Consider the following 55963-nt stretch of genomic DNA (forward strand, 5'->3'; position numbering starts at 1 on the left):
GTCCGAGCCGTCGTCGGCGGCGTCCTCCGCACCGAGGGCCCCGGAAGGAACCGCGGGCAGGGCGGGCGGCAACGCGTGCTGCTCCCCTCCACCGCGCCGACCCGGAGCGCCGGGCACGCCCTGCGGCGGCACCGTCCCGCCCAGACCGGTCCCTGCGGCAGCCGTGCCCGCGCCGTGCTCGCCCGCCAGGACGACGGCGCCGGTGGAGACACCATCTCCACCGCTCGCATCGCCCACGTCGGCGGGGCTGGGGCGGCCACGCCGACGCCCCGTAGCGCCGTCCCCGTCGGCCGAGGGCTGCGCCGGGGTCTGGGTCTGGGTCTGGGTCTGGGGAGCGGGCGCCGAAGCCACGGCGGCCGCCTCGGCCGCACGCCTCCGGCGCCGCCCGGTGGGCGCGACCGCCTCGTTGCCGGAGTCACCGGACTCGGTATCGGTATCGGTCTCCTCAGGCGCGACTTCCGGAACGTCGGCCTCCAGGAAGGCGTCCACAGACGACCGCCGCGCCCGTCGCCGCCCGCTGACACCACCGTTGCCGTTGGTGTCGCCCGACGCCTGTCCGGGCACGGCCAGCTCGGCGCCGACGCCCGCCTGCGGAGCTTCGGCCACCACCGCGCCCGCCCCGCCCCCGATGGGCACCTCGAGTACGTACGCACTGCCGCTCATGCCCGGCACCTCGTGCGTCTGGAGCACTCCGCCGTGGGCGCGCACGATCCCGCGCACAATCGGCTCGTGGACCGGGTCTCCCCCGGCGTACGGCCCGCGCACCTCGATCCGCACGACCTCACCGCGCTGGGCGGCGGCCACGACGACGGTGTTGTCCATGTATCCGCCGGCGGAGGCGGGTGAGTTGCCGGTCGCGTCGACGCCGGCGACGTCCGCAACGAGGTGCGCGAGGGCGGTGGCGAGGCGCTGCGGGTCGACCTCGGCCTCTATGGGCGGCGCGTGCACGGCGAACTGGACACGCCCGGGCCCGATCAGTTCGACCGCCCCGTCGACCCCGGCGGCGACGACCGCGTCGAGCATCACCTTCGTACGGGTGATGGAGTCGACGCCCGTGTCGAGCCGCTGGTAGGAGAGGACGTTGTCGACCAATGTGGTGATGCGCGAGTAACCGGCCGACAGATGGTGCAGCACCTGGTTGGCCTCGGGCCACAGCTGTCCTGCGTCGTCGGCGGCGAGGGTGGCCAGTTCGCGGCGCAGCTCGTCGAGAGGTCCGCGCAGCGAACGTCCGAGCAGCACGAGCAACTGCTCCTGCCGGCCGGCCAGAGCCTCGTACCGGTCCTTCTCGCGCTCCGCGAGCGCCGCGTACCGGTCGTCACCCGCGGCGAGTTCCTCCTCGTGCTCCTCGCGCAGCTGCTCGATCTCGGCGACGTGCTGCTGGCGCAGGGCGGTGAGCTCGGAGGCGTGCCGCTCGGCGACCCGCTCCAGCTCCTCCTCGTGCAGCTTTTCGGCGGCGTCCTTCTCCTCGGCGAGCGAGTCGTACGGGCGCCGGTCGGTGAAGGTCATCACGGCGCCGACGAGCTGGTCGCCGTCCCGGACGGGCGCGGTCGTCAGGTCGACGGAGACCTTGTCACCGCTCTTGGACCACAGCACCTGCCCGCGCACCCGGTGCTTGCGCCCGGACCGCAGGGTGTCGGCGAGCGGCGACTCGCCGTACGGGAAGGGCTCGCCGTCGGCGCGCGAGTGCAGGACGAGCGTATGCAGCTCCCGCCCGCCGAGATCACTGGCCCGGTAGCCGAGTATCTGGGCGGCGGCGGGATTGACGAGAACAACCCGCCCGTCGGTGTCCGTCCCGACGACCCCTTCGGCGGCGGCACGCAGGATCATCTCGGTCTGACGTTGCGAACGCGCGAGTTCGGCCTCGGTGTCCACGGTGCCCGACAGATCCCGTACGACGAGCATGAGCAGCTCGTCATTGCCGTAGCTGTAGTTGTCGTACGCCTGCTGGCCGTTCTCGAGAGTCGCGCTGGTGACCTCGACGGGGAACTCGGTCCCGTCCGTCCGCCGGGCGATCATCCGGGTCGGCTTGGTCTGCCCGTGCGGGTCCATGGAATCGGGGCGCCGCATGGTGCCGGGGATCAGCCGCGAGTCGAACTCCGGCAGCAGATCGAGGAGCCCGCGCCCGACGAGAGCGGTGCCCGGTGTCTCGAACGCCCCGAGGGCGATCGTATTGGCGTTGACGACGGTCCCATTGGCGTTGACCAGCACCAACGCATCGGGCAGCGCGTCGAGTATGGCTGCGAGGCGAGCAGCGCCTCGGGATGGCCTGCTGCTCACGAGACGCTTCCTCCCTGTTACCGCACCTTGCCTACCGCGGACGCCATCTTGCCTACCGGCCCGCAACGTGTCACGCGAGGGAGTCTAAGGGCAGTGGTTGCGCTCGCGACGCCGGATGAGAGGGAGGTCGCACGACGAAGTGACAGAGAGGCTGTGACGGCACCTTTCACACCACTTATGCGCTACGGGGCTCCTGCGACTGTGTTGTGGGGACCCTTGGACGCCTTACCGCGCCGGTCAGAAGCCTGACCGGGGAGCTGGGCGGGGGCTCACCGAAGATCGGGCAGCAGCGGTACGAGCCGGTTCCAGCGGTCCATCTGGCACCCGTTACTGCGGTCGAACGTGGCATCGACAGGACGCCCGGCCCAGGTTCCGGTCACATGTGCGGTCGCCGGACCCCCGTACATCATCGTGCAGACGCTGTCGGGGGACACGGGGGCGAACGGATCCTTCCCCCACCGAGCCCCCCGGTCGAGCGAACCACAGGCGTCATCGATGTCGGGGTGAGAGCCGCCACCGGGATGGCAGTACAACTCGAACCGTCCGTCCCCACGCCCACCGGTGCCGCGGACAGTGACGGTGAGGTGGTCGGAGGAGCGCCCCATGGGCGCGAGGAGGGGTGCGAAGGGCGCGAAGGGCGTGAGGGGCGTGAGCGGGCGCGTCTGGGGGCCGGCGTCGGCATACGCGACCGAAGGTGAGGCGGAGAGGGAAGCCGCGGCGAGGGAGACGCCGGCGGTGGCGGCGAAGGCGAGGCGGCGGAGGGCGCCGCCGGTCAGGGCGCCGGGAGGAGGAGCGGCGGCCGGAGGAGTGGCGGCGCGCGGGGCGCGAGAGGCATGAGCGGTGACCTTGAACATGACCTGACTAACGCCCGACGCGGGAGGACGTTGCGCGAGCGGGCCCGGCGGTCACTGGACAGCACACCCGAATCACGCGGCACCACCCTCCATCCATCGGCAGGCACAACGCCTTTGCCCTGCGCCCCGCCTGCCTAGTACCGTGGGAGGCGATTGGTGACACCGCGCTCGTCTGTGTCATCATCTGCACGCACCACTCGCGCTCGCGCGGGAGGTTGTGCTGGAGGCGTCGCCTAGTCCGGTCTATGGCGCCGCACTGCTAATGCGGTTTGGGACTTACATCCCATCGAGGGTTCAAATCCCTCCGCCTCCGCACCTCATCCCGAAGCCCCGGTCATGACTGACCGGGGCTTCGGTCGTTCCCGGATGCTCCAGCAGGCCCCGAACGGTCGTTTCCGCAGCTCAGGCAGGGTGCGGCAAACGGATTTCACCTCACGCCGCCAGTCATGTAATGTTGTTCCCGCAACGCCAACCGGGTCGAAAACCCCGGAAGGAAGAGCAAACACAACAGAAGACACAAGCACTCGTAGCTTAACGGATAGAGCATCTGACTACGGATCAGAAGGTTGCAGGTTCGAATCCTGCCGAGTGCACAACAGACCAGAGGCCCCGTGGAGGAATCCACGGGGCCTCTGGCTTTTGCCTTGACGGGAGTGTTTGACGGAAACGACTTCAAGAGCGGATGTGGGGTGTCCAGGGGGCCTGGCGGTCCTGGCAGGGTGGCCCTGATTCGGCGGGACGGCACCTCGCCAGGATCCCCGATCATGGGCATCAGGGGCGGGGAACCCTCACCGTAGGACACAGGGCGCGGTACGGCCGTCGAGTTCGTCTATCAGCCGCCCAGCCGGTGGTCCTGCGCCATTGTCCGGCTTGTCGGCCTACGCCAGGATTCCCGTATGACGATCTTGCCGCCGTCTCTCCTGCGCGCGCTTGAGCGGTTCCATGCCGCTCACCCGTGGGACCACAACGCCCACTACCACCCGTGGATCCTGCGGCAGTTGCCGAAGCGGTACGGCCGTGCGCTGGACGTCGGGTGCGGCAGCGGTGACCTGGTGCGGTTGCTGGCCGGGCGGAGTACGGCGTCGGTGTTCGGTGTCGACTCCGACCCTGCGATCGTCGATCGGGCGCGGGGATCCACCTCCCCCATCGCCCCGGTCACGTTCACCGCCGCGGATGTGATGACCGGCCTTCCCGACGGCCCGGACGGTTCCTACGACGTCATCACCTGTGTCGCCGTCGTGCACCATCTTCCGTACGCCGACGCGCTCGCCCTCTTTCGGCAGCGACTCGCGCCCGGTGGGACGCTTGTCGTGGTGGGGCTGGCCCGGAGGGAGAGTCCTGTTGATCACTTGCTGGGGGGCGTCGCCATTCCCGCGAACGTTGTCATGGCATGGGTGAAGAACCGGGGGCGGCCGGCGGTGCGGCCGGTCGCCATGAGTGCGCGGACGCGAGCGGCGGAGATGGGATTCGGTGAGGTGGTGAGGGAGGCGCGGCGGGTGTTGCCCGGGTGCCGGGTGCGGCGGCGGCTCTTCTGGCGGTACACCCTGGTGTGGCGGCAGCCGGCGCGGAGTTGACCTCTTTCCCGTCCGTTCTCCTCTCTCCTGTCCTCCTCTTCTCTTTCTCGTCCTTCTCCGGGTCCTCTCCCGCTGCCTCCTTCTGTGTCACCGTTGGCCCGTGGCCGATCCGGTGGGGCGCGTGGAACTGGTGGAACGGGTGGACGAGCTGGATCGCGTCGTCGGGGTGGTGGAACGCGGGGAGGCCGTTCGGCGCGGATGGCTGCACCGGGTCGCCACCACTGTGTGCCGGGATGCCGGCGGGCGGCTGCTGGTGCATCGGCGGGCTGATGGGCTCGCGCGGTTTCCGGGGCAGTACAACTGGCTGGTGGGCGGCGCTGTCGACGTCGGGGAGAGCTGGGAGGAGGCCGCCGGCCGTGAACTCACGGAGGAGTTGGGGGTACGGGTGGACGTGCGGTTCGCCTTCAAGTTCCTTTGCCGGGGGGCCATCAGCCCGTACTGGCTCGGCGTCCACGAAGCCGTTGTCGCCGAGGACCTCTCGCCCGACCCGGCGGAGATCGCCTGGCACGGGTGGGTCAGCGACGGCGAGTTGCAGGTAATGGCCCGGCAACTGGCCTTCGTACCTGATGGTGTTGAGGTTCTGCGCCGCTATCAGTCGGGCAGTTAGGGGGCCGGCTTCGATGAACCCGCGTAGTCATCTCCTCCAGCGGCTGTTGCGGCTCGGCCCTCCCCTGCCCCGAGATCCCGTCGTACAGCGTGATCTACGGGTCCCGGTGGTCGACGGCGTGGAGCTGATGGCGGTTCGGTGGGCAGCCCCGGGGCCGTGAAGGGACGGGCTGGCCGTCGCGCAGGTTCGAACGCGTTCGGACGTCGTACGGGCGGCGCGGGGTTAGGGGACGTTTCCGAGGTTCGCGCGCAACACCGGCACCTGTGAGCCGCATGCCACGGCCGCTGTTCTCTTGGTGCCCGGTTACGTGCTCGTCTACGTGTCCGTCTCGCGGATCTCGTCCATGTACTCCCGGGCCAGTTTGCCCTGACGCGTGAACCAGTCGGCCAGTACGGCGACTTCGGCGGGGGAGTAGTCGGCGACGAGGGTGGCCAGGCGGGCGTAGTAGGGCTCGTAGAGGGCGTACGCCTGGGCGACTGCGTCCGGTTGGGCGGCCACGCGGACCCGGCGGCGGTCGTCCGGGTCGGGGCGACGGGTGATGTAGCCCGCGCGTTCGAGGCGGTTGAGGATTCCGGTGACGGCGCCCGTGGTGACGTGTGCGCGCTCGGCCAGGTCGCCGGCGGTGAGCAGGTCCTCGCCGGCCTCCAGGACGTAGCCGAAGCAGGTGATGTCGGTGACGTTCATGTTGAGGCGACGCGCCATTTCCTGCTGGCTGAGCAGGTGCGTCGCGATGGTGTGGTCCATCTCCTTGAGCATCTGGGCGGGGGTCGCGGGCTGGCGGGGCGGGCCGTCCTGCGCGCCGCCGGGGGTGTCGGGCGTGCCTTGCATCGTAAATTGCCTTAGTTCGTGAGAGGTTTTGTGTCTAAACTACTTACGGCGTGAGAGATTCTCGATTCTACTGGGGAGACGCGGACGTGAGCACATACGACGAGGGGCACACCGTCGCCGGCTGGACCGGCACCGCCATCGCGACCCTCGGGTCCTGCGTACTCGGGCTGGGCATTTGTACGACCTCGGCCCTGGTCGTGACCGGCGGGAGCGTGGTGGTGGCGGTATCCGTCCTGGTCACCTGGGTACTGCATCTCACCGGGTGGGGGAAGCCGCCGGGGGTGCGGCCGGTCGGGGAGTGGCCGATGCGGGAGCGGGACCGCTCGGCGCGGGCTGGGCATCCGGAGTGCGTGGGGTGCCGGCTCGCGGGGCGGGGGCGGCGGGTGGCCAGTGTGAGCGGTACGGCCATTGCCGCTGAGGCCGTCGAGGCCGTCCGGGTCGTTCCGGAACGCGTCTGACTCTCCGGCTGCCTGGCCATTGGGCTCTCTGAACTGCGTCTTTGTCGCCGGAGCAGGCGTTGTCAGTGGTACCCCGTAGTCTCGCAAGGGATGGCACAGGCGTGGAAATGCTCGGGGCTGCGGTGGACGGCGGACGGTCCCGTGCTGCGGTGGGACGGTGGGCGCGGTAGTGCGCTGACCTGGGGGAAGAGGGTGGCCTTCGGGGTCACGGAAGGGGGCGTACGTACATGTGTGGGAGCGCGGGGGAACGCCTGTCCGATACGGGCGGGGGTGTCGGGGCGGAGCACGGGGGCGCGGTGCGAGGAGTGCGCGCGGCTGGACCGGGCGCACTCGGTCGCCGCCGACACGATCGCGGACGATCCACGGCCGTACCACGTATATCTGGCGTGGTTCGGGCCCGGGATGACCAAGGTCGGCATCACGGCGCTGGAGCGGGGCTCGGCGCGGCTGCTTGAGCAGGGTGCAGTCGTTTTCAGCTGGCTGGGCGTCGGCCCGCTGATGGCCGCCCGGCGTACGGAGGAGCTACTGCGCGCTGCACTCGGGGTCCCGGACCGGATTCCGTACGCCGACAAGCGGGCGGTGCGGGCCGCGCTGCCGGGGTCGGCGGCGGAGCGGGCCGCCGAGGTCGAGGACCTGCACGCCCGGGCGGTGGCGCTGGGCGGCTGGCCCGATTCTCTGGAGCGGGCGTCCTGCCAAGTCGTCGACCACGTCGGGGCGTTCGGGCTGACCGGGCTGGCGCCGGCCGTGGGTGCGGTGAGTGAGCTGGTCGCGGGGGGTGTCGTCGGGGGCGAGCTGGTGGCGGCAGCCGGGCCCGATCTGCATCTCGCGGTCGAGGACGGGCGGGGCAACGAGCGGGGGGACGGGAAGGGAGTGGTGGTGCTGGACACCAGGCTGATGACCGGGTGGGAGTTGGTACCCGTCGGGAGTGGTGGATTCAGCGTTCCCGTGCGGGAGTTCAAGGCGGCGAAGGAGTCGGCGGGGGTACAGGACGGGTTGTTCTGAGCCCCGACGCCAGACGAGTCCATTCGACGTCGTACGGCCAGTCGGAGTGAAGTGTGACGTGTGAAGAGCGAAGTGAGAGGGGGATGACGGTGGACGGCACGAGTGGAGCCACGGCGGACGGAAACGCCGGTGCTGAAGCCGACGTCGCCGACGTCGCCGACATCGACGTTTCCGTCGAGGGTGAGGTCGCCGAGGTCCGGCGGTTCTGGGCGCGGCTCGGGTTGCCCGGTCTCGTCGACGTGCACACGCACTTCATGCCCGAGCGTGTACTGCGCAAGGTCTGGGCGTACTTCGACGCCGTCGGGTCGGTGAGTGACGGCGTCGAGTGGCCGATCACCTATCGGCTGGAGGAGGACGAACGGCTCGCGCTGATCCGGGAGTTCGGGGTGCGGGCCTTCACCGCCATGCTCTACCCGCACAAGGCGGGCATGGCGCAGTGGCTCAATCACTGGGCCGCCGACTTCGCCGACCGTACCCCCGACTGTCTGCACACCTCGACCCTGTTCCCCGAGCCGGGTGTCGAGGCGTACGTCCGGGAGGCCCTCGAGTCCGGCGCGCGCGTCTTCAAGGCGCATGTGCAGGTGGGGGCGTACGACCCGGCCGACGAGCTTCTCGACCCGGCCTGGGGGCTGCTCGCCGAGGCCGGGAAGCCCGTGGTGATCCACTGCGGCTCCGGTCCGGCGCCCGGCAAGCACACCGGACCCGAGCCGATCGGGCGCGTGCTGGCCCGGCACCCCCGGCTGCGGCTGGTGGTCGCGCACATGGGTCTGCCCGAGTACGAGGACTTCCTCGGCCTGGCCGAGCGGTACGGCGAGGTGCGGCTGGACACGACGATGGCGTTCACCGACTTCGTGGAGCGGACGGCCCCGTTCCCCCGGCCCGAGCTTCCCCGGCTGGCGGACCTCGGCGACCGCGTTCTGCTGGGCTCGGACTTCCCGAACATTCCGTATCCGTACGTCCACCAGTTGCACGCCCTGGAGCGGCTGGGTCTCGGCGACGACTGGCTGCGCGCCGTCTGCCACGACAACGGGGCGCGGCTGTTCGGGCTGGCGGAACCGGATGAGGAGGGCCTGACACCGGCGTGAGTTCGAGGTGAGAAGAGACGGCCGTAAGGGGTAAATCGGGCGTACGGAAGTGGGGTGCGTAACTTTCGATCAGGTTCGCCCAGGAGACACACAGGGTGCCCCAGGGCGGCCTCAGAGGCTCATCCGGGGCGGGTCCGACGGTCTGTGCGGTCGATGAACATGCAGGTCGGAGAGGAATCCGGTGCTTCCCGGTACTTGGTTCCACCCTCACTTCCCAGGCCTCCCCGGGCCGGAATTCCCAGGGGTTCCCTGAGAGGCGCCTGTGAGTTTCTCAGGAAAATCACAGGTTCCAGAAAGCTCGCTCTCAGAGGACACCGACAAGGTTTCCGCTATGACCACGACCTCGCCCCAGGGGCGCACCGAACTGCTGAGGCCGGACGGGAGCCCCGTCCGCGTGCTTGTGGTGGACGACGAGCTGTCGATCACCGAGCTGCTGTCCATGGCCCTTCGCTACGAAGGCTGGCAGATCCGCAGCGCGGGTGACGGAACGGGTGCGGTGCAGACCGCACGCGAGTTCCGGCCCGACGCCGTCGTTCTCGACATGATGCTGCCCGACATGGACGGCCTCACCGTCCTCGGCCGACTGCGGCGCGAGCTGCCCGAGGTCCCCGTCCTGTTCCTGACGGCGAAGGACGCCGTCGAGGACCGGATCGCGGGCCTCACCGCGGGCGGCGACGACTACGTCACCAAGCCCTTCAGCCTCGAAGAGGTGGTGGCGCGGCTGCGCGGCCTGATCCGGCGCTCCGGTGCGGCCGACCGGCGCTCCGACTCCGTGCTGGTCGTCGGTGACCTCACCCTCGACGAGGACAGCCACGAGGTGTCCCGTGCCGGGGACGGCATCCACCTCACCGCGACCGAGTTCGAGCTGCTGCGCTTCCTGATGCGCAACCCGCGGCGCGTGCTCAGCAAGGCCCAGATACTCGACCGCGTGTGGTCGTACGACTTCGGCGGCCAGGCGAACGTAGTCGAGCTGTACATCTCCTACCTGCGGCGAAAGATCGACGCCGGGCGCGAGCCGATGATCCACACCCGGCGCGGCGCCGGATATCTGATCAAGCCCGCCGGCTGACCCCATGTCATTGGTGGTGCCGCTCCGGAAGACGTGGTCGAGCCCGGTAGGAGGGCAGCACTGTGAGCAGTAAGAGGAAAGCGGGCGGGCAGCGGAGGCTGGGCAGGTCCGAGCAGAAGGCGCAACGGCAGAGCAGGCCGAAGACCCTTCGGACGCGGCTCGTCGTCTCGGCGGTCTCGCTGATCGCCGTGGTGTGCGCGGTGATGGGCACGGTGACGACCATCGCGCTCCAGCAGCATCTCTACAAGCAGTTGGACAGCCAGGTCAGCGAGGCCGCCAACCGTGTCGGCGGGCCCCCGCTCGGGCAGGGCCCGCGTGGTGAGAAGGACAACGTCAGACTGCCCAGCGGGGCGCCGGGCAGTAGCGGCTCGTCCACTACAGATTCCTCGTCGACCACGGATCCCTCGTCGACCACGGATCCCTCGTCCACCACGGATCCCTCGTCCACCACGGATCCCTCGGCCGCCACCGCCGACAAAGACCCCTCCGATGCGGGCACCCGTCAGCTGACCGTCCAGGAACGGCTCACGCAGTTCATGCAGAAGGGCGGGACGCAGGAGTACACCGTCGCCGCCGCCGTCGACACGAACGGTGGCGTCACCAAGGCGTACGTCGCCAACATGCAGTCGAACACGAATGTGAACACGAGTGCGAGTGTGACCGGCAGTCCCATCCTCGGCATGGACGCGATCCCGCTGACCAAGGCGCAGATGGCCGAACTGGCCGCCGTCTCCCGCAGCGACGGCCTGCACACCGTCACCCTCACCGGGCTCGGTGAGTACCGGGTCAAGTACGTCACCAGCAACAACGGCAGCGGCAACTACTACGTCGCCCTGCCCACCAAGTCGGTCACCACGACCATCAACACCCTGATCCTCGTGGAGGTCAGTGTCACCGCCGCCGGTCTCGTCGCCGCCGGTATCGCCGGCACGGTCCTCGTCGGAGTGGCGCTCCGCCCCCTCCGCAGGGTCGCCTCGACCGCCACCCGGGTCTCCGAACTCCCGCTGCACACCGGCGAGGTGACCCTCAACGAGCGGGTCGCCGAGTCCGAGACCGACCCGCACACCGAGGTCGGCCAGGTCGGCGCCGCGCTCAACCGGATGCTCGACCATGTGCAGGGCGCCCTCCACTCGCGTCAGCAGAGCGAGATGCGCGTACGCCAGTTCGTCGCGGACGCCAGTCATGAGCTGCGTACGCCGCTGGCGTCGATCCGCGGATACGCCGAGCTGACGAGACGTGGACGCGAGGAGACCGGGCCGGACACCCGGCACGCGCTCGGGCGGATCGAGTCCGAGGCGGGGCGTATGACGCTACTCGTCGAGGATCTCCTGCTGCTCGCCCGCCTCGACGCGGGCCGGCCGCTCCAGTTCGACCAGACCGACCTCGTACCCCTCGTCGTGGACACCGTCAGCGACGCGCGCGCCGCAGGCCGGGAGCACAACTGGCGGCTCGATCTGCCCGACGAGCCCGCGCTGGTGTCGGCGGACGCGGCCCGGTTGCAGCAGGTCCTGGTGAACCTGCTGGCCAACGCCCGTACACACACCCCGCCCGGGACGACCGTCACCGCGCGCGTGCAGCGGCGCGGGCCGTGGCTGTGTGTCGACGTGCAGGACGACGGACAGGGCATCCCGGCCGACCTGTTGCCGCATGTGTTCGAACGGTTCGCGCGCGGCGACACCGCGCGCTCCCGCACCACCGGGTCCACCGGGCTCGGGCTCGCCATCGTGCAGGCCGTCGCGACCGCGCACGGCGGCGCGGTGACCGTCGACAGCGTGCCCGGACAGACCATCTTCACGGTGCATCTGCCGGCCCTCGCCCCTGAAGCGGCACCAGAAACAAACTGGCAATCGGACTCACAGGCACAGCACAGTGCCACCACATGGGTGCAACAGGGGGCCTGACGAAAGTCGGTCCTATGCGAACCGACTCTTCTCCCGGCACCCTGCCGGCGCGGGAGCACCTCCCGGCCGCGGCAGCCGGTACGCCTGTCCTGGACGTAGTGATCCCCGTCTACAACGAGGAGAAGGACCTCCAGCCATGCGTGCTCAGACTCCACGAGCACCTCAAGCGCACGTTCCCGTACGCGTTCCGCATCACGGTTGCGGACAACGCGTCCACGGACACCACTCCCCTGGTGGCGGCGCGGCTGGCGGCGGAGCTGCCGGAGGTCAGGTCCTTCCGGCTGGAGCAGAAGGGGCGCGGCCGAGCACTGCGGACAGTGTGGTCCGCGTCCGACGCGCCGATCCTCGCCTACATGGACGTCGACCTGTCGACGGACCTCAACGCCCTGCTGCCGCTGGTGGCACCGCTGATCTCCGGTCACTCGGACCTCGCGATCGGCTCCCGGCTCGCCCGCTCGTCGCGCGTCGTGCGCGGTGCCAAGCGGGAGTTCATCAGCCGGACGTACAACCTGATCCTGCGTGGCTCGCTCCAGGCCCGCTTCACGGACGCGCAGTGCGGATTCAAGGCCATCCGGCGTGATGTCGCCCAGATCCTGCTGCCGCTCATCGAGGACACCGGCTGGTTCTTCGACACCGAGATGCTGGTGCTCGCCGAGCGCGCGGGCCTGCGTATCCACGAGGTGCCGGTCGACTGGGTCGACGACCCGGAATCGACCGTCCACATCGTCAAGACCGCGACCGACGACCTGAAGGGAGTGTTGCGCGTGGGCAAGGCCCTGGCCACCGGCTCACTGCCGCTGGACCGGCTCACCCGGCCCTTCGGCGACGATCCGCGCGACCGCGACATCAAGGACGTACCGAAGGGGCTGGCCCGCCAGCTCGTCGGATTCTGTGTGGTCGGCGGTATGTCGACCCTCTTCTACCTGGTGCTCTACAGCGCCTTCCGGGGCTTCGCCGGCTCGCAGATCGCCAACGCGCTCGCGCTGCTGGTCTCCGCCGTCGCGAACACCGCGGCCAACCGGCGCCTGACCTTCGGGGTGACCGGCCGGGGCGGGGCGGTACGGCACCAGGCGCAGGGCCTGGTCGTCTTCGGCATCGGACTCGCCCTCACCAGCGGCTCGCTCGCCGCCCTCAACGCGGCGACCAGCGACCCCGGGCACTCCACGGAACTGGCGGTGCTCATCGCCGCCAACCTCGCGGCGACGGTGCTGCGGTTCCTGCTCTTCAGGGCCTGGGTGTTCCCGGACGAGACCGGCGAACCAGCCTCATCGTCGACGGTGGTCGCCTCGCACAAGCCGACCTCGCCCGTCTACCAGGCGTACACCACAGGCCCGTACGCCAACGCCTCGCACAGCAACGTCAGCAGCGCCGGCAACGTCAACAACGCCGGCAACGTCAACGCCTCGTACGGCAACTCCCCTTACCCCACCGACCAGTTCCGCGCCGGTGATGTCGCGGACCGCACCTGGGGGGACCCGACCACGCGGCTCCAGCCGGTGCGCCCGCACGACAGCCAGGATCCGAGGAACCCGCGATGACCACTCACTTCGACCAGACGACCCATACGGGCCCCTCGGGGCCGGGGGGTGTGAGCCCCTCGTATCCGCCGCCGGATTCACCGGATTCAACTGCCGTACAGCAGAGGGCGGTTCCCGGGACGGCAGTGCCGGCGACTTCGTCCGGTGAGCCCAAGCAGCCCTTCGTACACAGACTGTGGCGCGGACGGCCCGAGGACCACCGGTGGGTGCGGCCCGCGTTCCTCGCCACGCTGCTGGTGATCGGCGCGCTCTACACCTGGAACCTGACCGCCTCCGGATACGCCAACTCCTTCTACTCGGCGGCGGTTCAGGCCGGCAGCCAGTCCTGGAAGGCCTTCTTCTTCGGCTCCCTCGACTCGGCCAACGCCATCACCGTCGACAAGCCCCCGGCCTCCCTCTGGCCGATGGCGCTGTCGGTCCGCCTGTTCGGTCTCAACTCCTTCGCGATCCTGTTCCCGCAGGTCCTGATGGCCGTCGCCACGGCGGGTGTGCTGTACGCGTCCGTGCGCCGCCGGTTCAGCGCCACGGCCGGGTTCCTCACGATGGCGGCTTTCGCGGTGACGCCCGTCGCCGTGCTGATGTTCCGCTTCAACAACCCGGACGCGCTCCTCGCGCTCCTGATGGCCGCAGCGGTCTACTGCACCCAGCGCGCCATGGAGAAGGCCGAGACGAAGTGGCTGGTCTGGGCGGGTACGGCGATCGGTTTCGCCTTCCTGGTCAAGACGCTCCAGGCCTTCCTGATCCTGCCGGTGCTGGCACTGGTGTACGTGATCTTCGCGCCGACCAGCGTCCGCAGGCGCATCGGACAGGTACTGGCCGCCGGGCTCGCGATGATCGTCGCGGGCGGCTGGTGGGTCGCGATCGTCGAGCTGTGGCCGGCGTCCTCGCGCCCCTACATCGGCGGCTCGCAGAACAACTCCTTCCTTGAACTGACCTTTGGTTACAACGGACTTGGCCGTATCAACGGCGACGAGACCGGCAGTGTCGGCGGCGGTGGCGGCGGAGGCGGCACCGGAATGTGGGGCACGACCGGCTGGAGCCGGATGTTCAGCTCCGAGAGCGGCGGCCAGATCTCCTGGCTGATCCCGGCCGCGCTGATCCTGCTCGCCGCGGCGATCTGGGCCGGCCGCAAGGCCAGGCGCACGGACACCGCCCGCGCCGGGCTCCTCCTCTGGGGCGGCTCGCTGCTGATCACCATGGTGATCTTCAGCTACATGCAGGGCATCTTCCACGACTACTACACCGTCGCCCTCGCCCCCTACATCGCGCCGCTGGTCGGCATGGGCGCGGCCCAGCTCTGGCAGGAGCGGGGCAAGCTGTGGGCGTCGCTGGCGCTCGCGGGTGCCACGACGGCCACCGCGGTCTGGGGTTACGTCCTCCTCAACCGCTCCTCCGACTACATGCCCTGGCTGAAGTGGCTTGTGCTGGTGGGCGGTCTCACGGCCGCGCTGGGGCTCGTCTTCGTCAACCGGCTCGGGCGTCAACTGGCCCTGGCTGTCGTCGGGTTGAGCTTCGTAACGGCGCTGGCTGGTCCGACCGCGTACTCCCTCACCACCCTCAACGAGGGTCACACCGGCTCGATCGTCACGGCGGGCCCGTCCGTGGCGGGCGGTCGCGGTGGGTTCGGCGGTGGTGGCGGCATGGGCGGCGGCCCTGGTGGCGGCACCACCCAGGGCGGCCGGCAGGGCACCCAGCAGGGTGGCGGCATGGGCCAGCCCCCGACCGGCGGCAACGGCGGTGGCTTCCCGGGCGGCGGCAACAACACCCAGGGCAACCAGCAGCAGGGCAACGGCAACACCCAGCAGGGCGGTCCCGGCGGCCAGACCGGTGACGGCGGCGGCATGGGCGGCGGCGGTGGCGTGGGCGGTCTGCTCAACGGCGCCAGCGTCACCAGCGAGGCCAAGGCCCTGCTGGAGAAGAACGCCGGCGACTACAAGTGGGCCGCGGCGGCCATCGGCGCCCAGAACGCGGCGAGTTACCAGCTCTCCACCGGCGACCCGGTGATGGCGATCGGCGGCTTCAACGGCACCGACCCGTCCCCGACGCTGGCCGAGTTCAAGAAGTACGTGGAGGACGGCAAGATCCACTACTTCATCTCCAGCGGCTCCGGCGGCGGTGGCATGGGCGGCGGCAGCAGCACGACGAGCACGTCGTCCCAGATCAGCTCGTGGGTCGAGAGCAACTTCAAGAAGGTGACCGTGGGTTCGGCCACCTTCTACGACCTGACCCAGCCGACGAGCAGCAGCTGATCGGTAGCGGCTGAGGGTTCTTTCCCCTGGTAGTGGCCCGGAGCGATCTCGCTCCGGGCCACTACCTTCTTATTTGTTGTACGCCGTATAGGAACTGTTCTACGGTGTACAGCATGTCGTCTACGTCCCGCCCAAGCGACCCTCAGGGCCAGGGCCACCCCCAGCGCTGGCTGATCCTCGGTGTCATCTGTCTCGCTCAGCTCACCGTGCTGCTCGACAACACCGTCCTGAACGTCGCGATCCCCTCCCTCACCCGGGAGTTGGGCGCCGGTACCTCCGACATCCAGTGGATGATCAACGCGTACTCGCTGGTCCAGTCGGGCCTGCTGCTCACCGCCGGCAGCGCGGCCGACCGCTACGGCCGCAAGAGGATGCTGATCGCGGGCCTCGTCCTGTTCGGCGTGGGCTCACTGGCCGCCGGACTGGCCGACAGCACCGGCCAGTTGATCGCGGCCCGCGCCGGAATGGGCGTCGGCGGCGCGTTGCTGATGACGACCACTCTCGCCGTGGCGATGCAGATCTTCACGCCCGAGGAGCAGCCGAAGGCCATCGGCATCTGGGCCGCGGTGAACTCGCTGGGCTTCGCGACCGGCCCGCTCCTCGGCGGCTTCATGCTGAACCACTTCTGGTGGGGCGCGATCTTCCTCATCAACATCCCGGTCGCGGCGCTGGGGCTGGTGGCGGTGGTGGCCCTCGTACCCGAGTCGAAGAACCCCAGGGGCGACCGCCCGGACCTGCTGGGCGCCCTGCTCTCCACGATCGGCATGTCCTCGCTCGTGTTCGCGATCATCTCCGGGCCCGAGCACGGCTGGACGTCCGGCCGGGTACTGGTGCCGGCGTCCGTCGCGGTCGTGGTGCTGGGCGCCTTCGCGTACTGGGAGAACCGGATCCCGTACCCCATGCTCGACATGCACTTCTTCAGGAACCGCAGGTTCACGGGGGCGGTCTCGGGTGCGGTGCTGATCACCTTCGGGATGGGCGGGTCGCTCTTCCTGCTCACCCAGCACATGCAGTTCGTGCTCGGATACGGCCCGTTGGAGGCGGGACTGCGTACGGCACCGCTCGCGCTCGCCATCGTGGCGCTCAACTTCACCGGTGTGTCGGCGAGATGGGCGGCCAGGCTCGGGACTCCGCTCGCCATCGGGCTGGGCATGACGCTGATGGCGTGCGGCCTGGTCTCCATCGCGACGGTCGCCTCCGGCGGTTACGCGGGTACGTTGCTGGGCCTGCTGCTCATCGGAACGGGGGCCGCGGTGGCGAGCCCGGCGATGGCACACGCGATCATGAGCTCGATTCCGCCGGAGAAGGCCGGTGTCGGGGCGGGGATCAACGGCACGGTGGCGGAGTTCGGGCAGGGGCTGGGCGTCGCGGTGCTCGGCGCTGTGCTGAACTCGCGGTTCGCGGCGCTGGTTTCGGTGGCGGCGAGTTCCCTGCCGGGGGCGTTGGCGGAGGCGGGATCGGCGTCCGAGAGGGCGCGGATCACTGAGGCGTTCGCCTCCGGCTTGGAGAGCAGTCAGTTGGTGGGGGCGGGGGCGGTGTTGTCGGGCGGGGTGGTCGCGGCGGTGTTGTTGCGGAGGGCTGAGCGGGCAGAGTCCGAGGTGGGTGTGGGCTCGGTCGCCTAAGCGCTCAGGGGGTTCTGTTCGGTTGCGGCTGTGGGTTCGCCGTGGTTGATCGCGCCCACGCGGCGGAGCCGCAAATGTCACAGCCCCGCGCCCCTGAAAGGCGCGCCTAGCATGGCCCGTGTTGGAAAGCTGACGAAAGGTACGGCCATGGTGAGGGCAGCCGAGGGGCCGGCGCGGACCAGCGTGTGGCTGGACGGTAAAGCCGTGCGCCGAGGTGGCGGCGGTCGTGGCGGGCAGCCCTCGGGGCTGGACCGGGACCGGATCACCGAGGTGACCGTCCGGTTGCTGGACGCGGAGGGGCTGGCCAGATTCTCGATGCGGCGGCTGGCCGCCGAGCTGAACGTCACGGCGATGTCCGTGTACTGGTACGTCGACACCAAGGACGACCTGCTCGAACTCGCCCTCGACGCCGCCTCCGCCGAACTGCGCCTGCCCGATCCGCAACGGGGCCCGGACGCCGAAGGCGAGGACTGGCGGGACCAACTGCGCATGCTGGCCGGCGAGTACCGCGCCCTGCTGGTCCGGCACCCCTGGGTGTCGCCGCTCGCCGGGACCTACCTCAACATCGGCCCGCACTCGCAGGCCTTCTCGCGTGCCGTCCAGCGCGTGCTGCGCCGTACCGGCCTGCCCGCACGGGGCCTCACGGGCGCCATCGCCGCCGTCTTCCAGTTCGTGTACGGATTCGGCACGATCGAGGGTCACTTCATCGCCCGCTGCACGGACGCCGGGATGACCCAGGACGCCTACTTCCAGCACGCGATGAGCGCCGTGGGGGCCGCCCCGGTGGCCGCCGAGTTCATCCAGGAGTCGGCGGACATGATGGCGGCGCGGGGCGGCGGCACGGTGGAGGAGATGCGCGAGCGGGACTTCGACTTCGCGCTGGAGCTGCTGGTGGCGGGGATCGAGGCGATGGTGGCGAGGGCCTGACCGGCTCGTGCAGGCCTCCTGCTTCCTACGGCTCCTCGGTCACCAACCGTGCCGGGAACCCGCCCGTAGCCACCGGCCCCCACTTCTCCGGCGTCACCCGGATGATCGACTTGCCCTGCTTGACCATCGCCTCGCGGTACTCGTCCCAGTCCGGGTGCTCACCGGAGATGTTCCGGAAGTACTCCACGAGCGGCTCGACCGAGTCCGGGGAGTCGATGACCTCCGCCGTGCCGTCGATCTGGACCCACGGCCCGTTCCACTCGTCGCTCAGCACGAGCAGGCTGACGCGCTCGTCCCGCTTGGCGTTGCGCGTCTTGGCGCGCTCCGGGTATGTCGACATGACGACCCGCCCCGAGTCGTCGACCCCGCAGGTCAGCGGCGAGGCCTGGGGGGACCCGTCCGCGCGCCGGGTGAGGAGGATCGCCCGGTGGCGGGGCCGTACGAAGTCGAGCAGCTCGGCCAGGGACACAGCGGTGTTCGTAGCGATGTTCGGTGCCATACGGGCAGCCTAGAGGCTCGGACCCTGAACGGCCTGAATGTCCAGCTCCACTTTCAACGTCGTACCGATCGCCGCGATACCCGCCCGCACCACCTGGTTGTAGTTCATGGCGAAGTCCTCGCGCCGCAGCTCCGTCGTCGCCCGGAACGCGGCCCGCGTGCCACCCCAGGGATCGGCGCCGGTGCCGAGGTAGGCGAGGTCGAGGTCGACGGGCCGTACGACACCGCGCATGCTCAGCTCGCCGTGGACGGTCCAGCGGTCGGGACCGGCGGCCGGGGTGAGACCCGTCGAGTGGAACGCGATGTCCGGATGCCGCTCCGCGTCCAGAAAATCGGCGGACCGCAGATGCTCGTCCCGCGTCGCGTTCCCCGTGTCGATCGAGGCGGCCGAAATCACCGCCTCCACCCGGGACTTGGCGACCTCGTCCGGTGCGATCCCGATCGTCGCCGTGAACTCGGTGAACCGACCGTGCACGCTGGAGATGCCCAGGTGCTGGGCGACCGCCCCGACGGACGAGTGGGCCGGGTCGACGGTCCACGGCCCGGGCGGCGGCAGTTCGGCACCGCCGCCCAGCCGGGCGAGGGTGACGGTACCGACCTCGGTACGCCGTCCCCCAGCGGTGACGATGGCGGTGGACGCGGTGGGCGCGTACCCGACGGCCGTCACGATCACGGTGTACGCGCCGGGCGCGAGCGGGGTCGTGTCGCGCACGACCCCGTCCGCGTCGGCCCCCGCCCGCAGCACCTGCTGCCCGGTCGCGTCGGTCACGGTGACGACGGCGTGCGACACGGCCCACCCGTCCCGCGTACGAACCCGCGCGCTCAGCCCTGTGACGCCTGTGATGCCTGTGGCATTCGTGGCACCTGTTACGCCTGCCATGTCCCGCAACTCCCCGTCACTCCCCGCCCGGGTGGGCGAGCTCGATGTCGTGGTCGTCGGCGCCGCGGCCGGTGACGGTCAGGGCGGTGGCCACCGGCGGGTAGCCGGTCGCGATGACCGTGTACTCGCCGCTGTCCAGGTCGGCGAAGGCGTACGCCCCGTCCGCACCGGTCGTCGCCGAGCCGACCACGTTGCCCGCCGCGTCGACGAGCGTGACCCGCGCGTCCCCGAGCGGCCCGTGCGGCGCCCGTACGACACCCTGGATCTGCGCCCCGGACGCCAGTTCCACCTCGACCCGGGTGACCCCGGTGCCGCCGACCTCGACGGGCAGGGCCCGCGGCCGGTACCCGGCGGCGTTCACGGCGACGGTCACGGCACCCGGCACCAGCTCGGCGAACGTGAACTCGCCCTGCTCACCGGTCGTCCCGGTGGCCAGCACATCCCCGCGCACATCGGTGACGATGACCATCGCGTCCTTGACGGGCACCCCGGTCTCACTGCCGCGCACCAGCCCGCCGAGCCCGCTGGTGCCGCTGAGCAGGATGTCGTACGCGACCGGCTCGCCGCCCACGACGACGGTCGAGGCCTGCGGCTGGAACCCGTCCGCCGAGGCGATCAGGACGTACGAACCCGTACCCGGCGCGTCCAGCGCGTAGGCGCCGTCCCCCTGTGTGACCGCGAGGCCCAGCTGACGTCCGGTGAGGGAGATCAGCGTGACGGCGGCCTGCGGAACGGGCGCGCTCTCGGCACCGCGCACGTGACCGCGTACCGGAATCCCGCCACCGGCAGGCGTGTTGACGGGCTCGGCGGCCTCGACAGCCACCGTGGCGACGGCGGCGACGGCGGGCGCTGCCTCCAGCTCCGTGACCGGGACGGAGGAAACACCGTTCCTGTCCTCCGCGGCCTGCGCCAGCGCGCCCTTGGTCCGCAACGGGACCTCCTTGATGAAGAGCGAGAAAACGAGCGCGAGCAGGGCGACCGGGGCGGCGTAGAGGAAGACGTCGCCGATGCCGTGGCCGTACGCGCCCTCGATGACCGTGCGCAGCGGCGCGGGCAGCGCGTCGAGGTCGGGGATGGTGTTGGAGGTCGAACCGCTCAGCGCCGAGGCGTACTTCGGGTCGATGGTGGCCAGGCCGTCCTTGAGGTGGTCGGTGATCCGGTGACTGAGGACCGCGCCCAGCGCGGAGACGCCGATCGCGCCGCCGAGGGACCGGAAGAAGGTGACCACCGAGCTGGCGACCCCCAGGTCGGAGGGGGAGACCTGGTTCTGGGTGCAGAGCACGAGGTTCTGCATCATCATGCCGACACCGAGGCCGAGCAGCGCCATGTAGATGGCGACGTGCCAGTACGCGGTGTCGTAGCGCAGGGTGCCCAGCAGACCGAGACCGGCCGTCACCAGCACACCGCCGGCCAGCAGCCACGCCTTCCAGCGTCCCGTACGGGTGATGACCTGGCCGGAGACGGTGGAGGCGACGAACAGGCCGCCGATCATCGGGATCGTCATGACGCCGGACATGGTCGGCGACTTGTCCCGGGCCAGCTGGAAGTACTGGCTGAAGAAGATGGTGCCCGCGAACATCGCGACGCCGACGAAGAGTGACGCGAGCGAGGCGAGGGTGATCGTGCGGTTGCGGAAGAGCCGCAGCGGGATGATCGGCTCGCTGGCCTTCGACTCGACGAGGACGAAGATCCCGAGCAGCGCGACCGTGCCGCCGATCATCGCGTACGTCTGCCACGACACCCAGTCGTACTTGTCGCCGGCGAAGGTCACCCAGACCAGCAGCAGGCAGACGGCCGCGGTGATGAAGAAGGCGCCGGTCCAGTCGACCTTGGCCTTGCGCTTCACGACGGGCAGGTGCAGGGTCCGCTGCAGCACGACGAGGGCGACGACGGCGAAGGGCACGCCGACGTAGAAGCACCAGCGCCAGCCCAGCCAGCTGGTGTCGGTGATGACACCGCCGATCAGCGGGCCGCCGACCATCGCGGTCGCGAAGGTGGCGCCGAGGTAGCCGTTGTAGCGTCCGCGCTCACGCGGGGAGATCATCGCCGCGAGGATGATCTGGGCGAGAGCCGAGAGCCCGCCCATGCCGACGCCCTGCACGGCACGGAAGGTGATCAGCATGCCCGCGTTCTGCGAGAGCCCGGCGGCGGCCGACCCCAGCACGAAGATGACGAGCGCGAACTGGATCAGCAGCTTCTTGGAGAAGAGGTCGGCGAGCTTCCCCCACAGCGGGGTCGACGCGGTCATCGCGAGCAGCGACGCGGTCACGACCCAGGTGTAGGCGCTCTGGCCGCCGCCGAGGTCCTTGATGATGTCGGGCAGGGCGTTGGAGACGATCGTCGACGACAGGATCGCGACGAACATGCCGAGCAGCAGCCCGGTGAGCGCTTCCAGGATCTGCCGGTGCGACATCGGCGTGCCGTCGGGGACTGAGCCGTGGGAGCCTCCCCCGTGCTTGGCGTGTGCCGCCCGCACACCGGCCGGTGTGGTCGTTGCCATTGAGCTTCCTTGTCTGTGCTGCGTCTTGTGCGTCTTTTACGTCGTTTGCCACGTCGTTTGCCACATGGCTTGTTGCGCCATCGGCTACGTCGTTTGTCGAGTCGCTTGTTGCGCGCCGAAGCTTTCCCGGAGCCGCCCCATGAGCCGGGCGAGCTGCCCGACCTCGTCGTCGCTCCAGTCGGCGAGCCGGTGGGCGAGCAGTTCGGTGGACCGCCGCGACAGCTCGCCGATCTGCGTGTGCCCGGAGGGCGTCAGCCGCAGAATGCGGGAGCGTTTGTCGGCCGGGTCGGGGAGCCGTTCGATCCAGCCGCGCACGGCGACGTGCGCGACATGGCGGCTGGTCACGGACATGTCGACGGCGAGCAGCTCGGCGAGCCGGCTCATCCGCATGTCCCCGTACCGGTCGAGCAGCATCAGCACGACGGCGGATCCGCTGGGGCACTCGGGCGGCATGACCCGCCCCATCTCCCGTCTCACGGCACCGAAGGCACTGAACTGACGCGCCAACTCCTCGTACTGCGTCTGCTCGGCCATCCCACCCCCTGAGTCAGTCCCCTGGGTCCTGCCCGACCCGGTATTCGTTGCTTGGGGCAACCATAGAAAAGATTGGTTGCTACAGGCAAATTAAACGGGGAGGGGGTGGACTAAAAACTTGGCAAAGGCAAGTATTGGCGAACGTAAACGTGCAGGTGGGAGGGGCGGGAGAGGGGGCCCACTTGGGCGGGCGGCGTCGGGTTCGCTAGGGTCTCGCACCATGGCCAACACCCAGGGCCCCGAGGGTAACTACGACCCCGCGGGCAGCACCCAGATGTTCCGAGCGTTCGTCGACGAGACCCCCCAGGGCGGCAGCCGCCAGGCACCCGCCCCGGCGGGCCCCCGCATCGGCCTGATCGTCGGCGTTGTCGTCGCCGTACTGGTGGTCGCGGCGGTGGCCTGGCTGGCGCTGAAGTAGAACCGGACGTAGAACCGGGAGCCGGAAGCAGAACCGACGGAAACCGCGCCGGCGACACGGCCGGCGTGTTCCGGACTCCCACCGAGAACCCACGAGCGATCCATGGGCGCGGCTTCTGCCGCCTCCGACCGGAGGACGTACCGCCATGGACCGCGGAGGCGACTGGGTCAGCACCTCCATGCCCTATCTGGCGCCGCGGGCGAGCGGGCAGGGCGACGCCTGGAGCGAGGAAGCCGCCGCGAAGGGGCGCCGGGGCACACAGCGCATCGTCCACGCCGGGGAGGTGCCGGCGTCCGAGGAGGTCTCCGGGCTGCTCGGCGTCGCCGAGGGCGAGGCCGTGGTCGTACGGCGCCGGGTGATCGAACTCGACGATGAGCCCTGCGAGTTGACGGACAGCTACTACCCCGTCCACATCGCCGGAGGCACCGGGCTCGCCCGCGTCGCCAAGATCCCCGGCGGAGCCGTCACCCTGCTCGCACGTCTCGGCCACGTGGGCGTACGGGTACGCGAGGACGTGACGGCCGGGCTGCCCAGTGAGGCGGAGCAACAGGCGCTGCGCGTCGCCCCGGACACCCCCGTCCTAAGGCTGACCCGGCTCACCCTGGACGCCGAGGACCGCCCCCTCCAGGCCGACCTGATGACCATGCCCGCCCATCGCCAACGCCTGCGCTACGAACTGCGGATCGGATAGCGGGCGGGGATCGGCACCCTCAGGCCCACTCCACCTCGACCACCCGCGTCTCCACCCGCATCCCCCACGGCACGCGCCACTCCTCTACGCACACCGTCCAGTTCTCCTCCCGCCGCGCTCCCGGCCCGATCGGCGCCGGGAGCGGCACGGTCGACTCGATCGTCGCCCAGTCGATGCCGAGCAGGTCGATGATGTGCGTGCCGAAGGTGACCGTGCCCGAACGCACCGGTGAGCCACCGGTGTTGTGGAAGGCGAGCGTCACCTTCTCGCACCAGCGCTTGTCCGTGGCCTCGTGTACCGGCGCACCCGTGATCAGGTGAGCGGGACCGACGGGTGGCGACGGCGACGATGCCGTCGGCGTCGGTACCGGTGCCGCTGTTGGAATGGAGGTCGAGGTCGAGGTCGACGCCGAGGTAGGAGTCCGCGTGTGAGACGCCGAATTCGTGCTCGTACGAGCCGAGTTGGAGTTCTCCACCGGAACGGTCGGCGATCCGGGCACCGTTGCGGAGGTGCGCGGCCGACTCTCCTGCCCAGGGGGCGAGTTGGGCACCGCCGTCTCCGACTCGGGTCCCTCCAGCGGTACGAACGTCACCTCCCCGGTGGGAGCAACCGCCGTACCGCCGATCGCCGGTCGCTCGACCGGGACGTACGCCTCGTCGCGTCCGCCGCTGACCCCGCACGCCGCCAACAGCCCTGTGAGGGCGCAGATCACGACGGCCGCCGAGGTGGTCAGGGCGATGGCGCCCCGGCGGTCGTGCGTCGTATGCGTCGCGCGGGTCTGTCGAAGCATCGCGTCATCGTCGCTGATGCTCCGTCAGAAGTGAACCCTCAGGAGCCTCCAGCGACCCCACAACGAGCCCGCAGTGACCCCACACCGACCCCTCAGTCGGAGATCAGGCCCTCGCGGAGCTGGGACAGGGTTCGGGTCAGGAGGCGTGACACGTGCATCTGGGAGATGCCGACCTCCTCGCCGATCTGCGACTGGGTCATGTTGGCGAAGAAGCGCAGCATGATGATCCGGCGCTCACGGGGCGGGAGTTTGGCCAGCAGCGGCTTCAGGGACTCGCGGTACTCCACGCCCTCCAGCGCCGTGTCCTCGTAGCCGAGGCGGTCGGCCAGGGAACCCTCGCCGCCGTCGTCCTCCAGGGCCGGGGAGTCCAGGGACGAGGCCGTGTACGCGTTGCCGACCGCGAGGCCGTCGACCACGTCCTCCTCGGACACGCCCAGGACCACGGCGAGTTCGGGCACCGTGGGGGAGCGGTCCAGCTTCTGGGCGAGTTCGTCGCTGGCCTTGGTGAGGGCCAGGCGCAGTTCCTGCAGGCGGCGCGGCACACGCACCGACCACGACGTGTCGCGGAAGAAGCGCTTGATCTCGCCCACGACCGTCGGCATCGCGAACGTCGGGAACTCGACGCCGCGTTCGCAGTCGAAGCGGTCGATCGCCTTGATCAGGCCGATGGTGCCGACCTGGACGATGTCCTCCATCGGCTCGTTCCGGGAGCGGAAGCGGGCCGCCGCGTACCGGACGAGGGGGAGGTTCAGCTCGATGAGGGTGTCCCGGACGTACGCACGCTCGGGGCTGTTCTCGTCGAGGGCGGCGAGCCGCAGGAACAGGGAACGGGACAGCGTGCGGGTGTCGATGGCACCCGTGGCCGGTGGAGCGGGCGGGAGGGCCTGGGTGGCCGGGGCTGCCTCTGCCTCGACCTCCACTACGAGGGCCGGGACGTCGTGAAGCTCGGCGGGCGCCGACTCGCTCTTTGTGAGCGTGAGCACCTTGGAGCTGCCCTGGTCTGCGGACATGCCACCCCCTTTGGGTCGCGGACGGTCGCGGCGGACGTTCCGATCTGAGGAACGCAGCCTTCACCTGAATACCGGAGCCGGAGCCACGGCAAACGCTCTTCACGGAGAATGTCACATGTCGGCAACACGCTGTAGTTACATGTCGACATGTGGGACGCGAATCCGCCCTGGAAAAAGGGGGTCTGGCAGTTTTTAACCCTAGAAATGTCGGGAAGTACGTCACTGAGTGATTCGCTCTCCCAGGTGACGACTCGCTCCTGTATCCGGTTACGTCCCCGGCGACGCAACCGACCGCGCCCCGACCGCGCCCTCGGCTACGCCTCGACGCGGTTCGCGGAGCGCAGTCGCGCGAAGCTACGGGCCAGTAGCCGGGACACGTGCATCTGGGAGACGCCCAGTTCCGCGCTGATCTGCGACTGGGTGAGGTTGCTGTAGTAACGCAGCAGCAGGATGCGCTGTTCGCGTTCCGGGAGCTGGACCAGGAGATGGCGGACCAGGTCGCGGTGTTCCACGCCGTCCAGCGCGGGATCCTCGAAGCCGAGGCGGTCGACCAGACCCGGAAGTCCGTCGCCCTCCTGGGCGGCCTCCAGCGAGGTCGCGTGGTACGAGCGGCCGGCCTCGATGCAGGACAGCACGTCCTCCTCGCTGATCCGCAGATGCTCGGCGATCTCGCCGGTCGTCGGAATGCGCCCGAACGCCGTCGTCAGGTCCTCCGTCGCCCCGGTGACCTGCACCCACAGCTCGTGCAGTCGGCGCGGTACGTGGACGGTGCGGACGTTGTCCCTGAAGTACCGCTTGATCTCGCCGATGACGGTCGGCATCGCGAACGTCGGGAACTGCACACCCCGGTCCGGGTCGAACCGGTCGATGGCGTTGATCAGCCCGATGGTGCCGACCTGGACGACGTCCTCCATCGGCTCGTTGCGGGAGCGGAAGCGGGCGGCTGCGTAGCGCACGAGCGGGATGTTCGCCTCGATGAGCGCCCCCCGCACGCGGTTGTGCTCCGGCGTACCCGGCTCCATCATCTTGAGCTGGCCGAAGAGCACCTGGGTGAGGGCCCGGGTGTCAGCGCCTCGGCTCCGTTGGGGGGCGGGCTCCTGAGGTGCGGCTTCCTGGGCAGCGGCTTCTCGGGCAGTGGCTTCCTGGGGTGGCGCAGTACTGGCCGACACGGTCAAGGCCACCTCTTCATCGGTCAACTCATCGGTCAACTCATCCGTCAAAAGCGGTCATAGCATCACAAGACATGTGCACTGTGTGCAAGCACCCCATAACACCGTGTTGAGGGAGAGTTGGCCCATAAGACGTAAAAAACCCCACACCGTTCCGGTGCGGGGTCGTCGCCTGTGCGGCCGTACGGCTCAGAACTCGTAGTCGGCGATCACCCAGGTGGCGAACTCGCGCCACGGTCCGGCAGCCGCCTGATGGGCCGGGTGTTCCAGGTACCTGACCAGCGCGTCCTTGTCCTCGACCGCCGAGTTGATCGCGAAGTCGTAGGCGATGGGGCGGTCGGTGATGTTCCAGGCGCACTCCCAGAAGCGGAGTTCACCGATCTGGCCGGGCAGGGCACGGAAGGCCTCGACACCCGCCATGACCCGCGGTTCGTCGCGCTGGACGCCCTCGTTGAGCTTGAAGAGGACCAGATGGCGGATCACATGTACTCCCCGGCTGCTGCTTGGGCTGGCTGCTACTGGGCGCCGTCGGCGACCCAGGTCATGAAGTCGCCTATGGCGCTGGCCGCGTTCGAGATGCCTTCGAAGGCTATCTCGACGTACTCGGCCGCCCCTTTGGGGTCCGTGATGATCACGTACGCCACGAAGACCACGACCGCGTAGACGGCGATCTTCTTCGCATTCACCGCCACGGCGGCCTCCCCCTCGGACCCGACCAGACCGGACCGCACGACACCCGACAGATGTCGCACGAAGGGCCCCGCCGTCCGGCGAGGCCCTTCTACAGCGGTAGCGGAGGGATTTGAACCCTCGGTGACTTGCGCCACACTCGCTTTCGAGGCGAGCTCCTTCGGCCGCTCGGACACGCTACCGAGGGGAACCTTACAGCAAGCTGCGGCATGGTCCGAAATCCGTTTATCGGCGGCCCCCGCCGGTGAATCAGCGGTCGGTCGGCGGTCGGCGGTCGTGGCGGAAGAAGGTGGTGAGGAGGCCGGCACAGTCGTCCGCGAGGACGCCGCCGATCACCTCGGGGCGGTGGTTGAGCCGGCGGTCGCGTACGACGTCCCAGAGGGAGCCGGCCGCGCCCGCCTTCTCGTCGCGGGCGCCGTAGACGACCCGGTCGATCCGCGACTGCACGAGGGCGCCCGCGCACATCGTGCAGGGCTCCAGCGTCACGACGAGCGTGCAGCCGGACAGCCGCCACTCGCCGACCTCCGCCGCGGCCCGCCGGAGCGCGAGGACCTCCGCGTGCGCGGTCGGATCGCCCGTCGCCTCACGCTCGTTGTGGCCGGTCGCGAGCACCGTCGTACCGTCGGCGGCCAGCACGACGGCGCCGACGGGGACGTCACCGCCCAGGGCGGCCCGCCCGGCCTCGGCCAGGGCGAGCCGCATCGCGGCCCGCCACGGCTCACGTACGGGGTCGGGCGCCCCCTCGTCGATCAGGCCCTCTCGGCTCAGCGCACCGTCTCCAGGACCTCCGACGCCCCCAGGGCCTCGGCGATCGCGCTCAGCGCGTCGTCGGCGTCCAGGGCGCGCAGTTCCTTCTCGCCGACGCCGAGGTCGACGAGGATCACGGGGTCCCCCACGGGGCCGTGCGGCACCGCGTCGGCGGGGGCGATGGTCTCGTCGTCGTCGGCGGAGTCGGCGTCGGTGTCCGGATCGGCGTCCGACTCACCGTCCTCGGTGCCGTCGAGGTCGAGGACGAGGGCGTCGAGATCCGGTTCGTCGGCGTCCGGATCACGGCCGAGCAGCTCGGCCGTGAGCAGGATCTCACCGTACGAACTACGGGAAGCGGCGGCGGCGTCCGAGACGTAGATCCGGGGGTCGTCCTCGCCGTCGATGCGGACGACGCCGAACCAGGCGTCCTCCTGCTCGATGAGCACCAGCACCGTGTCGTCCTCGGGGGAGGCTTCACGGGCCAGTTCGGCCAGGTCCGACAGGGTTTCCACATCGTCGAGCTCTGTGTCGCTCGCTTCCCACCCGTCTTCGGTGCGCGCGAGCACTGCGGCGAAGTACACCGTGACTCTCCCACTGTTCCTAGGCGTGCCCGTTGGGGGTCCCCCCGGCGGAGGTTACGGGCGGGGAAGGCTGTTCGCCGAGCCCCACCACTCGGCATCGTGGCAGAAACGGAGCGTTCAGGGGACGTCTTCTGCACCCTGTGTCCGGCTCTTTTGATCGGTTGTCAGCTGAGCCCTTCAGCAGCGCTCGTGTTGCCGCCACCAGCGGATCGTAACCGGCTTCCGTCACCGCCCCGCACGGCTACCCCCTCAACGCGCGTACTACCAGCGGAACGTACGCATACGCATGGCGTGGCGAAGGCGCGCGACCTTGGCGCGGCGGGGCTGGACACGGTCGCGCAACTCGCGGGCCTCGGTCAGCTCGCGCAGGAAGACGGCCCGGCGCCGACGCCTCTCGGCCTCGGTCTCCGACGCCTTCCGGTCCCGGTCGGGTTCATGGTCAGGCATGGGCAGACACCCCCAATCCGTCCCTCCACCTTCCCTCCGTCGGGCGGTTTGATGCCAGCGGAAGGGTGAGGGGGAGTGAAGGTGCTGTACGGGGAAGCGGAACCGCTGTAAGGGGGCGGGGCCGCTCCGCGGGACCCCGGCTACTGTCCCGGCTACTGTTAGGGACATGCGTCTCCACGTCGTCGACCACCCTCTGGTCGCCCACAAGCTCACCACGCTGCGCGACCAGCGCACCGACTCCGCGACCTTCCGCCGTCTCGCCGACGAGCTGGTCACCCTGCTCGCCTACGAGGCCACGCGCGACGTGCGTACCGAACAGGTCGACATCACGACGCCGGTCGCCCCGACCACAGGCGTCAAGCTGTCCTACCCGCGCCCGCTGGTGGTGCCGATCCTGCGGGCCGGTCTCGGCATGCTGGACGGCATGGTCCGGCTGCTGCCGACCGCCGAGGTGGGCTTCATGGGCATGGTGCGCGACGAGGAGACGCTCCAGGCGTCCACGTACGCCACCCGCATGCCGGAGGACCTCTCCGGGCGCCAGGTGTACGTCCTCGACCCGATGCTCGCCACCGGCGGCACCCTGGTCGCCGCGATCCAGGAGCTGATCAAGCGCGGCGCCGACGATGTGACGGCCGTGGTCCTCCTCGCGGCCCCGGAGGGCGTCGAGGTGATGGAACGCGAGCTGGCGGGCGCCCCGGTCACCGTCGTGACGGCCTCGATCGACGAGCGCCTGAACGAGCACGGCTACATCGTCCCGGGCCTCGGGGACGCGGGCGACCGGCTGTACGGCGCGGCCGAGTAGCACCGGTACCAATACCAACAGGCAGTACGGAGTACGAGGCTCAGCAGCCCTTCTGGGTGCTGGAGGGCGTCGGCGCGGGACGGGCCAGTGCGGCCAGGGCCTGGTCGGCGTCCTTCTTGCTGGTCAGGGCCGTGAACTTGGTGCCGATGAGCAGGTCGACCTCGGTGGCCGAGGTGCGCGCGTCGGTCTGCACCTGGGCGCCCGCGAGCTGGGTGCCGAGCACGGGCAGGGCGGCCTGGACGGCCGACTTCGCGCCGAGCACCATCCCGGCTCCGGCGATCTTCTTGTCGTAGGCCTTGGGCGCGTTGCCGACGTCGCCGATGCGGAAGCCGCGCTTCTTCAGCTCGTCCGCCGCCTGCTTGGCCAGCCCGCTGCGGGGCGTGGCGTTCAGAACGTTGACGGTGATCCTGCCGGGCTTGGGCAGCGCTCTGGGCGCCGTCGGAGCGGTCGCCGTCGGGGTTGCCCTGGTGGCGCAGTCCGACTTCGGTCCTGCGGCCGTGGCCTTGCTGCCGCCGCCGGTGAAGACGTCGATGAGCTGCAAGGTACCCCAGCCGATCAGGCCGAGGGCGGCGACGGAGGCCACGAGTCCGAGTACGAACCTGCGGCGCCCCCGGGGTCGGCGCATCCGCGGGTACTTGTCCCCCGTGATGCGGTACTGGCCGCCCATTCCGGGGGGAGTCAGCATGCTCATGGGCGCAGCGTAGTGCGCCTGGGCACCGATGCCTACTAAATGATCATTGACCCGGCCGCAGTACTACCCGAAAGGGCCAATAAGCGTCGCGAGGACGGCCGTCAGGCCATCCATCGGTCCGCCTCGGTCTATCCGTCAGTCCATTTCGAGGACGCGGGCGTGCAGTACCTGGCGTTGCTGGAGGGCCGCCCGGACAGCGCGGTGCAGACCGTCCTCCAGATACAGGTCGCCCTGCCACTTCACGACATGCGCGAAGAGGTCGCCGTAGAACGTCGAGTCCTCGGCGAGCAGGGTTTCCAGGTCGAGCTGGCCCTTGGTCGTCACGAGCTGATCGAGGCGGACCGGGCGCGGCGCGACGTCCGCCCACTGCCGGGTGCTTTCCCGGCCGTGGTCGGGGTACGGCCGGCCGTTTCCGATGCGCTTGAAGATCACACGGAAAGCCTACCGGTCCAGACGTTCCGGGCGCAGCCATGGAGACGGAGTGCGACGCTGGAAAAGCTGTAGTAAAGCGGGTCAAACCGGAAGAGGGGTCCGACATGAGCGACAGCGAGACCGTGCCATCGGCCACCACGGCGGTCACCGCGAGGGCCATCACGGAGTCCTTGCCACCGGCAAACGCGCCCGCCTCACCACCCCCTGCGCCTGGGAGCGCTCCCGCGCTTCCCCGGCCCGCCCTGGAGATCGCCGCCGGATACGCCTTCACCGGCCCGGCGCTCGATCTGGGCGCCCTGCTGTGGGACGGGACGTGCCTCCCGGACGCCCAGATCCGCATCCCGCTCCCCATGCTCAACCGGCACGGTCTGGTCGCGGGGGCCACCGGCACCGGCAAGACCAAGACGCTCCAGCTGATCGCCGAACAGCTCAGCGCCCAAGGTGTGCCCGTTTTCCTGGCCGATGTGAAGGGTGACGTCTCCGGGATCTCCGCGCCGGGGACGATGAACGACAGGGTCGGGTCCCGTGCGGCCGAGGTGCACCAGAGGTGGGCGGCGACCGGCTTCCCCGCCGAGTTCTACGCCCTCGGGGGCCTCGGACACGGCATCCCGGTGCGGGCCACGATCACCAGTTTCGGCCCGGTGCTGCTGTCCAAGGTGCTCCAGCTCAATCAGACCCAGGAGCAGTCGCTCGGCCTGGTCTTCCACTACGCCGACCAGAAGGGGCTGGAGCTGCTCGACCTGAAGGACCTGCGGGCCGTCGTCGCCTTCCTCACCTCCGACGAGGGCAAGGAGGAACTGAAGGGCATCGGCGGACTCTCCACGGCCACGGCCGGGGTGATCCTGCGTTCCCTCACCGCCTTCGAGGCGCAGGGCATGGCGGACTTCTTCGGCGAACCGGAGTTCGACACGGCCGAGCTGCTGTGTACGGCGTCGGACGGCCGGGGCATGGTCTCGGTCCTCGAACTGCCCGCCGTACAGGACCGGCCGCAGCTGTTCTCCACCTTCCTGATGTGGCTGCTGGCCGACCTCTTCCACGACCTCCCGGAGGTCGGCGACTCCGACAAACCCAAGCTCGTCTTCTTCTTCGACGAGGCGCATCTGCTCTTCAACGACGCGTCGAAGGCCTTCCTCGACGCGATCACCCAGACCGTGCGCCTCATCCGCTCGAAGGGCGTGGGAATCTTCTTCGTGACGCAGACGCCGAAGGACGTCCCCGCCGATGTCCTCGCCCAGCTCGGCAACCGGGTCCAGCACGCGCTGCGCGCCTTCACCCCGGACGACCAGAAGGCCCTCAGGGCCACGGTGAAGACCTTCCCGAACTCGGCGTACGACCTGGAGGAACTGCTCACCGGCCTCGGAACGGGCGAGGCGGTGGTCACCGTCCTGAGCGAGAAGGGCGCCCCGACCCCGGTCGCCGCGACCCGTCTGCGCGCCCCCGAGTCCCTGATGGGCCCGGTCGACGCGGCGGTTCTCGACCAGGCGGTCAGGGACTCGCAGCTCTACGACCGTTACGCACAGGCTGTGGACAGGGAGTCGGCGTACGAGAAGCTGACGGCGGCGAAGCCGTCCGATGGAGCGGGTGGAGCGGGTGGAGCAAAGGGCCCGGACGAGATGAGGCCCGCGGGGCCAAAGGCGTCCGAGGAGCGAGGGGAGTCCAAGCCCAGGGAGGACCCTTCCATGGTGGAACAGGTGGTGGGCAGCGGGGTGTTCAAGTCCCTGGCCCGGTCCCTCGGCACCCAGATCGGCCGGGAGATCACCCGTTCCCTCTTCGGCACGGCCCGGCGGAGGCGGTAGCCACCGGGCACCGGGCCCCGTCGCCCGCTCGGCGCCTACTTGCCGGCGGCCTTCGCGGCCTTCGCCGCCGCCTTCATCTCCTGCTTGTGGGCCCGGACCTTCGTCAGGGACTCCGGGCCGGTGATGTCGGCGACGGAGCGGAAGGACTTCGCCTCGCCGTACGCGCCGGCCGCCTCGCGCCAGCCCTTGGGCCGGACACCGAGCTGTTTGCCGAGGAGGGCCAGGAAGATCTGGGCCTTCTGCTTGCCGAAGCCCGGCAGGTCGCTGAGGCGCTTCAGCAGCTCCTCGCCGGTCGCCGCGTCCCGCCAGACTCCCTCGGCGTCACCGTCGTAGTGCTCGACGAGGTACTGGCAGAGCTGCTGAACGCGCTTGGCCATCGAGCCCGGGTACCGGTGCACGGCAGGCTTGTCGGAGAGGAGCGCGGCGAAGGCCTCGGGGTCGTACGCCGCGATCTCGTGCGCGTCGAGATCGTCGGCGCCGAGGCGCTGGACGATGGTCGCCGGCCCCTTGAACGCCCACTCCATCGGAACCTGCTGGTCCAGCAGCATTCCGGTCAGCGCGGCGAGCGGACTGCGGCCGAGGAGCGCGTCGGCCTCGGGGTCCTGGGCGAGGTGGAGAGTGACGTCCATGGTTCGATCATGCCCCGATCGGGGCAGGGGTGCGCGGTTGTGCGCGGTCGTCGGCTACGGCTGCCAGTACCCGAGCCCGTGCACCCGCTGCTTCGGCAGCCCGGCCTCCTTGCGGAAGTAGCTGGTCAGGGAACGGGTCGTGACCGTGTCGCAGGCTGTCCAGACGTACGGGTCGGCGGTGTGCCGCAGGAGGTCCGGGAAGGCGGAGCGGACCTCGGAGACCAGGTGGGCGCCCGCGTCCCGGCGGGGCACCGGGCGGAGGTCGTGGCGGTCGGGGGTGATGCGGAAGGGGTAGCCGTCGATGCCGTGGTCCGACTCGAACCAGATCGTCGCCGGGGCCGAACCCAGCGTGTCCAGGAGGGAGTTGAGCGCTGGCAGCGATGCCGGGTCGCCGATCGCGAAGACGTGCGAGGGCTCCGGCTGGGGCCGCGTGAAGCCGGTTCCCTGGACCGTCGCCTCGATGGTGTCCCCGGGCTTCGCCGCCCGCGCCCAGTCGCTGGCGCATCCGTCGTGGAGCGCGAACTCGAGTCCGAACGTGCCGGTTTCGGGATCCGGGTCGACCAGGGTGTACGCCCGCTGGTGCGGCTTGCCCGCGTTGTCGAACCACAGCCGGACCCACATCGTGGGGTGGACGCCGGTGGCCGAAAGCATGCCCCCGTCGGTGAGCTGGAGGCGCCGGTAGTGCGGGGTGACGTCCTCGGCGTCCGTCACGGTGAACACGAAGTCCTTGCCCCGGAAGAGCTTGAGGACCGCGCCCTCCCAGCCGCGTCCCTGCGCCTGTCCTCGCGCCTGCCCCTGCGCCATGGTTTCTTCACCTCTCGCGTACGCTTCCCACACGGATTACTTAGGTAAGCCTAACCTAATACACAGTTTCGGACCCGTGAGGATACAGATATGGCCACCGAGATCTACCGCGACGCCTGGGGGATCCCGCACCTGCGTGCGGGCGACGCGTTCGAACTCGCCCGTGGCCAGGGCCGTGTCACCGCCCTCGACCGGGCCTGGCAGCTTGAGGTCGAGCGACACCGCGCCCAGGGCACCTCGGCCGCGTTCCTCGGGGCCGAGGCGGTCGGCTGGGACGTGTTCGCCCGACGCACCCGCCTCGACGACACCGCCCGATGCTGCTACGCCACCCTGGAGACACGGGACCCCGAAGCCGCCGCCTGGGTACGGGCGTACGTGAACGGGGTCAACGAGGGGCTGGTGCAAGGGGCCGCCGCCGCACCCGAGTTCGCCGCGACCGGGCTCGCCCCCGGCCGCTGGGAGCCCTGGACCCCGCTCGGCGTCTGGCTCGCCACGCACATCCTGTTCGCCGGTTTCCCGGCCAAGCTCTGGCGCGAACAGGTCGCGGCACATCTCGGCGCCGACGCCATCGCCCTGTTCGCCACCGACGGACCCGGCACCTCCGGCAGCAACGGCTGGCTGGTGAGCGGCGAACGCTCGGTCACCGGGCTCCCGTTGATCGCGGGCGACCCGCACCGCTACATCGAGGCTCCCGGCGTCTATCAACAAGTCCAGCTGTCCTGCCCCGAGTTCGACGTCATCGGGCTGGCCGTCCCGGGCGTTCCCGGCATCGCCCACTTCGGCCACACGGGCACGGTCGCCTGGGCCATCACCAACGCCATGGCCGACTACCAGGACCTGTACGTGGAGCGACTTCGCCGTACGGGGACTCCCCTTAGCGGCGCTCCCCTTACAGGTAAGGGAGTTGAGGTCCTCGATCCCGACGGGGAGTGGCGGTCGGCCGACGTGCACACGGAGGTCGTCGAGGTCGCGGGCGGTGAGCCGGTCGAGGTGGAGGTGATCGAGACCGGGCGGGGACCGGTGGTGATCGGCCCCGACGAACATTCCGACGAACATTCCGACACACATTCCGGCGATCATGCAGAAACGATTAGTCTGCGTTATCCGCCCCGCGTCACAGGCGACCTCGGCTTCTCCGCCCTACTCCCCCTTCTCCGCGCCCGCCGTGTCGACGACGTCGACCGTGCCGTCGATCTGTGGGCCGAGCCCGTCAATGTCGTCCAGGCCGCCGACACCGAGGGTGGGCTGCTGCACCGGGTCGCGGGCCATGTCCCCGTCCGGGCCGAGGCCAACCGGACCCGGCTGGTGCGGGCCTGGGAGCCCGGTCACGAGTGGCACGGCCGGCGCGAGACGCCGTACGGCACCGTCGACGACGGCCTCGCCGTCATGGCCAACCAGCGTGGGCCCGCGACCTCCCTCGGCGTCGAGTTCGCGCCGCCGCACCGGGCGGCCCGGATCCGCGCCCTGCTGGAGGAGAAGGCCCAGTGGTCGGCGGCCGAGCTGCCCGCCCTCCACATGGACACCCACCTCGCCTCCGCCGGCCCGCTCCTCGACCTGCTCGCCGCCCTCGACAGCCCCGACCGCCTCACGGTCGAGGAGGCCGCCCTCCGCGACCAACTCCTGCGCTGGGACCGCCGGATGGACGCCGACAGCACGGAGGCAGCGTCGTACGCGGCCCTGCGTTCCGCCGTCGTACGGCGCCTCGCCGCCCACCCCGCCTTCGCCGCACTGGCCGTCCCACCCCCGTACCCCGAGGTCTTCCTCCCCTGGCTCGCCCTGCTCCCCCGGATCGCCTTCGCGCTCGAAGGGCTCCTGAAAGCACGGGAGTTGTACGGGATCGATCGCGCCGCCGCAGTAAGGGAAGCCCTTGCCGAGGTGGCTGCCGAGCCGATGACCGGGGCCGTTACCTGGGGCGAGCGCCACCGGCTGGCCCCCTGGCGGGCACCGGCCACTTCCTCGCACTACTCGCACTCCGCGTACGACGAACCGGGGCTCTCCGGCGACCACGACTGTGTGCTCTGCACGTCCTCCGTCCCCGGGCTCAGCGACCTCAGCGCGCGCGGGCCCGCCGCCAGGTACGTCTGGGACCTGGCCCGGCGTGAGGACAGCCTCTGGGTGGTGCCCTTCGGGGCCTCCGGGGTACCGGACTCCGCCCACCACCGCGATCAACTCCCGCTGTGGACAAGGGGGGAACTCGTCCCGGTCGTCACCGACTGGGCGCGGCTGACGCGGGAGTACCCGCCGAGGCCGAGGCCGACGTCGACGTACGAGACCCGTGCCGCCGTGCACGAGCAGGTGGCCGGCGGGTTCGGGACCGTGCGGGTCCTGCGGCTGGACCCCGTCGCCGACGCCGGTGTGGTGCACGGTTGGGTGAGTGAGCCGCGGGCCGGGTTCTGGGGCATGAACGGGCTCAGCGAGGAGCAGGTCGCCGAGATCTACGCCCACTTGGACGCCCTCGACACCCATCACGCCTACCTGTTGGTGCAGGACGGTACGCCGGTCGGGCTCCTCCAGACCTACGAGCCCGGGGCCGACCGGGTGAGCGAGTGCTACGACGTCGAGCCCGGCGACATCGGCGTACATCTGCTGCTCGCGCCCGCCGGGGCGGAGGGCGGGCGGCCGGGGTGGTCGGCCGCGCTGATGGCGGTGCTGGCGGAGTACGTGCTGGTCGGGCTCGGGCACCGGCGGGTCGTGGTCGATCCCGATGTGGGGAACGAGAAGGCCGTCGCCCGATTTCTGCGGCAGGGGTTCGTGGCCGGGCCGGTTGTCGTCCTGCCCGAGATCGACCTGCCCGACGTGTACCTGCCGGAGAAGCGGGCCCAACTGGCGTTTCTTACCCGGGAGGTAGCTTTTCCCGGGTGACCCCGACTTCAGGACAGCCGACAGGACAGCCGACAGGACAGTCGGCAGGGCAACCGACGCCCGCCGATCTGATCGCCCACTACGGACTGGAGCCGATCCCGCGTGAGGGCGGGCTGTTCCGGCGTACGTGGGCGGGGCCCGAGCGGGCCGACGGGCGGCCGGAGGGCTCGGCCATCGTCGCGCTGCTCACCGCCGAGCCCGGCGAATTCTCGGCGCTGCACAGGCTGCCGTCGGACGAGGTCTGGCACTTCTACCTCGGCGACCCGTTGGAACTGCTGCTCCTCGCACCGGACGGCACCTCCCGGACGGCCGTCCTCGGGCCCGGCCTCCTGCACGGGCAGGAGCCGCAGCTGACCATTCCCGCCGGGACCTGGATGGGCGCGCGGGTCGTCGAGGGCGGCGCGTGGACGTTCTTCGGGTGCACGATGGCGCCCGGGTTCACGTACGAGGGGTACGAGCACGGGGACGCCGTCGAACTGGCCGCGCGTTATCCGGCCGAGGCGGCTCGCATCGAGGCACTGTGTCGCCCATGAGTCCAACCGTGAGTCCATCCCCGAGGCCATCCATGAGTCCCTCCGTGAGTCCATCCGTGAGTTCTGCGACTCTTCTCGGCGGTCAGGTCGCCCTTGTCACCGGGGGCGGTGGCGGGATCGGGCGCGGGATCGCGCTGCGCTTGGCGGCGGAGGGAGCCGCGGTCGCCGTGCACTGCCGGACGTCGGACGAGGGTGCGCGGGAAGTGGCCGCGCGGATCGAGGCGTCGGGCGGACGGGCTGTCGTGCTGCGGGGCGATCTCACGGCCGAGGACGAGTGCCGACGGGTGGTGCGGGAGGCCGCCGAGTGGGGTGGCGGGCGGCTTGACGCGCTGGTCAACAACGCGGGTGCGCAGCCGGTCCAGGAGCTGGCCGGGATGACGGTCGCGGACTGGCGTGCTGTCGTCGACACCAACCTCCTCAGCGTCTTCGCCTGTACGCAGGCCGCCGCGGAGGTCATGCGCGAGCAGGACGACCAGGGCGGGATCGGGGTCGGGAGTGGGAGTGGGATCGGGAGTGGGGGCAGTGTCACCCACATCGCGTCCATCGAGGCCGGGCATCCGGCGCCCGGTCACGCGCACTACTCCGCCTCCAAGGCGGCGGTCTTGGCGCACGCCCGGTCGGCGGCGCTGGAGTACGGGCAGTACGGCATCCGCGTCAACACCGTCTCGCCCGGGCTCATCGACCGGGAAGGGCTGGCGGACGACTGGCCGGAGGGGGTGCGGCGTTGGCAACAGGCCGCGCCCGTACGGAGGTTGGGGCGGCCCGAGGACATCGGCGACGCGTGTGTGTTCCTCGCCTCCCGGCTGGCGTCCTGGGTGAGTGGCCACGACCTGGTCGTGGACGGCGGGGTGTCCGCCCGTCCCACGTGGTGAAGACCACGGCGAATACGGTTCCGGCGGGGTGAGCGGGGCGTCAGGATCGTCCGTACGTATACGAGAGCCGAAAAGTCCCGAAGACGGAGAAGGTACGTGGGCCGACTACGGAACGAAGGGCGCGATGACCGACGAGCCGCAGGAGGCGAGCGCACGGGGATCGGCGGGCGGACAGGGATCGGCGGGCGGACAGGCCTGAGGACCGTCCCGGGAGTGAGGAACGTCCGGGGAGTTCAGCGGCTGGCGCTGTTGGGCACCATGCTCGTCCTTCTCCTCCTCGTCGGAGGGGCGGGAACCGCCTCCGCGCACGCCGCTCTCCGCGACACCGACCCCCGGGACGGAAGCGTCCTCAAGTCCGCGCCCAAACAGGTCACCCTGACCTTCACCGAGTCCGTCGCCCTGCTCGACGACTCCTTCCGACTCTTCGACCCCGACAGCCGGCGCGTGAGCACCGGCGAGGCCGAGCATGTGGACGGGCGTTCCGACGTGGTGCGCGTCAGCCTGCCGGGGGGCCTCGGCGAGGGCACGTTCACCGTGGCCTGGCGGGTCGTGTCGGCGGACAGTCACCCCATCTCGGGCGCCTTCACCTTCTCCGTCGGCGAGCCCTCCGCGACCCCGGCCACCATCGACATCGGGCCCGCCGAGAACCCGGCCACCAGCGCCCTCTACGACATCGTCCGCTACCTGGCGTACGCGGCTCTGGCCCTGCTCGTCGGCACCGTCGTCTTCGTCCTCCTCTGCCGTCCCTCGAGCACGGACCCCCTGCGCAGGCTGGTCCTGACCGGCTGGTGGACCCTCCTGGTGGCCACCCTCGCCCTGCTCCTGCTGCGCGGCCCGTACGAGGCCGGCACCGCACCCGCCGACGCCTTCGACCTGGCGACCCTGGAGCGGACCGCGACCAGCAGGCCCGGCCTGGCACTCCTGGCCCGGCTCGCTCTGCTGGCCGCAACCGCCGTGCTGCTGACCGTGGTTGCACGCCGACGCCGGAGCGTCGACGCCGGTACGGGCGACCGGGTGAAACCTGCCCTTCTCGCCGCCGGGGCCGCCCTCGCCCTCGGTCTCACGCTGACGTGGGCCGCCGCCGAACACGCGTCGGCCGGTATCCAGGTGCCGGTGGCAATGACGTCCTCGGTGCTGCATCTGCTCGCCATGTCCGCCTGGCTGGGCGGCCTCGCGGCTCTGCTCACCCTGCTCCAGGCGGAGGAGCCGCTCCCGGCGGCCACCGTCGCCCGCTTCTCCCGGCTGGCCTTCGCCTCCGTGGCCGTCCTGACCGTCACCGGCGTCTACCAGGCCTGGCGCGGCCTCGGCTCCTGGGACGCGATCACCGGCACGTCGTACGGCCGCATCCTGATCGCCAAGATGTGCGCTGTGGCGCTGCTGTTGGTGGCCGCCGGGTTCTCGCGCCGGTGGACGGGCCGCCTGCTGGTACCGGAGGCGGCGGAGGCGGTGGCGGAGACGAAGGTCGCGGAACGGGTGGCGGAGACGGTCGGCGGTCCGGCGACTCGGGCCGGCGAGAGCGGCGCCGACATTCCCGACGCCGACCCGTCCGACAACGGCACGTCCGACGCCGACACGTCCGACGACGGCACCTCGGACGACGGCATCTCCGACAACGTAAGCGCCTCGCACCGGCGTCGGCTCCGCCGCTCCATGCTGGCCGAAGTGGCCGTCGGGATCGCGGTGTTGGTGATCACGACCGTTCTCACGACCACCCTGCCGGGCCGGGCCGCCGCCGAGGCGGCGGAGGCTGCCAAGGACGCGCCCGTACCCGGTGTGATCAGCGCGAGCACGACGACGATCCCCTTCGACGTCGGTACGCCGGGCGGGCACGGCAAGGTGCAGATCACCCTCGAACCCGGCCGGGTCGGCGAGAACAGCGTGCAGGCGGTGGTGTTCGGCCCCGACGACGGCTTCGCGACTGTCCCCGAACTCCGCATCTCCTTCTCCCTCCCCAGCAAGGAAATCGGCCCGCTCAACGCCGAAGTCACCGACCTGGGCGGCTACTGGGGCACAAACACCCTCAACCTCCCGATCGCCGGCACCTGGACCATGAAGGTGACGATCCGGACGTCGGACGTCGATCAGGTGAGCGTGTCGCGGAAGGTGAGGATCGGTGGCTGACCGGACCGGGCCCACGCCTGACCTGACGGCAGGAGTACCCGCCAGGACGATCGGGTGCACCGGATAGCCCAACCGGGCGGCCGGTACCAGGCACATCGCCAGGCCGATGCCGAGGCGGTCGGCCGCCGCGCGGACCGTGTGCGGTGGCCGGAGCACGAGTGACGCCGTCACCGCGAGGCAGCTCGCGACCAGCAGCGCGACCGCGAGGACGAAGCCGCCGGGGACGTACTCCGCGAGCAGATGCCCGGGCAGTGGGCTCGTCGCCGGGGAGCGGACGCCGCCCCTGCCCAGCGGGAACAGGACCACGTGCTCGACGAAGGCGTGGGGATCGGCCAGGGCGACCGGGACGACGGCTGCGGCGGACGTCAGGAGAGCGGTCGCCGTAGCTCGAACGGCCGTACGGCGGCCCGCTGTGACGGCGATCAGGGCGACGCCGACCGGGAGGAGGAGCCAGATTGTCCACTTCAGGGCTGATGCGGAGCCCATCGCCGGCCCGGCCGTGACCCCCGCTCCGGGTCCGGGGCCGGAACCGGAACCGGAGCGGCCCGCAGGCGTGAGCCCCAGGCACATCAGCCCGATCACCGGCAGGTCCACCCCGCCGACGGCGAGGGGCAGGGCTATGGCCGGGAAGGAGAGCAGCAGGGCTGTGGCGATACGGGTCGAGCCGGCCGGTTGGGCCTTACCGGGCGCACGAGACCTGGTCGTGACGTACACGCACGCGGCGAAGGCCGCGCAGAACCATGGGCGGGCGTCCGTCAGCGGGGCCAGTGGGGTGTCGCCCAGGAGGGCGTGGGGCAGGCCGAAGAGGGCCATGCCGGGCAGGTACGGGTTGTAGGCGTCCACGGTGGCGGGGTGGGGCGCGTACGGGCTGCCCGTGTGCAGCAGCAGAGCGCCCGAGTGTTCGACGACCCCTAACTCGCGCTGGGCGCCGCCGAGCGCGATCAGCAGGGCCAGGGGGAGCAGTACCGCGCCGACGGTGGCCGTGCGCAGGGCTGCCCGGCTCTTCCAAGGGTGCGGGGAGCGGGCGGCCAGGAGCGCCGCCGTGCCGTAGCCGAGGGCCGCGCAGAGGCCCCGCACCCGGTGCGGGGTCAGAGTCGTGGCCGGCGCCGGACCGAGCGCGAGGACCGCGCAGGCCCGCAGGTGGAGGACGTCCCGGCGGACCGGCGTGCGGGGCGAGGACCCGGTGGTGCGCCTCCCGGTCGCCGGGGGCGCCATGGCGGCGGTCGTGCTCGTGCTGGGCATGGGAGGGCTCCTGCCGGTTCCGGCTGACGGTGGGGGTGATCACCACCAATGTCGCTTCCGGGCCGGTCCTCCCGCCTCGGCTGAAAGGTCACCGTTTATGGCGGGCGGGTCCGCGCTCCTCGGCCGAACGGCCGAGGGAGGGGTTTGCGTCGACTGTTTGCCATCTGATTGTCAGCAAACATTCACGCCTTTATGTCCATCACGTTTCAGGAACGGCGGACGCCACCTCTTGACGACGGGCCGAACAAGGGCTGTTATTGCCGCCACGATGTTCGGTCAAGTTGATTTCTGGTCGTTTTAGATCAGCATGGACTCAGCGTAGTCGTGACCTTGCTCCCCGTTTCGGGGGGTCTGTCCTCAGGAGCCGTCATGCACCACACACCCTCCGGTCTGTCCGTCCCGGGTCCGAGCCGCCGCACCCTGCTGCGCGGCATCGGCGGCGCGGCGGCGCTCGGCGCGGCCGTTCCGCTGCTGAGCGCCTGCGGCGACAGCGACTCGGGTACCGACGCGAAGACCGTCACCCTCGGCTCGAACTCGTCGGACGCCGTCCCGAAGAAGGCCTTCGCCGAGATCTACGCGGCGTTCACGAAGAAGACCGGCGTCAAGGTCGACGTGAACACCAAGGACCACAACACGTTCCAGGAGCAGATCAACTCCTACCTTCAGGGCACCCCGGACGACGTGTTCACCTGGTTCGCCGGCTACCGCATGCAGTTCTTCGCGGGCAAGGGCCTGGCCAGCCCGATCGACGACGTGTGGCAGAAGATCGGGAGCAACTTCCCCGACGCGATGAAGCAGCTCAGCAAGGGCGCGGACGGTAAGTACTACTTCGTGCCGCTGTACACGTACCCCTGGGCGATGTTCTACCGGAAGAGCGTCTTCAAGGAGCACGGCTACGAGGTGCCCACCACCTGGGCGCAGTTCATCGCACTGTGCAAGCAGATGCAGAAGGACGGCCTGGTCCCGATCGCCTTCGGCGACAAGGACGCCTGGCCCGCGCTCGGCACCTTCGACCAGATCAACTTCCGTACCAACGGCTACGACTTCCACGTCGAGCTGATGGCCGGAAAGGCATCCTGGACCGACGCGAAGGTTCGCGCCACCTTCGACAACTGGGCCGAAATCCTCCCCTACAGCCAGGAGGGATCGACCGGTCGTACCTGGCAGGACGCGGCCCAGACCCTCGTCTCGAAGAAGGCCGGCATGTATCTGCTGGGCACCTTCGTGGGCCAGCAGTTCACGAACGCGACCGATGCGGCGGACCTCGACTTCTTCGCCTTCCCGGAGATCGACCCCTCCTTCGGGCAGGACACGGTCGAGGCGCCGACCGACGGCTTCATGCTCAGCAAGAAGCCCAAGAACAAGGCCGGTTCCGTCCAGCTGCTGGAGTTCCTGGGCACTCCGGAGGCCGAGCAGATCTACCTCAAGGCCGACCCGAACGTCGTCGCCGCCTCCAGCAACGCCGACACCTCCTCGTACAGCGCCCTGCAGAAGAAGGCGTACGCGATGATCAGCGGCGCGAAGAACCTCACCCAGTTCATGGACCGCGACAGCCGCCCGGACTTCACCTCCACGGTGATGCAGCCCGCGCTGCAGAAGTTCATCCGTGACCCCAAGGGCATCGACAGCCTGCTCTCGTCCATCGAGCGCCAGAAGAAGACGATCTTCGCCTCCTCATGAGCACCTTCGATTCGATCCCCGTGGTCCCGGGGGCGGCCGACACGCCGCCCCCGGGCGGTACCGGTACCCCGTCGTCCCCACAGAGCCGCAAGCCGGCCTCGGGCCACCGACGGCTGCTGACCCGCCGTGACCGGGTGGCCCTGGGCTTCATGGCGGGCCTGCCGACGTTCCTGCACATCGCCCTCGTGTGGGTGACGGCCTTCGCCTCGATCGGGCTGGCCTTCACCACCTGGGACGGCATCGGTTTCGACTCCATCAAGTGGGTCGGGCTGCAGAACTTCCGTGACCTCTTCGCCGACAACCCGCAGTTCTGGCCGGCCGTCCAGCACAACGTCATCTGGTTCGTCGTACTCATCGCGATCCCGACCCCGCTCGGTCTGTTCCTGGCCGTGCAGCTGGACAAGAACATCCGCTTCAGCCGGGTCTACCAGACCGCCTTCTTCCTGCCGGTAGTCGTGTCGATGGCCGTCATCGGCTTCGTCTGGCAGCTGGTCTACAACCCGGACACGGGCCTGATCAACAGCCTGATCGGCGCCAACAAGCCCGGCCACTACATCGACTGGATCGGCGACCCGGACCTCAACCTCTGGGCCATCCTCGTCGCCGCCTCCTGGCGGCACACCGGCTACATGATGATCCTCTACCTGGCCGGTCTGAAGGGTGTCGACCCGTCGCTGCGCGAGGCGTCCTCGCTGGACGGCGCCAACGAGTGGCAGACGTTCAAGAACGTCATCTTCCCGACCCTGCGGCCCACCAACACCATCGTCCTGGTCGTCACGATCATCGAGTCGCTGCGCGCCTTCGACCTCGTGTACGTCTTCAACAAGGGTGCCCAGGGCACCGAACTGCTGTCGATCCTGGTCACGAACAACATCATCGGCGAGTCCAGTCGTATCGGTTACGGCTCCGCGATCGCCGTCGTCCTGCTGGTGATCTCGCTCGTCGTGATCATCCCGTACCTGATCAGCACCTTCCGGAAGGAGCGGCGGGCATGAGCGCTCCCACCCTGGCCGCGCAAGGGCCCGTGAAGGGCTCCGTGAAGGGGCAGCGCGCCCCCGTCCGCCCCGCGCGCGTGCTGCTGCACGTGTTCCTCGTCGTCATGTCACTGGCCTGGCTCGCGCCGCTGCTCTGGGCGGTCTACGCGGCGCTGCGCCCGTACTCCGAGACCAGCACCAAGGGCTACGTCTCCTGGCCCGACAAGCTGAGCTTCGCCAACTTCACGAACGCGTTCACGCAGTCGGACATGTCGCACTACTTCGTCAACACGCTGATCATCGCCGTCCCGGCGGTGCTGCTGACGCTGTTCCTGTCCTCGATGGTCGCCTTCTACGTCAGCCGCTTCGACTTCCGCGTCAACCTGTTCCTGCTGCTCATCTTCACGGCCGGCAACCTGCTCCCGCAGCAGGTCATCATCACCCCGCTGTACCGCATGTACCTGCTCATCGACCTGCCCGGGATCACCGCCTCAGGCAAGCTGTACGACTCCGCGCTCGGCCTGGTCCTCATCCACATCGCGTTCCAGTCGGGCTTCTGCGCGTTCGTGCTCGCCAACTACATGCGGATGCTCCCGCACGAGCTGACCGAGGCCGCGCTCGTCGACGGCGCGTCGGTGTGGCGGATGTACTGGCAGATCGTGCTGCCGCTGTGCCGCCCGGCGATGGCCGCCCTGGCCACGCTGCTCTCCATCTGGATCTACAACGACTTCTTCTGGGCGCTCGTCCTGATCTCCACCGGCGAGAACATGCCGATCACCTCGGCCCTCAACAACCTCTCCGGCCAGTACTTCACCGACCCCAACCTGGTCGCCGCGGGGGCGCTGTTGACCGCGATCCCGACCCTGATCGTGTACTTCGCGCTGCAGCGGCAGTTCGTCAGCGGTCTGACCCTGGGCGCCAACAAGGGCTGAGGCCCTCTGCCCTCTGCTCTCTGCCCTTTGCAAGAACAGGAAAGTTGATCGATGAAGCGCGAACTCGCTGTTCCCGGTATCGCGTACGGGGGCGACTACAACCCGGAGCAGTGGCCCGAGGAGGTCTGGGCCGAGGACATGCGGCTGATGCGTGAGGCCGGGGTCACCATGGTGAGCGTCGGCATCTTCTCCTGGGCGCTGCTCGAACCGGCCGAGGGCGTCTACGACTTCGCCCGCATGGACCGTCTCCTCGGCCTCCTCCACGAGAACGGCATCGCCGCCGACCTCGCGACCCCGACGGCGGCGCCGCCCGCCTGGTTCTTCCGCGCCCACCCCGAGGCGCTCCCGGTGGACAAGGACGGGCGCCGGCTGTCGTACGGCAGCCGTCAGACGTTCTGCCCGAGCAGCCCGGCCTACCGGGAGGCGGCGCTGCGGATCGCGGGCGCGCTGGCGGAGCGGTACGCGGACCATCCGGCGGTCGCGATGTGGCACGTCCACAACGAGTACGGCTGTCACAACCCCGCCTGCTACTGCGACGAGAGCGCGGAGTCCTTCCGCCGCTGGCTGCGGGCGCGGTACGGGGACGACCTGGCGGCGCTGAACAACGCCTGGGGGACCACCTTCTGGAGCCAGTGGTACTACGACTGGGTCGAGATCATCCCGCCCCGCGCGACGGGCGCGGTCCCGAACCCGACCCATCAGCTGGACTGGCGCCGCTTCTGCAGCGACGAGTTGCTGTCGCTGTACAAGGCGGAGAGGGACGTGCTGAGGGCGGCGGCCCCCGGGACTCCCGCCACCACCAACTTCATGGTGATGTACAACTTCGACGCGCTGGACTACTGGCGCTGGGCCCCGGAGCTGGACGTCGTCGCGAACGACCACTATCTCCGTTCGAGCGACCCCGAGTCGGAGATCGACATCGCGCTGAGCGGCGATCTGATGCGGTCGCTCGCGGGCGGCCCCTGGTTCCTGATGGAGCACTCCACCGGTGCGGTGAACTGGCAGCCGGTCAACAGGGCGAAGACGGCAGGGGAGTTGCGCCGCAACGCCCTCTCCCATGTCGCCCACGGCGCGGACGGCATCGCGTACTTCCAGTGGCGGGCCGCGAAGGCGGGCGCGGAACAGTGGCACTCGGCGATGCTTCCGCACGCCGGCACGGACAGCCAGATCTGGCGGGACGTGGTCCAACTGGGCGCGGATCTGCGAGCGTTGGCCGAGGTGCGCGGCAGCACGGGCACGGCTTCGGTAGCCATCGTCTGGGACTGGGACGCCCGTTGGGCCCTGGAACTCCCCTCCCAGCCGAACGGCGAACTCCGCTTCCAGGATCTCGTACGGGACTGGTACGAGCCGCTGTGGAGGGCGGGCGTCGCGGTGGACTTCGTACGGCCGGACGCGGAACTGGACGGATACCGGCTGGTGCTGGCCCCGAGCCTGTACCTGGTCGACGACGAGGGCGCGGCGAACCTCACGGGCTTCGCGGAGCGCGGGGGCACGCTGGCCGTCGGGTTCCACAGCGGTGCCGTGGACGCCAACTGCCACGTGCGGCTGGGCGGTTACCCAGGCGCGTTCCGAGAGGCGCTGGGTGTGCGGGCGGACGAGCTGTTCCCCCTGCTGCCGGGTGAGTCGGTCGGGCTCGCCGACGGTGACGGTGACGGTGGCGGCACGGGAACCCTCTGGTCGGAGCGGTTGCGGCTGGAGGGGGCGGAGGCGGTGCTGTCGTACACGGACGGTCCGTTGGCCGGGGTCCCGGCGGTGACGCGCAACTCGGTCGGCGCGGGCGCCGGTTGGTATCTGGCGACCCGGCCGGACGCGTCGACGCTGGGCGCGCTGCTCGCCCGTATGTGCGTGGAGGCGGGTGTCGAGGGAGTGCGGGCGACTCCGGCGGGAGTGGAGGCGGTCGTGCGGCGGGGCGCCGACGCGGACTTTCTGTTCCTCATCGACCACGCCGGGGAGGGGGCCGAGGTCGCGGTGGCGGCGGGGGCAACCGAACTCCTCACCGGGGAAGCACTGGCGGGCGGCTCGGTGCGGGTGCCGCCGGGCGGGGTGGCGGTCGTACGGGAGGCGCGGCTTTAGCCCGGACGCTCCAGCGGCTCGCGAAGCAGGTGGCCGGGTGGTGCAGGTCTTCCGGTGAAAGGCGGGTGGGGAGGGCCTGTTGTGCGGCGGTGGGGTGAGCTCCCGTTCGGGGGACCCGCCCGCGCACACGCCGCCGGAGCGCACGTTTCCGGTTCCGGTGCGCAGGTTTGCCGAACCGGCAACAGACCTCGCGCAGACCGCGTCCTCCTCGCACGATTGCCGGTGACTGCCGACACGGCCGCTCATCGACGACGTACGGAGACCTCCCGTGCCGCACCCGCCCCCGCACTCCCTCGCCCACCCCCTCACCCACCGTCTCGTCCCCTCCCCCGCCGGCCGTATCCACCTGGTCGAACAGGGCACCGGCCCGCTGGTCCTGCTGGTGCACGGGTTTCCTGAGTCCTGGTACTCCTGGCGGCACCAGCTCCCGGCCCTGGCCGCCGCCGGATACCGTGCCGTCGCCATCGACGTACGCGGGTACGGCCGTTCCTCGCGCCCCGGGGCGACGAGCGCGTATCGGATGCTCGACCTGGTCGACGACAACGTCGCCGTCGTGCACGCCCTGGGGGAGAGCTCCGCGGTACTGGTCGGCCACGACTGGGGCGCGACGATCGCCGCGACATCCGCGCTGGTCCGCCCGGACGTGTTCCGCGCGGTCGCCCTGCTGAGCGTGCCGTACAGCCCGCCCGGCGGACCTCGGCCCAGCGAGGTCTTCGCGCGCATCGGTGGCGATGAGGAGGAGTTCTACGTCTCCTACTTCCAGGAACCCGGCCGTGCCGAGGCCGAGATCGAACCCGACGTGCGCGGCTGGCTGGCAGGCTTCTACGCCGCCCTCTCCGCCGACACCATGCCCGAACCCGGCGCCCCGGACCCGCACTTCGTGACGCGCGCCGGAAGCGGAAGGGGGAGCGGAAGGGGGAGCGGAAGGGGGAGCGGAGTGGGAACACTGCGCGAGCGCTTTCCCCGCCGGCAACTGCCCGCCTGGCTCAGTGACCACGAACTCGACGTCTACGCCGGTGAGTTCGAGCGCACCGGCATGAGCGGCGCGCTCGCCCGCTACCGCAACATGGACCGGGACTGGGAGGACCTGGCGGACGGTGGCCACACCGGCGCCCCCGTCACCCAGCCGTCACTGTTCATCGGCGGCTCCCTGGACGCCTCCACCACCTGGCTGGCCGACGCGATCAACGCATACCCGGTCACGCTGCCAGCCCTCACCGGCTCCCACATCCTCGAAGGCTGCGGCCACTGGGTCCAGCAGGAACGCCCCGAGGAGACCAACGCCCTGCTGGCGGACTGGCTCAACTCCCTGCCCGCGTAAGGGGATTCAATGATTCAACGCGCCGTTTCAAGGAGGGTGCGGAACGCCCGCGGGGGCCAGGCGGTGAGGCGCTGGACGGTGTCGGTGACCCGGTCCTCCGCCCCCTCCGCGATGTACCTTCGTCCTCACTGCCGAACAGCTGTTACTCAGGCGGGAGTTGAGTACGTGTGCTCATTCCCGGCGGCTGCCGGGCGGACAGGATTGGTGCAACGGCGCGGACAAGAGCGCCGGTCCGAAGCTGCTGATCCTGTTGGGGGAATTTCTCATGGCGCGTCGTATCGTTCTGGCTGTGGCTGCCGGTGTCGTCGTTCTCGGTGGTGCCGGAGCCTTTGCTCTCGCCTATGCCGGGGAGCAGCCTCTTTCGGTGGCGCACAGTGCCGCCCGTTATGCGGCTCCCGTCGGTGACCGTGCCGGCTCGTTGACGTTCACCACTGATGTCACGGCATCCGCCGGTGTCAAGGGCGTGAAGGTCCTGGCCTGGCCGTCGAACTCGTCCTTCTTCGCCAAGCAGGGGCTGACCGCCAAGGACATGGCTTCCGTGGAGTCGGCCGTGTGCAAGCCGTCGGGCGGGGACACCGTGCACTGCACCTACACGATCCCCGTCAGCCGCGCCGACGTCGAGACGTCCGAGCGTGGTGTGTGGCACGTCGCCGTGCTGGCCACCGCGAAGGACGGCGACACGAAGCTCGTCACCAAGGCCGCCGACTTCACCGTTGCGTGATCCGGACGTACAAGTGATCGTGTGGCGTGTGCGCTCTCGTCTCCGGGGCTGAGGAAAGCAGGTCGTGATGTCGGCGAACGAGCCGTGGCGGATGTCGGTCGACGGTGAGGAGTTCGAGGTCAGCCAGCCGGACAACACCACGGGCTCCTACCACTTCACCTGGCTGACCGGGCCCGACCCCGGGTACGGCTTCGGGTTCAGCACCCACCCTCCGGTCCAGGCCGACACGGCCGAACTCGAGTACTCCATCCGGGACTTCCTCTCACAGGTCGACCCCGGGACCGGACACATCGAGTGATCGACAGATGTGGCTGACCTGGGCGGAGGGAACGAGGGCGCATGAGTGACGTGCGTGGCGCCTTGGACGGGTTGGCCGGGGACCAGCGACTGGCGCAGGAGTGGATCGGTGGGCTGACGCGCAATTCCGCGCGGCCCGCATCGGTGCCGACGCGACTGCGGTCACTGTCGTGGAACCACCCGCCTGAACCTCCTCCTGACTCACCCGATACCCATTCGACCGGGAGGAGGTGACGGCGAGGCGTGTGTCCGGCGCACGGCGGTGCAGCCGTCCCTGCCGCTGCCGCTGCCGCTGCCGCTGCCGGTGTGGGCGCGGCTTGCCGAGGACGAGGACAAGAGCGAGGACGTCGCGGTGCGCACAGCCCACGACTCGTCCCCTCCCCTTGCCTGCTACATCCCGCCCCGGGACAGGTACTCCGTCACCCGCCCCACCCCCCAAACCTCACCGATCTTGTGCCGGATGTCGAACAGGTTCGCCGCGTGCACCCCCGGATCCCGGTCTCCCACCGCCTCCTCGACCACCACCGGGACGAACCCGTGCTGCATGGCGTCGAGGGCCGTCGCCCGTACGCAGCCGCTGGTTGTCAGGCCGGCGATGAGGAGGGTGTCGATGCCGTGGGAGGTGAGGTAGGTGGACAGGGCGGTGCCGAAGAAGGCGCTCGGGTACTGCTTTGTCACCATCAACTCCGCTTCCCTCGGCGCCAGTCCCTCGATGAACTCGGCGTACGGGCTGCCCTCCACGAACGCCCGCAGGCTCGGCACCTTGCGGTAGAAGACGCCTCCGTCGCTGCCGTCGGGGCGCAGGAGCACGCGCGTCACGATCACCGGGATTCCGGCCCGGCGGGCGACGGACAGCAGCTCTCGCATCGCCTCGGCGGCGCCCTCCGCGCCCGCCCCCGCGTAGAGGGGGCAGGCCGGATCGACGTACGCCCGGGCCGGGTCCACGAGGAGCAGGGCGGGGGAGGCGCCGGGCGTCAACCGCCCACCCAGACCGGCGCGTCGGTAGTCCTCCTCCGGGGCGCCCGCCTCACCGGTTCCCGGAACCGGGCTCACGTCGAACTCCCCCTCCCCGCCCGGGACTTCATCAGCGGCTGGATGCGCGTACCGAAGTTCTCCAGGCCCTCCAGGAAGTCGTCGAAGACCAGCATGATGCCCTTCGTGCCCGCCACCTCGGCGACCTCGTCGAGCATCCTCGCCACGCTCTCGTACGAGCCGACCAGTGTCCCCATGTTGAAGTTGACCGCACCCTCGGGCAGCGCGATCGTCCGCGCCGTCGACGTTCCCGTGGACGTCGTGTCCGTGGCCGTCTCGCCCGCCATGTACGCCAGTGCCGCGCGGTCGGCGTTGTCGTGGTAGTCCTGCCACGTGGCCTGGGCCGCCTCGTCCGTCTCGGCCGCGATGATCATGAAGAGGGAGAGGGCGCCCACGTCCCGGCCCGTTCGCTCCGCCTCCGCCACCAGCGTCGCCGTGCTGCCGGCCAGCGCCGTCGGGGTGTTGACGCCGCTGCCCAGGATGAAGTTGTACTCCGCGTGCTCCGCGGCGAACTTCATGCCGGTGCCGCTCTGGCCGGCCGCGACGATGTCGATGTGCCTGTCCGCCGGGCGCGGGGAGAGGACGCAGTCGTCCATCTCGTAGAACTCGCCCTTGAAGTTGCTGACGCCGTCGCGCCACAGGTCGTTCATCACGGTGACGTACTCGACGGCTCGCGCGTAGCGGTTGCCGAAGTGGTCGTCGCCGGGCCACAGGCCCATCTGGGAGTACTCGCCGGGGGCCCAGCCCGTCACGATGTTGATGCCGAAGCGGCCGGGGGCGATCGAGTCGATCGTGACCGCCATCCGCGCGACGATCGCCGGGGGCAGGGCCAGGATCGGCGTCGAGGCGTAGAGCTTGATGCGGTCGGTGACCGCCGCCAGGCCCGCCATCAGCGTGAACGACTCCAGGTTGTGGTCCCAGAACTCCGTCTCGCCGCCGAAGCCCTTCAGCTTGATCATGGAGAGGGCGAAGTCCAGGTCGTGGGCCTCCGCCTTCTGCACGATCGCCTTGTTCAGGTCGAAGCTCGGCAGGTACTGGGGTGAACTCTTCGAGATCAGCCAGCCGTTGTTGCCGATGGGGATGAAAACGCCGATGTCCATGCCACTCCTCGGAGAGATCCTCTGGACGGACTCTCTGGACGGATCCGCCGGGCGGATCCCCAGATTTGAAGTCCTCGACAGTCAGTTACGTTCAAATCTCAACTGTTCTTCAACGGCAGGCTACTTGGGCCTGATGACGGTGGAATGTCACACAACCTGCGCTGGGAGTGCGGCTGTTGATGTCCGCGTGAACCGGTGAAGGTGGCCAGAGGTGAACGTGAGATTCCTGCAAAGTCCTGCTTGAGGTGCCATTCGAACGGTAAAACTTCAAGTATGAACGCACGGCTGGCACTGCTCGGCTCGGTGGACCCCGGTGTCGCCGAGAGCGAGGTCTTCCGGCTGGCCCTCCAGCACGCGGTGGCGGAGCTTGGCGCGCTCGGGGGAACGATTCACCTCCGGGGCCCCATGTCGGCCCTGCGGCTGGTGTCGGCCACCGGTCTGCCCACGGCTCTCACCGGCCCCTGGGAGATCATCGACCAGGAAGGCCCGCTGGCCCCCGCCCGCGCCCTGTACGAGAACAGTCACGAGGGCCGTGGGGTGTGGATACCCGGGGTGGCGGCCGACCGCGCCGATCCCACGATCCCCATCTGCCCGTCGAGCGCGCCCATCCCGGGCAGCGGCCTGGCCGCCGTGCCGGTCATCCGCCGTGACCGCAGCATCGGCGCTCTCACCGTCATCACCGGTGAGAGCCGTGAACCGACGTCCGCCCACTGGCGGTTCCTGCGGGCCGTCGTCGCATGGGCGGAGGAACGCATGGTCCAGGCGCCGTTGCCGGCCGGGCCCGTGCACTCGGAGATGAGCGGCGACCGGCTCCGCCAGGCGCTGAAGGAGGTCCGCGTCGGGTCGTGGGACTGGCACATCAAGAACGGTGAACTCATCTGGGACGAAGCCGCGATGGAGCTGTACGGCACCCGCCCCGAGGAGTACACCGCCCGCGTCGAGAACTGGATGCGCTGCGTCCACCCCGACGACCTCGGACCGACCCTGGCCCTCGTCGACCAGGCGATCCGGGGCCACTCGGTTTTCGAGGCCGAGTACCGCGTACGGGCCTTCGACGGCACGTACGGCTGGCACCAGGCGCGCGGCCGGGCGACGTACGACGAGCACGGCGAGCCGCTGCGGATGATCGGTATGGGCTGGGACAGCAACGAGTCGCGGACCGCCCGGGACGCGCTCAGCCGCGCCCTGCGGCACATGAGCGACGGGTTCCTCGCGGTCGACGACGCCTGGCGGATCACCTTCGCCAACCTGGAGGCCGAAGGCATGCTCGGCCTCTCCGAGGAGGAGCTGTTCGGGCGGGTCCTGTGGGACCTGCCGACCGTGCGGGAACTGCCCGATCTGGAGAGGCGCTGCCGGAAGGCCGCCGCCGAGGACAAGTCGGTCGGCTTCGACATACGCGTGCCCGGTACCGGTCGCCGCCACCACCTGCGACTGGTTCCGGGCCCCGACGGCCGTACCCTCTACCTCCAGGACGTCACCGAGAAGCGGCGGCACGAGGAGGAACGTCGGGCCGTCGAGTACGACGCGGCCGAACGCGCCGCCCGCATAGCGGAGTTGACCGCCGGGCTCGCCAAAGCGACGACCTCCCGGGACGTCGTCGACGTGGTCGCCCGGCGCGTGCTGCCGCCGTTCGCCGCAGCCGGCCTCATCGTCCAGACCATCGAGGACGACCGCCTGCGCACCGTCGGATCCATCGGCTACGGGGACGAGTTCCTCGACCTGATCAAGGACGTCCCGATGACGCCCGGCTGGCCCAGCTGTGACGTGATCATCACCGAGACCCCCGCGTTCTTCTCGTCCGCGGCGGATTTCGCCGCCCACTTTCCCGCGCTGGCCGGCCTGCCCCGGCGCAGCGGCAAGCAGGCCTGGGCGTTCCTGCCGCTGACCGCCTCCGGCAACACCTTCGGCGTCTGCTCGGTCAGCTTCGACCGCCCGCGCGGTTTCACCGACGAGGAACGCGCCCTGCTCACCACGATCAGCGCCCTCGTCGCCCAGGCCCTGGCCCGGGCCCGCCTCTACGACGACGAGCGCAGCCGCTCCCGTGAACTCCAACGCGCCCTGCTGCCGAGCGCGTTGCCCGACCTGCCCGCGTGCACGGCCGCCGCCCGCTACCTTCCCGCCGCCGAGGGCGTGGACGTCGGCGGTGACTGGTACGACATCATCCCGCTCTCCGGCGGCCAGGTCGCCCTCGTCGTCGGCGACGTCATGGGCCACGGCCTGCCCCAGGCGGCCACCATGGGCCGGCTGCGCACCGCCGTCCACACCCTCGCCGACCTCGAACTGCCCCCCGACGAGATCATGAGCCACCTCAACGACATCGTCGGCAACATGGGCGAGGAGTCGTACGTCACCTGTCTGTACGCCCTCTACGACTCCATCACCCAGACCTGTTCCATCACCCGCGCCGGCCATCCCCCGCCGGCGGTCGTGCACCCCGACGGCACGGTGTACTTCCCGGCCCTCACCGCCGACCCGCCCCTCGGCGCGGCCGAACCCCCCTTCGAGACCGTCGAGTTGAAGGTCCCCGAGGGCAGCCTGCTGGTGCTGTACACGGACGGTCTGGTCGAGTCGTCGAAGCGGGAGATCGACGAGGGCATGGGTCAACTGGCCCGTCTGTTAAGGGGTGCGTACGAGGCCGGTACGGAAGGGGACCTCGAAGGACTCTGCGACACGCTCACCGCGGGACTGCTCCCCGCCGAGCAGCCGAACGCGGACGACGCGGCTCTCCTCATCGCCCGTCTGCACGCCCTGACCGGCGACCGGGTCGCCTCCTGGCCGCTGCCCGAGGACCCGAGAGCGGCAGGCCAGGCCCGTCGCCATGTCCGCGAACAGCTGTCCGCCTGGGGTCTGGACGACCTCACGCCCACCACGGAACTCCTGGCCAGCGAGCTGGTCGGCAACGTCGTACGGCACGCCAAGGGCCCCGTCCAACTCCGGTTGCTGCACGGCGCCGAGCTGATCTGCGAGGTCTTCGACGGCAGCCTGACGATGCCCCGTATCCGCCGGGCGACGGAGACGGACGAGGGTGGCCGGGGGCTGCAGCTGATCACCGCCCTGTCCCAGCGCTGGGGGACGCGTTACACGCCGACCGGCAAGTGCATCTGGACGGAGCAGGCGCTTCAGCCTCCGGCGGGCGGGCAGGGTGAAGCGCCGCATGACGCCCTGGAGTTGATGTTTCTGAACCCGGGAGAGTTCGATGACATTCCGGAGTTGAGAGGGCTCGGAGACCTGAACTGAGAGACCTGAACCGAGCGCTACTGCCGGGTATCCGGATCGCCCCTGAAAGCATCACCCTTGAAAGCTACGATGTGCCCTGGTTCTGACTCACCTCAGTTCTGATACACCTTGTCGTTGCCGGGGCCGCCCGAGAGCCTGTCGTTGCCCGGGCCGCCGTGCAGGACGTCGTTGCCGCTGTTGCCCCACAGGACGTCGTTGCCCCGGTCGCCGTACAGGCGGTCGTTGCCCCTGCCGCCGTAGAGGTCGTCGGCGCCTGAATTTCCGCGCAGGATGTCGTTGCCGTCGCCGCCGTTCAGGAGGTTGCCGGTGGCGTCACCGGTGAGCGAGTCGTTGCCGGCGTCGCCGTAGCACGCATAGCACCCGGTGAGGACGTCGTTCCCGGCTCCGCCGCGCGCTCCGTTGCCCCGCTGCTCGCCTCCGCCGACGGTGCGGTCGTTGCCGTCCTGGCCGTAGAGCTCGGTTTGGCTGTTGCCCACCAGCACGTCGTTGCCCTTGCCGCCGTAGATCGTGCTGTACGCGTAGTTGTCGGCGGCGATCGACACGGTGTCGTTGCCGTCGCCCAGGTTGATGTAGTAGTCGTCGGTGAAGTCGGTGCCCACCGGGACGTGGACCGCGCAGCGGGCGACCGTGCGGTCGGTCGCCGACGGGTACACGCACTCGTAGTGTTCGGCCGCGCTGCTGTCGATGGCGATGGGCGCGCGGTCGCGGAAGGTGAGGATGTAGTAGGCGTCGTTCCCACCGTCGCGGCTCTCGAACTTCATCGAGACCGTCAGCCGGTTCGTCTGGCCGGCCTCGTCCTTGTACCAGAGGTCGTGCTCGCCGTTGCGCACGACGTCGCGCAGCGTACCCGCGTCCGGAGTGGCCGC

General features: G+C 69.9%; 51 protein-coding genes, 3 tRNA genes and 1 pseudogene (1 of these 55 cut by a window edge). 31 read left to right on the top strand and 24 right to left on the bottom strand.

Features of this window, described 5'->3' with window-relative positions; all coding sequences use genetic code 11:
* The coding region (locus tag G3I56_RS38960) for a PAS domain-containing protein (protein WP_164417665.1) at positions 1–2277 on the bottom strand (2277 nt) is incomplete at its 3' end.
* Positions 2278–2546: 269 nt separating this feature from the next.
* Complete coding sequence (locus G3I56_RS38965; protein WP_164417668.1) at positions 2547–3131, bottom strand: SSI family serine proteinase inhibitor; 585 nt, start codon at positions 3129–3131, stop codon at positions 2547–2549.
* Between the two features lie 222 nt (positions 3132–3353).
* On the opposite strand from G3I56_RS38965, the gene G3I56_RS38970 reads away from it, so the two are divergent.
* The 5 genes from G3I56_RS38970 (at position 3354) to G3I56_RS38990 (ending at position 5472) form a co-directional block, all read left to right on the top strand.
* Positions 3354–3444: transfer RNA gene (locus G3I56_RS38970), tRNA-Ser, on the top strand.
* Positions 3445–3651: 207 nt separating this feature from the next.
* Positions 3652–3724 (top strand) — tRNA-Arg (locus G3I56_RS38975).
* Positions 3725–4027: 303 nt separating this feature from the next.
* Entirely contained in the window at positions 4028–4705 is a 678-nt protein-coding gene (locus G3I56_RS38980; protein ID WP_164417670.1) for a class I SAM-dependent methyltransferase, read from the top strand.
* 100 nt (positions 4706–4805) lie between these two features.
* Positions 4806–5312 carry an NUDIX domain-containing protein gene (locus G3I56_RS38985; protein ID WP_164417672.1) on the top strand — a complete coding sequence of 169 codons (507 nt, stop codon included), beginning with the start codon at positions 4806–4808 and terminating at the stop codon, positions 5310–5312.
* 13 nt (positions 5313–5325) lie between these two features.
* Positions 5326–5472, top strand: a complete 147-nt coding sequence (locus G3I56_RS38990; RefSeq protein ID WP_164417674.1) for a hypothetical protein — start codon at positions 5326–5328, stop codon at positions 5470–5472.
* Between the two features lie 155 nt (positions 5473–5627).
* On the opposite strand, the gene G3I56_RS38995 is transcribed toward G3I56_RS38990, so the two are convergent.
* Positions 5628–6140 carry a helix-turn-helix domain-containing protein gene (locus G3I56_RS38995; protein ID WP_164417676.1) on the bottom strand — a complete coding sequence of 171 codons (513 nt, stop codon included), beginning with the start codon at positions 6138–6140 and terminating at the stop codon, positions 5628–5630.
* An 86-nt stretch (positions 6141–6226) separates the two neighbouring features.
* Between G3I56_RS38995 and G3I56_RS39000 the strand changes: the two genes are divergently transcribed.
* The 9 genes from G3I56_RS39000 (at position 6227) to G3I56_RS39040 (ending at position 17991) form a co-directional block, all read left to right on the top strand.
* Entirely contained in the window at positions 6227–6598 is a 372-nt protein-coding gene (locus G3I56_RS39000) for an HGxxPAAW family protein (protein WP_164417678.1), read from the top strand.
* 90 nt (positions 6599–6688) lie between these two features.
* The gene (locus G3I56_RS39005; protein ID WP_164417680.1) at positions 6689–7600 is read left to right on the top strand and encodes a DUF2797 domain-containing protein; all 912 of its coding nucleotides are present in this window, start codon (positions 6689–6691) and stop codon (positions 7598–7600) included.
* 161 nt (positions 7601–7761) lie between these two features.
* Positions 7762–8685, top strand: coding sequence for an amidohydrolase family protein (locus G3I56_RS39010; RefSeq protein ID WP_343240185.1), 924 nt, complete (start codon positions 7762–7764; stop codon positions 8683–8685).
* Positions 8686–9016: 331 nt separating this feature from the next.
* The gene (locus G3I56_RS39015) at positions 9017–9754 is read left to right on the top strand and encodes a response regulator transcription factor (RefSeq protein ID WP_044471956.1); all 738 of its coding nucleotides are present in this window, start codon (positions 9017–9019) and stop codon (positions 9752–9754) included.
* Between the two features lie 62 nt (positions 9755–9816).
* Complete coding sequence (locus tag G3I56_RS39020) at positions 9817–11655, top strand: HAMP domain-containing sensor histidine kinase (RefSeq protein ID WP_164417684.1); 1839 nt, start codon at positions 9817–9819, stop codon at positions 11653–11655.
* A gap of 14 nt (positions 11656–11669) precedes the next feature.
* The gene (locus G3I56_RS39025) at positions 11670–13193 is read left to right on the top strand and encodes a bifunctional glycosyltransferase family 2/GtrA family protein (protein WP_164417686.1); all 1524 of its coding nucleotides are present in this window, start codon (positions 11670–11672) and stop codon (positions 13191–13193) included.
* Positions 13190–15442: a glycosyltransferase family 39 protein gene (locus G3I56_RS39030; RefSeq protein ID WP_164417688.1), complete on the top strand. Its 2253-nt coding sequence runs from the start codon at positions 13190–13192 to the stop codon at positions 15440–15442. The genes G3I56_RS39025 and G3I56_RS39030 overlap by 4 nt, the downstream gene beginning before the upstream one ends.
* Positions 15443–15555: 113 nt before the next feature.
* Positions 15556–17064 (top strand): MFS transporter, encoded by a 1509-nt coding sequence (locus G3I56_RS39035; protein WP_164417698.1) that lies wholly within the window; start codon positions 15556–15558, stop codon positions 17062–17064.
* A 147-nt stretch (positions 17065–17211) separates the two neighbouring features.
* Positions 17212–17991, top strand: a complete 780-nt coding sequence (locus G3I56_RS39040) for a TetR/AcrR family transcriptional regulator (protein WP_164417700.1) — start codon at positions 17212–17214, stop codon at positions 17989–17991.
* Positions 17992–18016: 25 nt separating this feature from the next.
* Here G3I56_RS39040 and G3I56_RS39045 read toward each other — a convergent pair whose 3' ends face one another.
* The 4 genes from G3I56_RS39045 to G3I56_RS39060 form a co-directional block, all read right to left on the bottom strand.
* Positions 18017–18490, bottom strand: a complete 474-nt coding sequence (locus tag G3I56_RS39045; RefSeq protein ID WP_164417702.1) for a PPOX class F420-dependent oxidoreductase — start codon at positions 18488–18490, stop codon at positions 18017–18019.
* Positions 18491–18499: 9 nt separating this feature from the next.
* Complete coding sequence (locus tag G3I56_RS39050; protein ID WP_164417704.1) at positions 18500–19369, bottom strand: YceI family protein; 870 nt, start codon at positions 19367–19369, stop codon at positions 18500–18502.
* Between the two features lie 16 nt (positions 19370–19385).
* Entirely contained in the window at positions 19386–21869 is a 2484-nt protein-coding gene (locus G3I56_RS39055; protein WP_203691696.1) for an MFS transporter, read from the bottom strand.
* Positions 21870–21953: 84 nt separating this feature from the next.
* The gene (locus G3I56_RS39060) at positions 21954–22403 is read right to left on the bottom strand and encodes a MarR family winged helix-turn-helix transcriptional regulator (protein ID WP_164417706.1); all 450 of its coding nucleotides are present in this window, start codon (positions 22401–22403) and stop codon (positions 21954–21956) included.
* Between the two features lie 220 nt (positions 22404–22623).
* Between G3I56_RS39060 and G3I56_RS39065 the strand changes: the two genes are divergently transcribed.
* Entirely contained in the window at positions 22624–22821 is a 198-nt protein-coding gene (locus G3I56_RS39065) for a hypothetical protein (RefSeq protein WP_164417708.1), read from the top strand.
* 145 nt (positions 22822–22966) lie between these two features.
* A complete protein-coding gene (locus G3I56_RS39070; protein WP_164417710.1) occupies positions 22967–23512 on the top strand; it encodes a UTRA domain-containing protein in 546 nt (181 codons plus the stop codon).
* Positions 23513–23531: 19 nt separating this feature from the next.
* Here G3I56_RS39070 and G3I56_RS39075 read toward each other — a convergent pair whose 3' ends face one another.
* The 9 genes from G3I56_RS39075 to G3I56_RS39115 form a co-directional block, all read right to left on the bottom strand.
* A complete protein-coding gene (locus G3I56_RS39075; protein ID WP_164417713.1) occupies positions 23532–24302 on the bottom strand; it encodes a hypothetical protein in 771 nt (256 codons plus the stop codon).
* 92 nt (positions 24303–24394) lie between these two features.
* The gene (locus G3I56_RS39080; protein WP_164417715.1) at positions 24395–25312 is read right to left on the bottom strand and encodes an RNA polymerase sigma factor SigF; all 918 of its coding nucleotides are present in this window, start codon (positions 25310–25312) and stop codon (positions 24395–24397) included.
* A gap of 314 nt (positions 25313–25626) precedes the next feature.
* Complete coding sequence (locus G3I56_RS39085) at positions 25627–26520, bottom strand: RNA polymerase sigma factor SigF (RefSeq protein ID WP_164417717.1); 894 nt, start codon at positions 26518–26520, stop codon at positions 25627–25629.
* Positions 26521–26670: 150 nt separating this feature from the next.
* A complete protein-coding gene (locus tag G3I56_RS39090; RefSeq protein ID WP_164417719.1) occupies positions 26671–26964 on the bottom strand; it encodes a Dabb family protein in 294 nt (97 codons plus the stop codon).
* Positions 26965–26996: 32 nt separating this feature from the next.
* Positions 26997–27173: a hypothetical protein gene (locus G3I56_RS39095; protein WP_343240184.1), complete on the bottom strand. Its 177-nt coding sequence runs from the start codon at positions 27171–27173 to the stop codon at positions 26997–26999.
* A gap of 95 nt (positions 27174–27268) precedes the next feature.
* Positions 27269–27353: transfer RNA gene (locus G3I56_RS39100), tRNA-Ser, on the bottom strand.
* Positions 27354–27420: 67 nt separating this feature from the next.
* The gene (gene tadA, locus G3I56_RS39105) at positions 27421–27873 is read right to left on the bottom strand and encodes a tRNA adenosine(34) deaminase TadA (protein WP_164417721.1); all 453 of its coding nucleotides are present in this window, start codon (positions 27871–27873) and stop codon (positions 27421–27423) included.
* A 62-nt stretch (positions 27874–27935) separates the two neighbouring features.
* Positions 27936–28499, bottom strand: a complete 564-nt coding sequence (locus G3I56_RS39110; RefSeq protein ID WP_164417723.1) for a hypothetical protein — start codon at positions 28497–28499, stop codon at positions 27936–27938.
* Positions 28500–28760: 261 nt separating this feature from the next.
* Positions 28761–28946, bottom strand: a complete 186-nt coding sequence (locus tag G3I56_RS39115; protein WP_164417725.1) for a hypothetical protein — start codon at positions 28944–28946, stop codon at positions 28761–28763.
* A 166-nt stretch (positions 28947–29112) separates the two neighbouring features.
* Here G3I56_RS39115 and upp point away from each other — a divergent pair, with 166 nt between their 5' ends.
* Positions 29113–29748 carry a uracil phosphoribosyltransferase gene (gene upp, locus G3I56_RS39120; RefSeq protein ID WP_164417727.1) on the top strand — a complete coding sequence of 212 codons (636 nt, stop codon included), beginning with the start codon at positions 29113–29115 and terminating at the stop codon, positions 29746–29748.
* Between the two features lie 40 nt (positions 29749–29788).
* On the opposite strand, the gene G3I56_RS39125 is transcribed toward upp, so the two are convergent.
* Both G3I56_RS39125 and G3I56_RS39130 read right to left on the bottom strand, forming a co-directional pair.
* Positions 29789–30439 (bottom strand): LytR C-terminal domain-containing protein, encoded by a 651-nt coding sequence (locus tag G3I56_RS39125; protein ID WP_164417729.1) that lies wholly within the window; start codon positions 30437–30439, stop codon positions 29789–29791.
* Between the two features lie 135 nt (positions 30440–30574).
* Positions 30575–30871: a type II toxin-antitoxin system VapB family antitoxin gene (locus G3I56_RS39130; RefSeq protein ID WP_006377352.1), complete on the bottom strand. Its 297-nt coding sequence runs from the start codon at positions 30869–30871 to the stop codon at positions 30575–30577.
* A gap of 104 nt (positions 30872–30975) precedes the next feature.
* On the opposite strand from G3I56_RS39130, the gene G3I56_RS39135 reads away from it, so the two are divergent.
* Positions 30976–32667 (top strand): helicase HerA-like domain-containing protein, encoded by a 1692-nt coding sequence (locus G3I56_RS39135; RefSeq protein WP_164417731.1) that lies wholly within the window; start codon positions 30976–30978, stop codon positions 32665–32667.
* A gap of 35 nt (positions 32668–32702) precedes the next feature.
* On the opposite strand, the gene G3I56_RS39140 is transcribed toward G3I56_RS39135, so the two are convergent.
* Both G3I56_RS39140 and G3I56_RS39145 read right to left on the bottom strand, forming a co-directional pair.
* A complete protein-coding gene (locus G3I56_RS39140) occupies positions 32703–33296 on the bottom strand; it encodes an HhH-GPD-type base excision DNA repair protein (protein ID WP_164417733.1) in 594 nt (197 codons plus the stop codon).
* Between the two features lie 54 nt (positions 33297–33350).
* On the bottom strand, positions 33351–34100 hold the full coding sequence (locus tag G3I56_RS39145; protein ID WP_164417735.1) for a siderophore-interacting protein: 750 nt from the start codon (positions 34098–34100) through the stop codon (positions 33351–33353).
* Between the two features lie 90 nt (positions 34101–34190).
* On the opposite strand from G3I56_RS39145, the gene G3I56_RS39150 reads away from it, so the two are divergent.
* From G3I56_RS39150 to G3I56_RS39195, 10 genes are all read left to right on the top strand, one after another.
* Complete coding sequence (locus G3I56_RS39150) at positions 34191–36962, top strand: GNAT family N-acetyltransferase (RefSeq protein ID WP_164417737.1); 2772 nt, start codon at positions 34191–34193, stop codon at positions 36960–36962.
* A gap of 68 nt (positions 36963–37030) precedes the next feature.
* A complete protein-coding gene (locus G3I56_RS39155; protein ID WP_164417782.1) occupies positions 37031–37495 on the top strand; it encodes a cupin domain-containing protein in 465 nt (154 codons plus the stop codon).
* 32 nt (positions 37496–37527) lie between these two features.
* A complete protein-coding gene (locus tag G3I56_RS39160) occupies positions 37528–38367 on the top strand; it encodes an SDR family oxidoreductase (RefSeq protein WP_164417739.1) in 840 nt (279 codons plus the stop codon).
* A gap of 258 nt (positions 38368–38625) precedes the next feature.
* Positions 38626–40488 (top strand): copper resistance protein CopC, encoded by a 1863-nt coding sequence (locus G3I56_RS39165; protein ID WP_164417784.1) that lies wholly within the window; start codon positions 38626–38628, stop codon positions 40486–40488.
* A gap of 240 nt (positions 40489–40728) precedes the next feature.
* Complete coding sequence (locus tag G3I56_RS39170; RefSeq protein ID WP_164417741.1) at positions 40729–40962, top strand: hypothetical protein; 234 nt, start codon at positions 40729–40731, stop codon at positions 40960–40962.
* 1137 nt (positions 40963–42099) lie between these two features.
* Positions 42100–43410 carry an ABC transporter substrate-binding protein gene (locus tag G3I56_RS39175; RefSeq protein ID WP_164417743.1) on the top strand — a complete coding sequence of 437 codons (1311 nt, stop codon included), beginning with the start codon at positions 42100–42102 and terminating at the stop codon, positions 43408–43410.
* Positions 43407–44405: a sugar ABC transporter permease gene (locus G3I56_RS39180; RefSeq protein ID WP_164417745.1), complete on the top strand. Its 999-nt coding sequence runs from the start codon at positions 43407–43409 to the stop codon at positions 44403–44405. The genes G3I56_RS39175 and G3I56_RS39180 overlap by 4 nt, the downstream gene beginning before the upstream one ends.
* Entirely contained in the window at positions 44402–45316 is a 915-nt protein-coding gene (locus tag G3I56_RS39185) for a carbohydrate ABC transporter permease (protein WP_164417747.1), read from the top strand. The genes G3I56_RS39180 and G3I56_RS39185 overlap by 4 nt, the downstream gene beginning before the upstream one ends.
* A gap of 51 nt (positions 45317–45367) precedes the next feature.
* Positions 45368–47389 (top strand): beta-galactosidase, encoded by a 2022-nt coding sequence (locus G3I56_RS39190; RefSeq protein WP_164417749.1) that lies wholly within the window; start codon positions 45368–45370, stop codon positions 47387–47389.
* A gap of 268 nt (positions 47390–47657) precedes the next feature.
* The gene (locus tag G3I56_RS39195) at positions 47658–48710 is read left to right on the top strand and encodes an alpha/beta fold hydrolase (RefSeq protein ID WP_164417751.1); all 1053 of its coding nucleotides are present in this window, start codon (positions 47658–47660) and stop codon (positions 48708–48710) included.
* A gap of 14 nt (positions 48711–48724) precedes the next feature.
* Here G3I56_RS39195 and G3I56_RS44395 read toward each other — a convergent pair.
* Positions 48725–48829: pseudogene (locus G3I56_RS44395) on the bottom strand (ergot alkaloid biosynthesis protein); the annotation flags it as partial.
* Positions 48830–48975: 146 nt separating this feature from the next.
* On the opposite strand from G3I56_RS44395, the gene G3I56_RS39200 reads away from it, so the two are divergent.
* Both G3I56_RS39200 and G3I56_RS39205 read left to right on the top strand, forming a co-directional pair.
* A complete protein-coding gene (locus G3I56_RS39200; protein ID WP_164417753.1) occupies positions 48976–49431 on the top strand; it encodes a DUF5707 domain-containing protein in 456 nt (151 codons plus the stop codon).
* A 67-nt stretch (positions 49432–49498) separates the two neighbouring features.
* Positions 49499–49729, top strand: coding sequence for a hypothetical protein (locus tag G3I56_RS39205; protein WP_164417786.1), 231 nt, complete (start codon positions 49499–49501; stop codon positions 49727–49729).
* 389 nt (positions 49730–50118) lie between these two features.
* Here G3I56_RS39205 and G3I56_RS39210 read toward each other — a convergent pair whose 3' ends face one another.
* Together G3I56_RS39210 and rutA are read right to left on the bottom strand one after the other, a co-directional pair.
* On the bottom strand, positions 50119–50781 hold the full coding sequence (locus tag G3I56_RS39210) for an isochorismatase family protein (RefSeq protein WP_164417755.1): 663 nt from the start codon (positions 50779–50781) through the stop codon (positions 50119–50121).
* Positions 50778–51860 (bottom strand): pyrimidine utilization protein A, encoded by a 1083-nt coding sequence (rutA, locus tag G3I56_RS39215; protein ID WP_164417757.1) that lies wholly within the window; start codon positions 51858–51860, stop codon positions 50778–50780. Before rutA ends, G3I56_RS39210 begins: the two co-directional genes overlap by 4 nt.
* Before the next feature lie 273 nt (positions 51861–52133).
* Between rutA and G3I56_RS39220 the strand changes: the two genes are divergently transcribed.
* The gene (locus G3I56_RS39220) at positions 52134–55097 is read left to right on the top strand and encodes a SpoIIE family protein phosphatase (RefSeq protein ID WP_164417760.1); all 2964 of its coding nucleotides are present in this window, start codon (positions 52134–52136) and stop codon (positions 55095–55097) included.
* A gap of 92 nt (positions 55098–55189) precedes the next feature.
* Here G3I56_RS39220 and G3I56_RS44910 read toward each other — a convergent pair whose 3' ends face one another.
* On the bottom strand, positions 55190–55963 hold the 3' portion of the coding sequence (locus G3I56_RS44910) for a calcium-binding protein (RefSeq protein WP_164417762.1). It continues 96 nt past the right edge of the window; the window shows 774 of its 870 coding nt (coding positions 97–870); its start codon lies off the right edge, out of view — the gene reads right to left on this strand; its stop codon occupies positions 55190–55192.

The sequence above is a fragment of the Streptomyces sp. SID12488 genome (assembly GCF_010548275.1).
Classification (GTDB): domain Bacteria; phylum Actinomycetota; class Actinomycetes; order Streptomycetales; family Streptomycetaceae; genus Streptomyces.

What these genes read in the sequence shown, in the direction of transcription:
- G3I56_RS38965 (WP_164417668.1), bottom strand. Translation starts at nt 3,131, where the DNA reads ATGTTCAAGGTCACCGCTCATGCCTCTCGCGCCCCGCGCGCCGCCACT.
- G3I56_RS38980 (WP_164417670.1), top strand. Translation starts at nt 4,028, where the DNA reads ATGACGATCTTGCCGCCGTCTCTCCTGCGCGCGCTTGAGCGGTTCCAT.
- G3I56_RS38990 (WP_164417674.1), top strand. Translation starts at nt 5,326, where the DNA reads ATGAACCCGCGTAGTCATCTCCTCCAGCGGCTGTTGCGGCTCGGCCCT.
- G3I56_RS38995 (WP_164417676.1), bottom strand. Translation starts at nt 6,140, where the DNA reads ATGCAAGGCACGCCCGACACCCCCGGCGGCGCGCAGGACGGCCCGCCC.
- G3I56_RS39005 (WP_164417680.1), top strand. Translation starts at nt 6,689, where the DNA reads ATGGCACAGGCGTGGAAATGCTCGGGGCTGCGGTGGACGGCGGACGGT.
- G3I56_RS39015 (WP_044471956.1), top strand. Translation starts at nt 9,017, where the DNA reads ATGACCACGACCTCGCCCCAGGGGCGCACCGAACTGCTGAGGCCGGAC.
- G3I56_RS39025 (WP_164417686.1), top strand. Translation starts at nt 11,670, where the DNA reads ATGCGAACCGACTCTTCTCCCGGCACCCTGCCGGCGCGGGAGCACCTC.
- G3I56_RS39030 (WP_164417688.1), top strand. Translation starts at nt 13,190, where the DNA reads ATGACCACTCACTTCGACCAGACGACCCATACGGGCCCCTCGGGGCCG.
- G3I56_RS39035 (WP_164417698.1), top strand. Translation starts at nt 15,556, where the DNA reads ATGTCGTCTACGTCCCGCCCAAGCGACCCTCAGGGCCAGGGCCACCCC.
- G3I56_RS39040 (WP_164417700.1), top strand. Translation starts at nt 17,212, where the DNA reads ATGGTGAGGGCAGCCGAGGGGCCGGCGCGGACCAGCGTGTGGCTGGAC.
- G3I56_RS39045 (WP_164417702.1), bottom strand. Translation starts at nt 18,490, where the DNA reads ATGGCACCGAACATCGCTACGAACACCGCTGTGTCCCTGGCCGAGCTG.
- G3I56_RS39050 (WP_164417704.1), bottom strand. Translation starts at nt 19,369, where the DNA reads ATGGCAGGCGTAACAGGTGCCACGAATGCCACAGGCATCACAGGCGTC.
- G3I56_RS39055 (WP_203691696.1), bottom strand. Translation starts at nt 21,869, where the DNA reads ATGGCAACGACCACACCGGCCGGTGTGCGGGCGGCACACGCCAAGCAC.
- G3I56_RS39060 (WP_164417706.1), bottom strand. Translation starts at nt 22,403, where the DNA reads ATGGCCGAGCAGACGCAGTACGAGGAGTTGGCGCGTCAGTTCAGTGCC.
- G3I56_RS39065 (WP_164417708.1), top strand. Translation starts at nt 22,624, where the DNA reads ATGGCCAACACCCAGGGCCCCGAGGGTAACTACGACCCCGCGGGCAGC.
- G3I56_RS39070 (WP_164417710.1), top strand. Translation starts at nt 22,967, where the DNA reads ATGGACCGCGGAGGCGACTGGGTCAGCACCTCCATGCCCTATCTGGCG.
- G3I56_RS39075 (WP_164417713.1), bottom strand. Translation starts at nt 24,302, where the DNA reads ATGCTTCGACAGACCCGCGCGACGCATACGACGCACGACCGCCGGGGC.
- G3I56_RS39080 (WP_164417715.1), bottom strand. Translation starts at nt 25,312, where the DNA reads ATGTCCGCAGACCAGGGCAGCTCCAAGGTGCTCACGCTCACAAAGAGC.
- tadA (WP_164417721.1), bottom strand. Translation starts at nt 27,873, where the DNA reads ATGCGGCTCGCCCTGGCCGAGGCCGGGCGGGCCGCCCTGGGCGGTGAC.
- G3I56_RS39115 (WP_164417725.1), bottom strand. Translation starts at nt 28,946, where the DNA reads ATGCCTGACCATGAACCCGACCGGGACCGGAAGGCGTCGGAGACCGAG.
- upp (WP_164417727.1), top strand. Translation starts at nt 29,113, where the DNA reads ATGCGTCTCCACGTCGTCGACCACCCTCTGGTCGCCCACAAGCTCACC.
- G3I56_RS39125 (WP_164417729.1), bottom strand. Translation starts at nt 30,439, where the DNA reads ATGAGCATGCTGACTCCCCCCGGAATGGGCGGCCAGTACCGCATCACG.
- G3I56_RS39135 (WP_164417731.1), top strand. Translation starts at nt 30,976, where the DNA reads ATGAGCGACAGCGAGACCGTGCCATCGGCCACCACGGCGGTCACCGCG.
- G3I56_RS39140 (WP_164417733.1), bottom strand. Translation starts at nt 33,296, where the DNA reads ATGGACGTCACTCTCCACCTCGCCCAGGACCCCGAGGCCGACGCGCTC.
- G3I56_RS39145 (WP_164417735.1), bottom strand. Translation starts at nt 34,100, where the DNA reads ATGGCGCAGGGGCAGGCGCGAGGACAGGCGCAGGGACGCGGCTGGGAG.
- G3I56_RS39150 (WP_164417737.1), top strand. Translation starts at nt 34,191, where the DNA reads ATGGCCACCGAGATCTACCGCGACGCCTGGGGGATCCCGCACCTGCGT.
- G3I56_RS39160 (WP_164417739.1), top strand. Translation starts at nt 37,528, where the DNA reads ATGAGTCCCTCCGTGAGTCCATCCGTGAGTTCTGCGACTCTTCTCGGC.
- G3I56_RS39165 (WP_164417784.1), top strand. Translation starts at nt 38,626, where the DNA reads ATGCTCGTCCTTCTCCTCCTCGTCGGAGGGGCGGGAACCGCCTCCGCG.
- G3I56_RS39170 (WP_164417741.1), top strand. Translation starts at nt 40,729, where the DNA reads ATGCCCGGGCAGTGGGCTCGTCGCCGGGGAGCGGACGCCGCCCCTGCC.
- G3I56_RS39175 (WP_164417743.1), top strand. Translation starts at nt 42,100, where the DNA reads ATGCACCACACACCCTCCGGTCTGTCCGTCCCGGGTCCGAGCCGCCGC.
- G3I56_RS39180 (WP_164417745.1), top strand. Translation starts at nt 43,407, where the DNA reads ATGAGCACCTTCGATTCGATCCCCGTGGTCCCGGGGGCGGCCGACACG.
- G3I56_RS39185 (WP_164417747.1), top strand. Translation starts at nt 44,402, where the DNA reads ATGAGCGCTCCCACCCTGGCCGCGCAAGGGCCCGTGAAGGGCTCCGTG.
- G3I56_RS39190 (WP_164417749.1), top strand. Translation starts at nt 45,368, where the DNA reads ATGAAGCGCGAACTCGCTGTTCCCGGTATCGCGTACGGGGGCGACTAC.
- G3I56_RS39200 (WP_164417753.1), top strand. Translation starts at nt 48,976, where the DNA reads ATGGCGCGTCGTATCGTTCTGGCTGTGGCTGCCGGTGTCGTCGTTCTC.
- G3I56_RS39205 (WP_164417786.1), top strand. Translation starts at nt 49,499, where the DNA reads ATGTCGGCGAACGAGCCGTGGCGGATGTCGGTCGACGGTGAGGAGTTC.
- rutA (WP_164417757.1), bottom strand. Translation starts at nt 51,860, where the DNA reads ATGGACATCGGCGTTTTCATCCCCATCGGCAACAACGGCTGGCTGATC.
- G3I56_RS39220 (WP_164417760.1), top strand. Translation starts at nt 52,134, where the DNA reads ATGAACGCACGGCTGGCACTGCTCGGCTCGGTGGACCCCGGTGTCGCC.